This is a genomic window from Rhodococcus sp. ACS1 (genome assembly GCF_002300155.1).
In the GTDB taxonomy this organism is placed as follows: domain Bacteria; phylum Actinomycetota; class Actinomycetes; order Mycobacteriales; family Mycobacteriaceae; genus Rhodococcus_F; species Rhodococcus_F koreensis.
Genome location: NZ_NSDZ01000010.1, coordinates 1 through 57,671, shown reverse-complemented (window position 1 = coordinate 57,671; position 57,671 = coordinate 1). Strand labels below are relative to the sequence as shown.

The 57,671-nt window shown below is 68.5% G+C and carries 48 protein-coding genes, 1 tRNA gene and 2 pseudogenes (1 of these 51 running past the window's edge); 25 read left to right on the top strand and 26 right to left on the bottom strand.

Annotated features, from left to right (window positions below; genetic code table 11):
- From CJ179_RS38270 to CJ179_RS38260, 3 genes are all read right to left on the bottom strand, one after another.
- Positions 1-432 carry the 5' portion of a DUF2637 domain-containing protein gene (locus tag CJ179_RS38270; RefSeq protein ID WP_095864960.1) on the bottom strand. It extends 177 nt beyond the left edge of the window, so 432 of the gene's 609 nt are visible here — the first part of the coding sequence; it begins with the start codon at positions 430-432; its stop codon lies beyond the left edge, outside the window.
- A 96-nt stretch (positions 433-528) separates the two neighbouring features.
- Complete coding sequence (locus tag CJ179_RS38265) at positions 529-1,851, bottom strand: site-specific integrase (protein WP_095864959.1); 1,323 nt, start codon at positions 1,849-1,851, stop codon at positions 529-531.
- A 351-nt stretch (positions 1,852-2,202) separates the two neighbouring features.
- A complete protein-coding gene (locus CJ179_RS38260) occupies positions 2,203-2,424 on the bottom strand; it encodes a DUF3618 domain-containing protein (RefSeq protein WP_037236402.1) in 222 nt (73 codons plus the stop codon).
- A 176-nt stretch (positions 2,425-2,600) separates the two neighbouring features.
- On the opposite strand from CJ179_RS38260, the gene bcp reads away from it, so the two are divergent.
- The gene (bcp, locus tag CJ179_RS38255; RefSeq protein ID WP_095864958.1) at positions 2,601-3,074 is read left to right on the top strand and encodes a thioredoxin-dependent thiol peroxidase; all 474 of its coding nucleotides are present in this window, start codon (positions 2,601-2,603) and stop codon (positions 3,072-3,074) included.
- A gap of 26 nt (positions 3,075-3,100) precedes the next feature.
- Here bcp and CJ179_RS38250 read toward each other — a convergent pair whose 3' ends face one another.
- A complete protein-coding gene (locus CJ179_RS38250) occupies positions 3,101-3,856 on the bottom strand; it encodes a TetR/AcrR family transcriptional regulator (RefSeq protein WP_072947036.1) in 756 nt (251 codons plus the stop codon).
- A gap of 59 nt (positions 3,857-3,915) precedes the next feature.
- Between CJ179_RS38250 and CJ179_RS38245 the strand changes: the two genes are divergently transcribed.
- The 3 genes from CJ179_RS38245 (at position 3,916) to CJ179_RS38235 (ending at position 6,434) form a co-directional block, all read left to right on the top strand.
- On the top strand, positions 3,916-4,896 hold the full coding sequence (locus CJ179_RS38245; RefSeq protein WP_095864957.1) for an ATP-binding cassette domain-containing protein: 981 nt from the start codon (positions 3,916-3,918) through the stop codon (positions 4,894-4,896).
- Entirely contained in the window at positions 4,893-5,663 is a 771-nt protein-coding gene (locus CJ179_RS38240; protein ID WP_095864956.1) for an ABC transporter permease, read from the top strand. Before CJ179_RS38245 ends, CJ179_RS38240 begins: the two co-directional genes overlap by 4 nt.
- A gap of 81 nt (positions 5,664-5,744) precedes the next feature.
- On the top strand, positions 5,745-6,434 hold the full coding sequence (locus CJ179_RS38235) for a TetR family transcriptional regulator (RefSeq protein WP_072947030.1): 690 nt from the start codon (positions 5,745-5,747) through the stop codon (positions 6,432-6,434).
- A gap of 68 nt (positions 6,435-6,502) precedes the next feature.
- On the opposite strand, the gene CJ179_RS38230 is transcribed toward CJ179_RS38235, so the two are convergent.
- Positions 6,503-6,895, bottom strand: a complete 393-nt coding sequence (locus CJ179_RS38230) for a holo-ACP synthase (protein ID WP_009474123.1) — start codon at positions 6,893-6,895, stop codon at positions 6,503-6,505.
- Positions 6,896-6,904: 9 nt separating this feature from the next.
- Complete coding sequence (locus CJ179_RS38225; protein ID WP_095864955.1) at positions 6,905-16,228, bottom strand: type I polyketide synthase; 9,324 nt, start codon at positions 16,226-16,228, stop codon at positions 6,905-6,907.
- 455 nt (positions 16,229-16,683) lie between these two features.
- On the opposite strand from CJ179_RS38225, the gene CJ179_RS38220 reads away from it, so the two are divergent.
- The 5 genes and pseudogenes from CJ179_RS38220 (at position 16,684) to CJ179_RS38200 (ending at position 18,847) form a co-directional block, all read left to right on the top strand.
- Positions 16,684-17,343 (top strand): hypothetical protein, encoded by a 660-nt coding sequence (locus tag CJ179_RS38220; RefSeq protein ID WP_072947026.1) that lies wholly within the window; start codon positions 16,684-16,686, stop codon positions 17,341-17,343.
- Positions 17,340-17,821, top strand: a pseudogene (locus CJ179_RS53410) (HNH endonuclease). The gene CJ179_RS38220 and the pseudogene CJ179_RS53410 overlap by 4 nt, the downstream one beginning before the upstream one ends.
- A 47-nt stretch (positions 17,822-17,868) precedes the next feature.
- A tRNA-Leu gene (locus CJ179_RS38210) sits at positions 17,869-17,953 on the top strand.
- Positions 17,954-18,083: 130 nt separating this feature from the next.
- Positions 18,084-18,485, top strand: coding sequence for a transcriptional regulator (locus CJ179_RS38205; RefSeq protein WP_072947024.1), 402 nt, complete (start codon positions 18,084-18,086; stop codon positions 18,483-18,485).
- Entirely contained in the window at positions 18,482-18,847 is a 366-nt protein-coding gene (locus CJ179_RS38200; protein WP_095864954.1) for a DUF3817 domain-containing protein, read from the top strand. The genes CJ179_RS38205 and CJ179_RS38200 overlap by 4 nt, the downstream gene beginning before the upstream one ends.
- A 156-nt stretch (positions 18,848-19,003) precedes the next feature.
- On the opposite strand, the gene rdgB is transcribed toward CJ179_RS38200, so the two are convergent.
- From rdgB to clpS, 11 genes and pseudogenes are all read right to left on the bottom strand, one after another.
- Positions 19,004-19,621 carry an RdgB/HAM1 family non-canonical purine NTP pyrophosphatase gene (gene rdgB, locus CJ179_RS38195; RefSeq protein ID WP_072947020.1) on the bottom strand — a complete coding sequence of 206 codons (618 nt, stop codon included), beginning with the start codon at positions 19,619-19,621 and terminating at the stop codon, positions 19,004-19,006.
- 4 nt (positions 19,622-19,625) lie between these two features.
- Entirely contained in the window at positions 19,626-20,414 is a 789-nt protein-coding gene (rph, locus tag CJ179_RS38190; RefSeq protein ID WP_072947017.1) for a ribonuclease PH, read from the bottom strand.
- A 43-nt stretch (positions 20,415-20,457) separates the two neighbouring features.
- Positions 20,458-21,216 (bottom strand): cyclic nucleotide-degrading phosphodiesterase, encoded by a 759-nt coding sequence (locus tag CJ179_RS38185; protein WP_072947015.1) that lies wholly within the window; start codon positions 21,214-21,216, stop codon positions 20,458-20,460.
- 122 nt (positions 21,217-21,338) lie between these two features.
- Positions 21,339-21,785, bottom strand: a pseudogene (locus CJ179_RS38180) (pyridoxal-phosphate dependent enzyme); the annotation flags it as partial.
- Between the two features lie 68 nt (positions 21,786-21,853).
- Positions 21,854-22,528, bottom strand: a complete 675-nt coding sequence (locus tag CJ179_RS38175; protein WP_095865304.1) for a rhomboid family intramembrane serine protease — start codon at positions 22,526-22,528, stop codon at positions 21,854-21,856.
- 19 nt (positions 22,529-22,547) lie between these two features.
- Positions 22,548-23,510 carry a PLP-dependent cysteine synthase family protein gene (locus CJ179_RS38170; RefSeq protein WP_072947008.1) on the bottom strand — a complete coding sequence of 321 codons (963 nt, stop codon included), beginning with the start codon at positions 23,508-23,510 and terminating at the stop codon, positions 22,548-22,550.
- Positions 23,511-23,518: 8 nt separating this feature from the next.
- Complete coding sequence (locus CJ179_RS38165) at positions 23,519-23,791, bottom strand: MoaD/ThiS family protein (RefSeq protein ID WP_072947006.1); 273 nt, start codon at positions 23,789-23,791, stop codon at positions 23,519-23,521.
- 61 nt (positions 23,792-23,852) lie between these two features.
- Positions 23,853-24,329, bottom strand: a complete 477-nt coding sequence (locus CJ179_RS38160) for a Mov34/MPN/PAD-1 family protein (protein ID WP_095864953.1) — start codon at positions 24,327-24,329, stop codon at positions 23,853-23,855.
- A gap of 46 nt (positions 24,330-24,375) precedes the next feature.
- A complete protein-coding gene (locus CJ179_RS38155) occupies positions 24,376-25,446 on the bottom strand; it encodes a P1 family peptidase (RefSeq protein ID WP_095864952.1) in 1,071 nt (356 codons plus the stop codon).
- On the bottom strand, positions 25,443-26,030 hold the full coding sequence (locus CJ179_RS38150; RefSeq protein ID WP_072947003.1) for a DUF2017 domain-containing protein: 588 nt from the start codon (positions 26,028-26,030) through the stop codon (positions 25,443-25,445). The genes CJ179_RS38155 and CJ179_RS38150 overlap by 4 nt, the downstream gene beginning before the upstream one ends.
- 36 nt (positions 26,031-26,066) lie before the next feature.
- The gene (gene clpS / locus CJ179_RS38145; protein WP_072947001.1) at positions 26,067-26,405 is read right to left on the bottom strand and encodes an ATP-dependent Clp protease adapter ClpS; all 339 of its coding nucleotides are present in this window, start codon (positions 26,403-26,405) and stop codon (positions 26,067-26,069) included.
- Between clpS and CJ179_RS38140 the strand changes: the two genes are divergently transcribed.
- From CJ179_RS38140 to CJ179_RS38120, 5 genes are read left to right on the top strand one after another with little or no spacing between them, the layout of a single operon-like run.
- On the top strand, positions 26,404-27,783 hold the full coding sequence (locus CJ179_RS38140; protein ID WP_072946999.1) for a nicotinate phosphoribosyltransferase: 1,380 nt from the start codon (positions 26,404-26,406) through the stop codon (positions 27,781-27,783). The genes clpS and CJ179_RS38140 overlap by 2 nt on opposite strands.
- Positions 27,780-28,412 (top strand): nicotinamidase, encoded by a 633-nt coding sequence (locus tag CJ179_RS38135; protein WP_095864951.1) that lies wholly within the window; start codon positions 27,780-27,782, stop codon positions 28,410-28,412. The genes CJ179_RS38140 and CJ179_RS38135 overlap by 4 nt, the downstream gene beginning before the upstream one ends.
- A gap of 9 nt (positions 28,413-28,421) precedes the next feature.
- Positions 28,422-30,470 (top strand): ATP-dependent DNA helicase, encoded by a 2,049-nt coding sequence (locus CJ179_RS38130; RefSeq protein WP_072946995.1) that lies wholly within the window; start codon positions 28,422-28,424, stop codon positions 30,468-30,470.
- Positions 30,471-30,525: 55 nt separating this feature from the next.
- Positions 30,526-31,446, top strand: coding sequence for an ABC transporter ATP-binding protein (locus CJ179_RS38125; RefSeq protein WP_072946992.1), 921 nt, complete (start codon positions 30,526-30,528; stop codon positions 31,444-31,446).
- Positions 31,443-33,035: an ABC transporter permease gene (locus tag CJ179_RS38120; RefSeq protein WP_257016011.1), complete on the top strand. Its 1,593-nt coding sequence runs from the start codon at positions 31,443-31,445 to the stop codon at positions 33,033-33,035. Before CJ179_RS38125 ends, CJ179_RS38120 begins: the two co-directional genes overlap by 4 nt.
- Positions 33,036-33,075: 40 nt before the next feature.
- Here the strand turns inward: CJ179_RS38120 and glgP are convergent, their stop codons facing one another.
- A complete protein-coding gene (gene glgP, locus CJ179_RS38115) occupies positions 33,076-35,673 on the bottom strand; it encodes an alpha-glucan family phosphorylase (RefSeq protein ID WP_095864950.1) in 2,598 nt (865 codons plus the stop codon).
- Between the two features lie 160 nt (positions 35,674-35,833).
- Here glgP and CJ179_RS38110 point away from each other — a divergent pair, with 160 nt between their 5' ends.
- From CJ179_RS38110 to CJ179_RS54235, 4 genes are all read left to right on the top strand, one after another.
- Positions 35,834-37,852 (top strand): alpha-1,4-glucan--maltose-1-phosphate maltosyltransferase, encoded by a 2,019-nt coding sequence (locus CJ179_RS38110; protein WP_072946988.1) that lies wholly within the window; start codon positions 35,834-35,836, stop codon positions 37,850-37,852.
- On the top strand, positions 37,852-40,050 hold the full coding sequence (gene glgB, locus CJ179_RS38105; RefSeq protein WP_072946986.1) for a 1,4-alpha-glucan branching protein GlgB: 2,199 nt from the start codon (positions 37,852-37,854) through the stop codon (positions 40,048-40,050). Before CJ179_RS38110 ends, glgB begins: the two co-directional genes overlap by 1 nt.
- Positions 40,051-40,096: 46 nt before the next feature.
- On the top strand, positions 40,097-41,518 hold the full coding sequence (locus CJ179_RS38100; RefSeq protein WP_095864949.1) for a neutral zinc metallopeptidase: 1,422 nt from the start codon (positions 40,097-40,099) through the stop codon (positions 41,516-41,518).
- 376 nt (positions 41,519-41,894) lie between these two features.
- Positions 41,895-42,185, top strand: a complete 291-nt coding sequence (locus tag CJ179_RS54235) for a hypothetical protein (protein ID WP_373560186.1) — start codon at positions 41,895-41,897, stop codon at positions 42,183-42,185.
- Between the two features lie 68 nt (positions 42,186-42,253).
- On the opposite strand, the gene CJ179_RS38090 is transcribed toward CJ179_RS54235, so the two are convergent.
- Entirely contained in the window at positions 42,254-43,396 is a 1,143-nt protein-coding gene (locus CJ179_RS38090; RefSeq protein ID WP_095864948.1) for an RNA-guided endonuclease TnpB family protein, read from the bottom strand.
- A 36-nt stretch (positions 43,397-43,432) separates the two neighbouring features.
- Between CJ179_RS38090 and CJ179_RS38085 the strand changes: the two genes are divergently transcribed.
- Positions 43,433-43,954: an MFS transporter gene (locus CJ179_RS38085; RefSeq protein WP_255315020.1), complete on the top strand. Its 522-nt coding sequence runs from the start codon at positions 43,433-43,435 to the stop codon at positions 43,952-43,954.
- Positions 43,955-44,008: 54 nt separating this feature from the next.
- Here CJ179_RS38085 and CJ179_RS38080 read toward each other — a convergent pair whose 3' ends face one another.
- From CJ179_RS38080 to CJ179_RS38070, 3 genes are all read right to left on the bottom strand, one after another.
- Complete coding sequence (locus CJ179_RS38080; protein ID WP_095865302.1) at positions 44,009-44,935, bottom strand: tetratricopeptide repeat protein; 927 nt, start codon at positions 44,933-44,935, stop codon at positions 44,009-44,011.
- 118 nt (positions 44,936-45,053) lie between these two features.
- Positions 45,054-45,425: a DUF3817 domain-containing protein gene (locus CJ179_RS38075; RefSeq protein WP_072946980.1), complete on the bottom strand. Its 372-nt coding sequence runs from the start codon at positions 45,423-45,425 to the stop codon at positions 45,054-45,056.
- 63 nt (positions 45,426-45,488) lie between these two features.
- Entirely contained in the window at positions 45,489-46,682 is a 1,194-nt protein-coding gene (locus tag CJ179_RS38070; protein WP_095864947.1) for an acetyl-CoA C-acetyltransferase, read from the bottom strand.
- A gap of 94 nt (positions 46,683-46,776) precedes the next feature.
- Between CJ179_RS38070 and mce the strand changes: the two genes are divergently transcribed.
- On the top strand, positions 46,777-47,250 hold the full coding sequence (gene mce / locus CJ179_RS38065) for a methylmalonyl-CoA epimerase (RefSeq protein ID WP_072946976.1): 474 nt from the start codon (positions 46,777-46,779) through the stop codon (positions 47,248-47,250).
- Between the two features lie 68 nt (positions 47,251-47,318).
- A complete protein-coding gene (locus CJ179_RS38060; protein ID WP_095864946.1) occupies positions 47,319-48,419 on the top strand; it encodes a hypothetical protein in 1,101 nt (366 codons plus the stop codon).
- Here the strand turns inward: CJ179_RS38060 and CJ179_RS38055 are convergent.
- Together CJ179_RS38055 and nucS are read right to left on the bottom strand one after the other, a co-directional pair.
- Positions 48,416-48,742: an ATP/GTP-binding protein gene (locus CJ179_RS38055; RefSeq protein WP_072946972.1), complete on the bottom strand. Its 327-nt coding sequence runs from the start codon at positions 48,740-48,742 to the stop codon at positions 48,416-48,418. The genes CJ179_RS38060 and CJ179_RS38055 overlap by 4 nt on opposite strands.
- Positions 48,743-48,758: 16 nt before the next feature.
- The gene (gene nucS / locus CJ179_RS38050) at positions 48,759-49,433 is read right to left on the bottom strand and encodes an endonuclease NucS (protein ID WP_043824264.1); all 675 of its coding nucleotides are present in this window, start codon (positions 49,431-49,433) and stop codon (positions 48,759-48,761) included.
- Positions 49,434-49,469: 36 nt separating this feature from the next.
- Here nucS and CJ179_RS38045 point away from each other — a divergent pair, with 36 nt between their 5' ends.
- Positions 49,470-51,071, top strand: a complete 1,602-nt coding sequence (locus CJ179_RS38045; protein ID WP_095864945.1) for an adenylate/guanylate cyclase domain-containing protein — start codon at positions 49,470-49,472, stop codon at positions 51,069-51,071.
- Here the strand turns inward: CJ179_RS38045 and CJ179_RS38040 are convergent.
- Complete coding sequence (locus CJ179_RS38040; RefSeq protein WP_095864944.1) at positions 51,018-51,800, bottom strand: TetR/AcrR family transcriptional regulator; 783 nt, start codon at positions 51,798-51,800, stop codon at positions 51,018-51,020. The two genes, CJ179_RS38045 and CJ179_RS38040, sit on opposite strands and share 54 nt — an antisense overlap.
- Positions 51,801-51,889: 89 nt before the next feature.
- On the opposite strand from CJ179_RS38040, the gene CJ179_RS38035 reads away from it, so the two are divergent.
- Both CJ179_RS38035 and CJ179_RS38030 read left to right on the top strand, forming a co-directional pair.
- A complete protein-coding gene (locus CJ179_RS38035) occupies positions 51,890-54,691 on the top strand; it encodes a DEAD/DEAH box helicase (protein WP_095864943.1) in 2,802 nt (933 codons plus the stop codon).
- The gene (locus CJ179_RS38030; RefSeq protein WP_095864942.1) at positions 54,688-55,461 is read left to right on the top strand and encodes an SWIM zinc finger family protein; all 774 of its coding nucleotides are present in this window, start codon (positions 54,688-54,690) and stop codon (positions 55,459-55,461) included. Before CJ179_RS38035 ends, CJ179_RS38030 begins: the two co-directional genes overlap by 4 nt.
- Here CJ179_RS38030 and CJ179_RS38025 read toward each other — a convergent pair.
- Positions 55,427-55,801, bottom strand: a complete 375-nt coding sequence (locus CJ179_RS38025; protein ID WP_072946961.1) for a UBP-type zinc finger domain-containing protein — start codon at positions 55,799-55,801, stop codon at positions 55,427-55,429. The two genes, CJ179_RS38030 and CJ179_RS38025, sit on opposite strands and share 35 nt — an antisense overlap.
- A 141-nt stretch (positions 55,802-55,942) precedes the next feature.
- On the opposite strand from CJ179_RS38025, the gene CJ179_RS38020 reads away from it, so the two are divergent.
- A complete protein-coding gene (locus tag CJ179_RS38020; protein ID WP_095864941.1) occupies positions 55,943-57,562 on the top strand; it encodes a CdaR family transcriptional regulator in 1,620 nt (539 codons plus the stop codon).
- Positions 57,563-57,671: the final 109 nt, after the last annotated feature.

Genomic DNA, 57,671 nt, shown 5'->3' with positions numbered 1-57,671 from the left:
CGTCTGGTGCAGGATCAGCAGGAGCAGGATCGGCACGGAGGCACCGATCGCGATTCCGATTGGTCCATGCCCGTTGATGTCAGCGTGAACCGAGTTGGCCGCGACCGAGATGACGGTTCCCAGCAGGAGCAGGAACCACGAGAACGCGACCTTCTTGCCCTTCAGCGCGGACGTGGCGAGTGTCGAGACGATCGTGAGTCCATCCACGATCACCGGCCACATCCAGGCCTGCCAGCCGTACAGGCCCTTGTCCATAGCCAGGTCGGTCAGCGAGGTGAACGAGATCGAGAACGCCAGCGCCGACATGACGATGGACGTGCCGGTCGCGACGGTGAGAGCGTCGTAGCGGTCCCGCTGGAAGACGGTGGCCATCTTGTCCATGAAGCCGGACTTCGGTGCCGTCATGGGCGCGGGAGATGCAATAATGGTCATTGCCAGGGTCCTTTCCTGGTTACGCCCCTCGGAGTTGGTTCAGAACTCCGGGGGGTTTTCGTTTGTCCGAGAGCGATGCTACACGACGACTTACGCCTACACGAGTTCTCCTTGCGGACGCGAGAGCAAGCCGCCGAGGGTGGCCATCGACTTCTTCGCCAGAGCCTTGTCGACGTGGGCGTACCGCTTCGTGGTGAGCATCACTGAGTGGCCCAGGATCTGCATGATGATGTGCGTGTCGATGCCGGACTCGAGGAGCAGGGTCGCGGTCGTGTGCCGAGCCGAGTGCAGCGGCAACGGCGGCAGCTCAGCGCGCTTCAGAGCCTTCGCCCACGCCCGTGCGTCCGCCTCGGGGCTGATCGGGTTTCCGTTCGGCTGCGTGAACACCAGGTTGTAGGGATTGGGGTCGTACTGCGTCTGGATGTAGTGAGCCTTCATCACCTCGAGCAGTTCGGGTGGCAGCGGGATCTCACGCGCGGAGTTGACCGTCTTCGGCCGCGTCAGGCACAGCTGCTTGTAGATGGGGTGGAACTCGAACGCGGGCGGGGTATCCCACTTCGCCTGCGGGCAGTACGTGGCGTACTCCTTGCCGCACTCCCACCCCTTCTTCCGATCACCAGGGCCGCAGCCGTGCTTCTTCGGCACCCGCTGTAGTTGATACGAGAGGTCGATGCTGCCCGCGACGAGGTTGACGCGATCCCACGTGAGACCCAGCGCTTCACCCTGCCGAGCGCCGGTCATGAGGCCCAGGGCGAACCGGGTCGTGTTGCGATCCTCGTGCTCCAAGCAATCCCTCAGCAAATGCAGGCTCTGCTCGTACGTGAGGGCACCGCGGTCCTTCGTGAGGGTCTTGACCTTGTTCGCGTCCTTAGCCACGTTCTCTCCTACCTTCTTGTGCTTCTTCGCGTCGGATAGGGCCTTCGTGAGGATCACGTGCGACAGCTGCGCCTGGCGCGTGCTGCGAGTCTTGGAGCGGTCGATGGCGAAGTTCTGCATCGCGATCACGTCTTCGGCCGTCAGCTTCGACAGCTTGATGTGGCCGATGGACGGGTTGATGTTCCGCCTGATCATGTTGCGGTAGTTCTTCATGGTGTTGGGGCGAAGCTCCCGGCCGTGGATGTTCTCCAGCCAGTGGTCGAGCCAACCCTCAACGGTGGTCTTGTCGGCGACCGTGGCGTTGCCGTTTGCGAGGTCGATCTTGAACTGTCGGAGCTTCGCGAGGCAGGCCGTCTTGTCCCTGTCGGTGATCCGCTTGTACTTCGGCTTCTTGGTGATGGGGTCGATGCCCGTCTTCACCGTGGCGATCCAGCGCTTGTCGTACTCGGACCACGAGAGTCCGCCTTCGCCGTTGTCGCGCTTCTGTCTACCGAGCTTTGGGTTTGCCGACTTCCGGTCAGCTGCTGTTCCTGTATTCCCCATCTGGGACCTCCGGGCCTTGAAAAACCTTGAAAAACAATCTTGAAAAACGTGGGTATATCTCTGTGTGCTTCATGATGTCACTCCACGCCTTCTACCAGGCCAGATGTAAGATTTATGCAGCATGCGACCCCTAAATTATAGCATTCCGTATGACTCTTAATCACTGGGTCCGGGGTTCGAGTCCCTGTGGGCGCACTTGCACGAAGGCCCCCATCCTCTCACGAGGATGGGGGCCTTTTTCGTTGTCACCATCCCACCGGACGGTGCGGGCGGTCAGATGACGAACGGGCCGCCGGAACGTGAAGTCACTGCGAACTTCACCTCCGACGGCCCGTTGTCACGGGGGGTCGTTCAGCGCAACGCTTTGCGGAGCACCAGGAGCCCTGCCACCGCACCCACGGCGATCAGTCCGTACTTGACCGCCGGCTCGTTCAGCTTCGCGATCAGCGTCCGCTTCGTGTTCTCCACGAGCCGCTTCGGGTTGGTGCGGACCGTCAATTCGTCGAGAGTGCTCGCGAGCTGATTACGCGCGTTCTCGATCTCACGCTCGATGCTCTCGGTGTCCCTGGGCACGTGTCCTCCAACTTGTTCGACTGGTTCGATCAGCGAGAGCGACGCTACCGCGGCGTTCCCACACTTGCGTCAACCGTAGACGAGAACTCCCGGCCTGCGACCCCGTCTTCCCAGTCGCCGTCTCCCCCAATCGCCCTTCGGCCCACTGTCGCCCCTGCCCGGTAGCCTGACTTCTCGTGACCGACAACAGCAGACTCGCCCCTGGAGACACCGCCCCCGCCTTCACGCTGCCCGACGCCGACGGCAACGACGTGTCGCTCGCCGACTTCCGCGGCCGCAAGGTCGTCGTGTACTTCTACCCGGCGGCGAGCACGCCGGGCTGCACCAAACAGGCCTGCGACTTCCGCGACAATCTCGCCGACCTCAACGGCGCAGGACTGGACGTGATCGGCATCTCCCCCGACAAGCCGGCCAAGCTCGCCAAGTTCCGCGACAACGAGGAACTGACGTTCCCGCTCCTGTCCGACCCCGAGAAGACCACCCTCGAGGCGTGGGGCGCGTTCGGCGAGAAGAAGATGTACGGCAAGACGGTGCAGGGCGTCATCCGCTCCACGTTCCTCGTCGACGAGGACGGGAAGATCGAGGTGGCCCAGTACAACGTCCGGGCCACCGGCCACGTCGCGAAACTGCGGCGGGACCTGTCCGTCTGATCGGCGCGACGGGCGGCTGTGTCTCGTCAGCCGCCCGTGAGCCGTTCGATGCCGTCGAGCATCCGGTCGAGGCCGAACCGGAAGTCGTGTTCGAGCCAGTGCGCGTCATCTTCGTCACCGGCATCGAACGCACCCCCCTCGATCGCCGCCCGCAGTGCGGGAAACCGCTTCTCGTCGAGCAGTAGCGGGAGCAGCCGGGCGTAGTCGACCTGCTCCGCCTTCGCCGACCGTTCCAGGTCCAGCGCGAACCGCGCCCGCCCGATCACGAACAGCGAAACGTTCAGCACCACTTGCAGCTTCCGGTCCTCGCTCAGGCCGGTGTCGGCCAGCGACTGCAGACCGGCTTCCAGCCACGCGAGATTGTTGGGGCCCGTCGGAGGAGCGGAGATGGTCACCTCCGGCCACCACGCGTGCGCCCGGACCGCCCGGTACTCGCCCAGCGCCCAGGATTCGAGCCGGTCCCGCCATCCACCCGATACGACGAGCCCGCTGGGCTGACCGATGGCCCGATCGGCCATCAGCTCCACCAGATCGTCCTTGCTGTCGACGTACCGGTACAGCGACATCGTGGTGAACCCGAGCTGCTTCGCGACCCGGCTCATGGACAGGCCCGCGAGACCTTCGGCGTCCGCCACCTCGATGGCCGCATCGACGACCCGTTCGAGGCTGAGCCCTTTCCGCGGTCCGCGAGTCCCCGGTTCCTCGATCCCCCATGCCAGCCGGACCGCCTTGGGCAGAGTGGCGGTGGAGCGGTCGTCCGGAAGGTCGTTCGATGGGGGCATGCACGGGTCCACTTCGTCGGGGTCTTGCGCTCATCCTAGAACTGCGTACGCTGCACACCATGAGTATACGAGATACACAGTTTTTGGAGTCGGCCATCTCTGTCCGGGGATTGCGCCAGAACTACGGAAACGTCGCCGTCCTGAACGGCATCGACCTCGACGTGCCACGCGGCAGCGTGTTCGTTCTCCTCGGCGCCAACGGGGCGGGTAAGACGACGATGGTCCGCATCCTGTCCACGCTGACACCGCCGGATGCGGGCACGGTGACCGTCGCCGGCCACGACCTCCGTCGCGACCCGCAGGGAGTCCGGCGAAAGATCAGCCTCACCGGGCAGTACGCGGCGGTCGACGACCTCCTGACCGGCGAGGAGAATCTCCGGCTCATGGCCCGGCTGAGCCACCTCGGCCGGGCGGACGGCCGGACACGCACGCGCGAACTGCTCGAACGGTTCGACCTGGTGGACGCGGGAGCCCGCCGCGCGGGAACGTACTCGGGCGGCATGACCAGGCGCCTCGAACTGGCGATGAGCCTGATCTCCGGCCCCGACATCATCTTCCTGGACGAACCGACCACCGGACTCGACCCGCGCAGCCGTCAGAGCATGTGGGAGATGGTCCGGCGCCTCGTCGACGACGGCGTCACCGTCTTTCTCACCACCCAGTACCTCGAGGAAGCCGACCGCCTGGCAGACCGGGTCGCCGTCCTCCACGGAGGCGGGGTCGTCGCCGAGGGGACCCCCGCCGAACTGAAACGCCTCGTTCCCGGCGGCCACCTCGAGCTGACGCTCACGCAGCCGTCCGAACTGCACCACGTCGCGCGCGCCTTCGGCGACGCCGTCCTCGACACCGAGCGTCTGGCGATCCAGGTGCCCACCGACGGGAGCATCGGCCAATTGAAGTCTCTTCTCGGACGGATCGACGACCAGAGTGTCACCGTCGACACGCTCTCGCTCCACGCCCCCGATCTCGACGACGTCTTCTTCGCGCTCACCGACACGTCGAACGCGTCCCCGATCCGGAACGAGGCGACAGCCCGATGATCACCGGCATACGGTCCGCCGTGGACGACGCCGCGGCCATGACCGGTCGCAGCCTCACCCGCATGCTCCGCACTCCCGAGACGATGATCATGGGCGTCGCTCTTCCGGTGATGCTGCTGCTGTTGTTCGTGTACGTCTTCGGCGGGGCCATGCAGACCCGGACCGGGTACCTCGACTACGTGGTGCCCGGAATAATCCTGCTCTGCGCCGGTTTCGGTTCCTCGCAGACCGCGGTGAGCGTCACCGGAGACATGGTGCACGGCATCGTCGACCGTTTCCGGTCCATGCCGGTCGCGCGCTCGGCCTTCCTCTTCGGTCATGTTGTGTCGAGCGCCGCACGGAACCTCGTCACGTCGCTCGTCGTGATCGGCGTCGCCGTGATCATGGGATTCCGCCCCACGGCGGGACCGATGCAGTGGCTCGGCGCGCTCGCGCTCATCGCGCTGTTCATCCTCGCGATCTCCTGGCTCGCCGCCGCGCTCGGACTCGTCGCCGACAGCGAGGAAGCCGCCAACGGATTCACGTTCCTCCTCCTGTTCCTGCCATACGTCAGCAGCGCATTCGTTCCCACCGACACCATGCCGAGCTGGTTGCACGGTTTCGCCGAGAACCAGCCCGTCACGCCGGTGATCGAAACGGTCCGTGGCCTGCTGCTGGGCACACCCGTCGGCGACACGGCGTTACCCGCGGTGTCGTGGTGCGCCGGAATCGCCGCCGTCGGCGCTGTGTGGGCGATCACATCGTTCACCCGCAAGACGGCCCGCTGAGTCTCTCCCGCCCAGGTGAAACCCGACGCGTCACCGGGAGGGATCTTCGGAATCCGGACGAAAGACGGATAGCCTGGGGCGGTGGAGTCTTCAGTCAGCAAGCAAGCGCCGCGCCGTGTGGATCCGGCGTTGGAGCTGCAGTCGGACCCGCAGGAACTCCTGCCGCGCAGACGTCCGACCCAGGAACGTAGCCGCCGCAAGTTCGACGCACTGCTCACGGCATCGCGGGAGTTGCTGGTGGACGTGGGATTCGAATCGTTCACGTGCGAGGAGGTCGCCGCCCGCGCGGACGTCCCGATCGGCACGCTCTACCAGTTCTTCGCGAACAAATACGTGATCGTCTGCGAGCTCAACCGGCAGGACCTCGTCGGCGTGCAGCACGAGATCGCCCAGTTCAACGGCGAGGTCCCGTCGCTCGACTGGCTGCGGTTCCTCAATTCGTTCGTCGACCACATGGCCGGGCTGTGGACGTCTGATCCGTCGAGGCGCGAGGTGTGGCTGGCGATGCAGTCGACGCCCTCGACGCGCGCCACCGGCGCCATCCACGAGAAGGCGTTCGCGGAGCAGGTCTCGCGGATGCTGGCGCCTCTCACCCCGCAGACGTCGCGGGAGCGGCGCACGATGATGGCCGAGGTGCTCGTCCACGTCGTGTACTCGATGCTCAACTTCTCGGTGCAGGACAATCAGAGCCACGCGGACGCCGTCGCCGAACTGAAACGGCTGATGGTGGCGTACCTGCTGGTCGCCGAAAAGGAATCGCGCACCACGTAGGCGCTACGCACTCGTGCGCCCTTCCGGTTGCCGGGGCTACCAGAAAGGCGCACGAGCGCCGGAGGCGCCTACACGGATTCGATGACGGCGAACGCGCCGGCCATGTCTCCGTCGTGGGTGAGCGAGATGTGAATCTTCACATCGGTCAGATGCTTGGCGACGTCCCCGCGTAAGCGGATACTCGGTCGCCCCCACGCATCCGTCACCACCTCGATCAGGTGGTGGATCATCTCGGGCAGCACCGGCGGGCTGGCGAAGAGAGACGTGGACCAGGCCTTGATCACTGCCTCCTTCGCAGCCCACCGGGCGGCGAAATGTCTAGCCGGATCGGAGCTCCGGGTCACGGCGTCCCGACGCTCGCCCGGTGTGAAGTTGTCGAGCATGGCCGTCCCTGGCCGGTCCAGCTGCTCGGCGAACTCCGACACCGTCACGAGATCGAAGCCGATCCCCAGAACTCCCATCCGTCGTTCCTACTTGCAGCCGGGCAGACCCGAGCTGTACACGTCGTCCGCTCCGAGGCGCGCGGCCTCGGTGAGCAGGACGTCCGCCTCGAGCTGACGGGACGCGGCGGCCGGGACACTGTCGCCGCCGAAGCGACGATCCGCCGGACGCTCGTACAGGCTGCCGCCGCCGACCATGGCCTTCGCCAGACGACGCTGACCCTCGACGGTGCGCTTGCGTGCCTGCTCGAGGTACGCCTCACGCCGGTCGGCCGGGACGGCCTCGACGAACGCCTGCGAGTGGACGACCGCGACCATGCCCGACACGTGCCCGAAGCCGAGGCTGGTCAGCAGACCGGCCTTCAGCGGGAACTGCTCGCCGAAGCGGAGCGCCTCCCGGGCCCACACGAGGTGTTCGAACTCGGCCATCTTCTCGTCGACGCAGTCGAGGCTGCGGTTCGGCGGCACGATGCCCTGGTCCAGCACCTGGCAGAGACCGATCAGCTGGAATGCTGCGGCACCACCCTTGGCGTGTCCGGTGAGGCTCTTCTGCGAGACCACGAACAGCGGTGCACCTTCGCTGCGGCCGAGTGCCCCGGCGAGGCGCTCGTGCAGCTCCGCCTCGTTGGGATCGTTGGCCGCGGTGGACGTGTCGTGCTTGGAGATCACCGAGATGTCGTCGGCACTGACACCGAGCTTGCCGAGGGACTGGGCGAGCTGCGAATCCGCTCCCCCACGACCCGCGCCGAGCGCACCGATTCCGGGAGCCGGGATCGACGTGTGGACACCGTCCGCGAACGATCCGGCGTAGGCGACCACACCGAGGACGGGCAGGCCCATCTCGAGTGCCAGGTCACCGCGGGCCAGCAGGATGGTGCCACCACCCTGCGACTCGACGAACCCGCCGCGACGACGGTCGTTGGCCCGCGAGAATCGACGGTCGTCGATCCCCTTGGCCCGCATGTCGTCGGTCTTGGCCGTGGCGGACATGTCACCGAATCCGATGATGCCCTCCGCGCTGAGGTCGTCGAACCCGCCGGCGACCACGAGCTGTGCCTTGCCGAGCTTGATCTTGTCGACGCCCTCCTCGACGGACACCGCGGCCGTGGCGCACGCCGCAACCGGGTGGACCATGGCGCCGTAACCGCCGACGTAGGACTGGACCACGTGCGCCGCAATCACATTCGGCAGGGCTTCCTGCAGGATGTCGTTCGGCCGGTTCTCGCCGAGCAGCGTGTCGATGTACAGCGACCTCATGGAGGTCATGCCGCCCATGCCGGTGCCCTGGGTGTTGGCGACCAGCGAGGGGTGCACCCACCGCAGCAGTTCGCTGGGCGTGAACCCACCGGTGAGGAACGCGTCCACCGTGGCGACGATGTTCCACAGGCCCACCCGGTCGACGGAGTCGGCCATGTCGGCGGGGATACCCCACTTGGTGACGTCGAAGCCGGTCGGGATCTGGCCACCCACGCTGCGCGTGAGCTTCATCTTGCGGGGGACGCGGATCTCGGTGCCCGCACGGCGGGTGACCTGCCAGTCACCGCTGTCCGGAACCGGGGCGGCGACCGTGTTCTCCGGGTCGGCCTCGACGAAGGCGAGTGCCTCCGCTTCGGTGCTGACCACGAAGCTCAGGTCCTTGTCGAGGAAGACCGACGTGAGCAGCGGTGCGGTGTTCTCGATCATGGCGCCGTCGTCGACGTAGCGACGGATGCCGCAGTTTTCGACGACCGTGTCGTGGTACCGGTCTGCGATCTCGGCCTCCGGAACCAGTTCCCCGGTCTCGGCGTCGTACCAGCCTGCGGACGGTGTGGTCTCCCACACGACGAGTCCGGTGTTCCAGGCGAGTTCGAGAACGCCTGCCGCCGAAAGCTCTTCGTCGACCTCCATCTCGAAGCGGGTACGCGAGGAGCCGAACGGTCCGAGCTCACCGGCGCCGACGATGACGACGAGGTCCTCCGGAGCCGCAGTGACGCCGGACCAGGCCGGAGCCACTGACGCGGAGACCCGCGGCGGGGCGGGCAGGGCCGCGATGGTGTCGAGAGCGTCCGCAATCTCGTCGGCCTCGGCGGCGGCAGCCGCAGCGTCCTGAGCCTGCTTCGCCAGAGCGGGCAGATCCAGGTTCGCCTGGGCGAGCCCACCGGTCAGATCGGCCGCGAGCGGCTCGGTGGAGGCGAGGCGACGGGCCTCGGGCTCGCACCACTGCAGCAGTTCGGTGGCCATTTCCTGGGTGGACCAGGTACGGACTCCGGCGCCTTCGACGGCCTCGACCAGCGGGTCGTTGCCGCCCATCAGGCCGGTTCCGCGGACCCAGCCGATGAGTGCGTGCACCAGGGTGACGCGCTCGGCCCAGTTGCGCTCGGCCTTCCAGCGGCCGACCACTGCGTCCAGCGCGGCCTTGGCCTCGCCGTACGCGCCGTCGCCACCGAACAGACCGCGGTTCGGGGAACCGGGCAGCACGACGTGCAGGTGGGTGTCGACGTCACGGTCGTAACCGATCTTCGACAGTCCGCCGATGAGGCGCTCCACCGACCACAGGAGTACACGCATCTCCATTTCGGCGCGGGCGCCGGCGTCGGCGAGGTCGCCTGCCACGCGGGGCGCGGCGAACGGGAACAGCAGCGTCGGGGTGACCGCTTCCTTGACCAGCTTCTTCGATCCACCGGCCGTCTCGTACTGGGCTTCACCGATCCACTCGATGAGTGCGTCGATGTCCGTGTAGGACGCCATGTTCGCGGGAACCACCCACAGGGCGGCACCGGCGCGGGCAGTGCGGCGGTACAGGTCGCGGTAGAAGCCGAGACGCTTGTCGTCGAGACGCGAGGTGGTCACGAAGACCGTCGCGCCGCCGGCGAGGAGCTTCCCTGCGACCGAGGCCGCGATGGAGCCCTTGCTGGCGCCGGTGACGACGGCGACCTGGTCTGCCCATTCCGGGGTCTCGTCGGTGACGACGACTGCCGCCTCCGCGATGCGTCCGTACTTCTCGGCCAGAGCCGTGCGACCCTCGTCGGTTGCGCGGGCCTGCCACCATGCGGCCTGTGCCGCAACGGACTTGCCTGCACCGGCGAAGCCTTCGATCTCGAGGGACTCGGAGCCTGCCGCGTCGATCCACAGACGAGCCAGGTCCTCACGTGCGCTGGCCCAGCGGTCGTCGAGGAGCACCGCCCGCTTGGCGTCGAACGCGGGAGCGACGAGTCGCGGCCAGTCGGAACCGAGTTCCGCCGACACGAGGTCGACGAGTTCGGTGTCGGTCGGCTGCGCTGCAGCCGCCGTGTCGCCGGCGAAGCCGAGCTGCTCGAGCACGAGGCGGGCAGCCGAGGCCAGCACGCCGTCGCGGCCCGTGATGTGCTCGGTGAACTCACCCAGCGCCGCTGCGTCGACGGTGCCACCGGCTCCGCCGCCCGAGGACGGGAGGGAGACGCTGATTCCGCGGCGCGAGGCGACTGCGGCCACTGCGCTGTCGATGACGGCGTCCACTGCGGCGCCGTCGGCGAGACCGCCGCCGGCCAGGCCGCCGAGGTCACCACCACGGATGCTGGAACCGTCGCGGGTTCCGAGCGCCACCTCGGCGGTGACGTGGTACGCCCAGCCGTCGCCGAGTTCCCAGACCTTCTTCACACGGTCCGCGATGGCCGCGGGACGACGACCCGAGGGGCCGAAGACCTTGCGGAGGTGGTCGTTGATCGAGTCGGACAGCACCGGGCCGAACGGCTTGTACGTGCGGGCCAGGGAGTCGACCGTGCCGGCGAGCGAGCCCATGTCGGCGTCTGCGGCACCGTCGATCGCGCCGAGCGAGAGCTCGGAGCCGAGGTCGACGAGCAGCTGGTTACGCCGCGAGGACACGCCGTCGCACAGCGCCTCGATCGTGTCGACAGGGCCGACCTGGTCGGGGCGGAGCTTCGTCCACAGGCTGATCAGAACCTTGGTGGCGTCGGCGGCCTTGAACGCGATGTCGTCGGGACGCGGTCCACCGGACGGTGCTGCTGCCGGGGCCGGAGCCGCGGCGGGTGCAGCCGATGCGGCGGGAGCAGCAGCTGCGGGTGCTGCCGGCTCGTCGTCCTCGACCGGCGCCGGATCGACGTCGGTGGAGTACACGATCGCTGCTTCACGCTCGATGTTGAGGACCTCGACCGGGTAGCCGAAGCGGCCCGGCAGCTTGAGGGTCTGCGACGCGAGGTTCGCGACGGTCGGGACGGAGCCCAGACCGATCTCGACGAACCGCTCGACACCCAGTCCACCCTCGGACTCGTCGGCGAACAGCAGGTCCTGCGTCTCGATCCAGCGCACCGGGCTGGCGAACTGCCAGGCCAGGAGCTCGGTGAGGACCACGCGGGTGAGCTCAACCGGCTTCTTCGCCCAGGAGGCGAAGTCCTTCAGCACCTTGTCGAGGGGCTTCGACGGCACCAGGTCGGCGATCTCCTGCACGAACTCCTTCTCCAGGGAGAACGGCTTCGGGACCAGGTTCGGGATGTAGCGCCCGATCAGGATGGCCGGGTCGATGTCCTGCGGCAGCAGTTCCTCGAGACGTCCACGGAAGTCGTCGACGCCGCCACGCAGCACCGTCGAGTGGAACGGGACGTCGATGCCCGGGACCATGATGTACGCGCGCTTGCCACCGAAGGCTTCGCGGCGGATGTCGATCTGCGTCTCCAGCGCGTTGAGCCCGGCGACCGTGCCCGCGATGGCGTACTGCGAGCCACGCAGGTTCAGGTTCACGATCTGCATGAACTCACCGGTCTCCTCGGCGACACCGGCGACGAACGCCTCGACGTCGTCGTCGGCCAGACCGATCTGCGACGGGCGGATGGCGGCCATCCGGTAGTCGGAGCGGCCGGCCTCGTCGCGGGGAACGAGTGCGTGCATCGCGGAGCCACGCTGGAAGACCACCTCGAGAACGGCTTCCAGAGGCAGCACACCGGCGACGGCGGCGAGAGCGTTGTACTCACCGACCGAGTGGCCTGCGAGCAGGGCACCCTCGACGAATGCGCCGGACTCACGGAGCTCGGCGACCTGAGCCACACCGAGAGTCGCCATCGCGACCTGGGTGAACTGGGTCAGGTGCAGGACACCGTCCGGGTGCTTGTGCTCGATGCCACGCGCCTTGACGACCGTCGGGTTGTCGCGGACCACGGCGAGGATCGAGAAGCCGAGGGCCTTGCGGGTGTGCTTGTCGGCGCGGTCCCAGATCTCGCGGGCGGCCTTGGAGCGGGCGCGGGCGTCGAGGCCCATGCCCGGACGCTGGATGCCCTGTCCGGGGAACGCGTAGACGGTCTTCGGGGCGGCGGTGCGACCCGTGGCGACCATCACGAGGTCACCGTCGATGCGGCAGCCGACCTCGACGATCTCCGCACCACGGTCCGTGGCGATGCGGTCGACGCGGACGTCGATCTCGGCGCCGGGGCGGACCATGCCGAGGAAGCGCGCGGTCCACGCGGTCAGGCGACGCGGCGGCGTCTTGGTCTCGGCGGGGTCCACGGCGGTGACGACCTGCTGGGCGGCGGCGGAGAGCCACATGCCGTGCACGATCGGGCTGCCGAGGCCGGCGAGCAGTGCCGCGTTGTCGGAGGTGTGGATCGGGTTGTGGTCACCCGACACCTGGGCGAAGGAGCCCATGTTGCGGGGAGCGACGATCTTGGTGTCGCGGCGACGACGACGCGGGGTGTCGACAGCAGCGTCACTGAGCGAGCCACCGGCGCGGGCCGGGTCGGACAGTTCGCCCTTGCCGGTGCGGCCGCGGATCGCGAAGCGCTCCGACAGGGTGACGACGGCAGGCGCGTCCAGGCCCTCGCCGAGCATGGCGCCGACCTCGACCTTGACCTCGACGACGCGGCCCAGGTCGGTGTCGAGAACCGAGGCGACCTCGGCCTTGACGACGAGAATGCTGGTTTCCGACGGCAGTTCGCCGACGAAGTCGACGCCGTGGTCCAGGTGGACCAGGTCGAGCATGCCCTCGATGACGGAGAGCGAGTCTTCGGTCTTGGCGGCACCGAGGACGGCGAACACGGCCGGCCAGCAGGCGCCGACGACGACGTCCGGAACGGCCTTACCGCTCACGCTCAGCGTCGTGGGCAGACCCGAACCGGTGACACCGGCGTGGTCCGCGATCAGGTCGGGCGTCCACGCCAGGTTGAGCCGTGCGACACCGTTCTTGACGGCGGGCAGTTCCTGGCCGGCCGCGACCGCGAGGAGAGCCGTCATGGACTTCTCGGCGTCGGCCTCGGTGACCACGGGGGCGCCACCGTCGGCGACGGACGCGGGAACGGTGATGGTGATCTCGACCGACTTGCCTGCGACCAGCGGGACGGTGAGGAGCACCTGACGGTCCTCGATCACGGACAGCTCGGCACCGGTGGTCTCGTGGACCGCGCGGGTGTCGGACTCGACCGACCACTTGTCGAGGTCACCGAGCCGGCGAACCGGGTTCAGCGTCAGGCGCGAGGCCCACTGGATGTCGGGAGCCGAGAGAACGGTGTCGAGGAGGCCGCGGGCGATGTCCGCGTGACGACGTGCAAGCAGCGACTGCGGCTCGGCACCGGCGGTGACCAGCTCGTCGTAGGTGGCCTTCTCGAAGCGGTCCAGCAGCTCGCCGACGGGCTCATCGGCGCGCGTGATGCCTGCAACGGCGACGGTGCCGGGGATGACGCAGACCTGGTCCGCCGTGTAGCGGGGATCGTGCGCCTGCCACAGCGAGTCGGAACGCCACCAGCGGCGGACGTCACCGTCCACGACGGGCACGAAGTTGACCGGCTTGCCGGGGGTCTTGCACAGCGAGACGAAGAACGACACATCCGCGGGGTGCAGAACCGTGGTCGCGTAGTCGGGGTACTGAGCCTGCAGGGCGCAGATTGCCGCCTCGGGACGCTCGAGGATCGCATCGTCGGCGAACAGGGTGGGGATGGGTCCGCGGTCGACCGGGTGCAGACGCGACTCGGTGCGCTGCAGCATCTCACCGAAGCGCGCACGCCAGGTGATGTCGATCCACGGGCTCTCGGTGGCCTCGATGATGGCGTCCTGGAGGTCGGTGCCGCAGTCGAATGCCTTCGCCGCGTCGATGCCGACGGCCAGCTCGAGGTAGCGGCGCAGCCACTGCTCGTACGTCATCGTCGCGACGTCGCCGAAGAACGGCTTCGCCGTGACGTTCAGGGCCTCGATGATCTCGTCGCGACGCTCGGCGACGGCGTCGGCGTCGCCGGCGACCTCGTCGAGCAGGCGCCCGGTGCGGGACGCGGCGTTGTCGATCTCGTGGATGTCGGCGCCGAGCTGGCTACGGCCGGAGGCCATGCCGCCCTCGGCGGTGCCCGCACCGACCCAGTCCGGGGTACCGGGGGTGTCGACGAGGAGCTGCTTGACCTCGGGAGACGTGGTCGCCTCGAGGGTGGCCATGGCGGCGGTGCCGACCAGGATGCCGTCCAGCGGCATCGCCGGGAAGCCGTGCGCGACGGACCAGCGTCCGGTCAGGTAGTCCGCAGCCTGCTCGGGCGTGCCGATGCCGCCACCGACGCACAGGACCAGGTTCGGCCGGGTACGCAGCTCGGCGTAGGTGTCGAGGAGCAGGTCGTCCAGGTCCTCCCACGAGTGGTGGCCACCGGCGCGGCCGCCCTCGATGTGGGCGATGACGGGGAACGAGGGAACCTCGTTGGCGATGCGGATGACGGAGCGGATCTGCGCGACCGTGCCCGGCTTGAATGCGACGTAGCTGAATCCACCCTCGACGAGGTCGTCGATGATCGAGACGGCGTCCTCGAGCTCGGGGATGCCTGCGGTGACGACGACACCGTCGAACGGTGCACCGGCTGCGCGGGCCTTCGGGACGAGGCGCTTGCCACCGACGTGGAGCTTCCACAGGTAGGGGTCGAGGAACATCGAGTTGAACTGCACGGCGCGGCCCGGCTCGAGCAGCCCGGTGAGCTTCTCGACGTTGTCGGCGAAGATCTGCTCGGTGACCTGGCCACCGCCGGCGAGCTCGGCCCAGTGGCCTGCGTTGGCGGCAGCGGCGACGATCTTCGGGTCGACCGTGGTCGGGGTCATGCCCGCGAGCAGGATCGGCGAACGACCGGTCAGCTTCGTGAAGGCGGTCTCGACGCCGATGCGTCCGCCCGGCAGCGACACCGGCTTCGGGAGGAACTCGGTCCATGCGGCGGGAACCTCGGGGGTTGCGCCCGGGGTCAGCAGGTTGCGGTGACCGCCACGGGTCGCGGCGGCGACGATCCCGACGCCCTGGCCGCGAACACTGGCCGACGTCATGCGGGTGAGGAGGTCACCGGGTCCGAGGTCCAGGATCCATCCGGCACCGGCTTCGATGGTGCCGTCGACGGCCTCGACCCAGTCGACGGGATCGACGAGGCAGGCGCTCGTGAGGGCACGGGCCTTCTCCTCGTCGAGACCGCAGCGCACGGCCCACTGGCCGACGATGTCGATCGTCTCCGCGAGTGCGGGGTGGTGGAAGCCGATCTCGACCGCGAGGGGCTCGAAGACGGGCGCGAAGATGGAGCCGCCGCGCTTCTTGGCGTCGCGCTCACGGGCCTCGTCGGCCTCGATCTGCTCGCACCGCTGCTGGACGCGCGCCAGCTGGGCGGGCGGGCCGGACAGGACGACGCGGCGACGGGCGTTGCGGATGCCGAGAACCGCTGCACGCTCGGGCTCGAGGCCCTCGGCGAGCTCCTCGACGATCTGACGGAGCCGTTCCGGATCGACGTTGGAGACGGCCAGCATCGGGGTGGCGTCGGCGGCGGAGATGACTCCACGACGACGGCCGACGAGACCGGCGGCAGCACCGATGAGCTGAGCGAGGGCGAGGAGTTCGCCGTCCTTCTGACCGGAGGAGGCGACGGCCTCAGCGGCGAGGAGTCCCTGGGAGTGGCCGATCACCGACACGGGAGCCGTAACCGCGGGATCGAGGCCCTGAGCTGCCAGCGCACGCAGCGCTGCGATCTGGGTGAGGAAGACGCCGGGGAGGGACACCGCCGCCGAGGTGAGCGCTGCCGCGGAAGGTCCGGACGCCTGGGCGTCGTCCTCTTCGTCGGCGAGTTCCTGCTCGAGGATCCATGCGATGGGGTCGAATCCGACCGGGCGCACGACGAGCAGCTCCTGCGCCACGGGGGCGAGGAAGTCGGCCGCGTCGTTGACGAGGGTGGTGAGTGCCGGCTCGAGTCCGTTGTCGCGGCTCAGTTCCTCGAGCGAGCTCAGCCAGGGTGCGCCCTGACCGCCGAAGGCGAGCGCGTACGGCTCACCTCCGAGCAGACGATCCACCAGGGTGCCCTTGCTCGACGACCGAGTGTCGTCCCGGTCTACGCCGATGCGCCGCGAACCCTTCGAGTTGCTTCCGTTTCCTGCGGGTGTCGTGTCGTCAATCGTCACGCGTATGTCCTCTCCTGGTCCCCTCTGGGGGGAGGTGGGGATAGTGTCTGCCGCCCTCGGCATCGTGTGCCAGCTGTATCGGCTCTGATCAGCTCTTCCGGGCTGCTCAAGGTTGACACAGAATCATGAGGATTTCCTCACGTTCACGAGCCGCAGCGGTGTCACAGCCGTGCATCGGAGAAATATCGCGTGATGTCCCTCACAGACCTACCGCGAAGTGACCGGCGGGTAGATCGCGTCCCCGCTGGACGTAGGCGGTGCAAGGACGTCCAAGAACCTGAGGAAAGCCTCACATTAATCGTTATCAATTCGTTACCACCTTGACGAAGTCCCAGGTTCATGCACGTATGCGCCCTCGAAACCGGGTCCGGAGCGCGACGAAAGCGGACCTGTCGGACCCTCGCACTAATGTTCGATTCCAGGAACAGCCGACAGCCATTCTCCGGGGGGAAGAAATGAGCACAGCCCACGTCCGCGCCCTACTCGATCACGTCACCGCCGAACTGCCGCGAGAGTCGTGGCCGCACTGGACGGAGGGCTGGCCGCAGGAGATCGAAGCCGCCCTCCTCGACGCCGCCTTCTCCGCCCGCGCGACGTACGGCACGCCCACCTCCGGGGTCCGCGCCGTCATCACCCGCTGGCGCGATCACCGCGCCGCGCCCCTCGACGACCTCACCGCACTCGCTGCGCACGCCGACGAACCCGAGGGCCTCCTGGCGGTCCTGAACAACCGGCAGCGGGTGCCGGGGAACTACACCACCAAGGCCGAGGCCGTCGCATCGGCGGCACGCGCGCTCGCCGAACTGGGCTGCACCACCTCCGCGGATCTCCGCGACGACGACGCGCAGCGGAGCGCCGTCGTCGCCGTGCCCGGGTTCGGAGCGGCCACCTGGGAATGCTTCGCCATGCAACTCGGCGTGCCCACACCCGCATCTCGCGCAGTGGTGTGCGACTTTCTCGGCGAGGCACTCGACCTCGAATCACCCGCAACCGCAACACAGGCGGACGACCTCATCGCCGCCACGGCAGCGCGGCTCGAGATCACGCCCGCCACCTTCACCCATGCCGTTTGGCGATACCAGCGCCGGCAGCGACGGGCCGCAGGTGCGAAATGAAGTACACGCGTGAAGCCCTCGACAGGCGGTCGCGGAATCGACGAGCTATGCCGGCGTCGTGCGCTACCTCGGACTGAAACCCGCGGGTGGGACGCACGCTCACCTGCGGCGTCGGATCAGAGCACTCGCAATCGACACCTCGCACTTCACGGGACAAGCGCACACCAAGGGCAAGCCCGCCCGAAACCGAATGACGTGGCAGGAGGTCTTGATCCGGCGCCCGGCCGACAGCAGGCGCGTTGCACCTCACCTACTGCGCCGCGCCGTGATCGAGGCTGGGGTCGAATACACATGCGTCCTGTGCGGACTCGGTGACGACTGGTGCGGACTCCCATTGATCCTGCACGTGGACCACGTGCAGGGAGACCCGTCCGATTCCCGCTTGGAGGAAGTTCGATTTCTGTGCCCCAACTGCCACAGTCAGACCGCAACATGGGTGGGACGGAAGAGAGGGAACGATGGCGAAAGCACCGGCTGACGTGCGTGCGCCGGAGTGTCGCACCTATGGCGTAGTCTGTGCTTCGCGCGCGAGTGGCGTAATTTGGCAGCCGCGTCAGGTTTAGGTCCTGGTGTCCGAAAGGACGTGGGGGTTCGAGTCCCCCCTCGCGCACTTTTCGGCTCTTGCCGATTCGGTAGCCGTGCAACCCGAGCGCCGCAACGCGCAGGGTGACGCCTGTGACCGCCGCCATAGCGGCAACCTCTCCTAGCAGCGCATTCGGCGATTCAGGTACCGTCGTTACGTGTCCGGTAACCGTAAGCAACGCCGCCCCGCGCTGATCCTGTTGGTGGTCGTCGGGGCTGTCGGGTGCCTCGCACTCGGCTGGTGGCAGTGGACACGTTTCGAAGCGGTGGGCGGAACGGGCCAGAATCTCGGGTACGCATTCCAGTGGCCGCTGTTCGCGGCGTTCCTCGTCTACGCCTATCGGCGCTTCGTGCAGCTCGAGGACGCCGAGCCGGCAGACACCACCGAGGTCCCGGCCGCGCCCGCCGAACTGAGGGAAATCCCTGCGGACGTCCTGCCCCCGCGCCCCGCGGCGGCCGAGGACGACGACCCGGACGACCTCGAGAGCCGGCAGATTTCGCAGTACAACCAGTACCTCGCCGAGCTGTCCGCTCGCGAGACCGATAGGAGCACCACGTGAGCACGGGCCAAGACGAGACGACTGCCGGTTCGGTCGCAGATACCGCGAAGCAGAAGAAGATCGCCCCCGCGCTCCTGCGCTACCGCGTCCTCGCCTACGCCACCGGTGTGTGGCTGCTGGTCCTCACCGCAGAGATGGTGGCCAAGTACATCTTCAAGGTCGACAACCTGCCCACCTGGATCGCCGTGGTCCACGGCTGGGTGTACTTCGTCTACCTGCTGGTGACGCTCGACCTGGCGGTCAAGGTGCGCTGGCCCGCGGGCCGGACGGTCGGAACGCTCCTCGCGGGCACCATCCCGTTCCTGTCGTTCTACGTGGAGCATCAGCGGACCAAGCAGGTCCGCCGCGACTTCGATCTCTGATCGAGCCGCTGAGCTCCGTCACATGACGACCGGCTGACCGGTGATCATCGCGATCACGTAGGTCAGCCAGCCGAGCGGTGTCTGCGGCACCATCATCGGCAACATACGACCCTCCTGCCCTGCAGCGGAATGTGTGCCCCTGCAGGGTAGCGAGTGTCAGCGTCCGGTGAGCGCCGCCAGGGCGGGGACGAGTTGGACGAGCGCCCGCCCTCGGTGCGAGGAGGCGTCCTTCTCCTCGGGTGAGAGCTGGGCGGCCGATCGAGTGTCCCCTTCGGGCACGAACACCGGGTCGTAGCCGAATCCACCGTCGCCGACCGGCTCACCGGCGACGCTGCCCCGCCATTCGCCCCGGACCACCGTTTCGTCGCCGCCGGGTACGACGAGCGCGCACGCCGAGACGAACGCCGCTCCCCTGCGGTCTTCGGGCACGTCCGCGAGCTGCGCCAGGACCAGCGCGGTGTTCGCGGGATCGTTCCCGTGCGTGCCCGACCACCGGGCGGACAGGATTCCGGGCATACCGTTCAGTGCATCCACTTCGATTCCGGAATCGTCTGCGACGCAGGGCAATCCGGTGGCGGCGGCACCGTCGCGCGCTTTCGCGAGGGCGTTCTCCTCGAACGTCGCACCGGTTTCGGGGGCCTCGGGGTATTCGGGCACGGCGTCGAGCCCGACCAGTTCGATCCCGTCGACACCGGCCGCCGCGAGCACGCGATGCAGTTCCCGGAGTTTCTTCGCGTTGCGGCTGGCCACCAGCACCCGTGTGGTTTCCGGCAACGCCCTAGCTCCCGAACTTCTTCTTCGACGTCTCCGGGACCTTCGGCTCGGGAAGCTCACCGGGATAGGGCAGTTCGAGTGCCGCCTTCTGGATCTCGAACAGCTGCTCGCAGCCTGCGAGTGCGGAGTCCAGCAGTTTGTCGAGCGTGCTCCGCGGGAAGGTCGCGCCTTCGCCGGTGCCCTGGATTTCGACGAGGGTGCCGGTGTCGGTGGCGACCACGTTCATGTCGACCTCGGCGCGCGAATCCTCCTCGTATGGCAGGTCGAGGCGCACACGGCCGTCGACGACGCCCACGCTGACCGCGGCGATGCCGCAGGAGATGGGCTGAGGGTCGGCGAGGCGGCCTGCGGCACGGAGATAGGTCACCGCGTCGACGAGAGCCACGTAGGCGCCGGTGATGGCGGCGGTGCGGGTTCCGCCGTCGGCCTGCAGGACGTCGCAGTCGAGGGCGATGGTGTTCTCACCGATGGCCGCGAGATCGATGCAGGCGCGGAGGGAGCGTCCGACGAGACGGCTGATCTCCTGGGTGCGTCCCCCGACCTTGCCCTTGACGGACTCTCGGCCGCTGCGGGTGTGGGTGGCGGCGGGCAGCATGGCGTATTCGGCGGTCAGCCAGCCGAGCCCGGAGCCCTGACGCCAGCGGGGAACGCCATCCTCGACGCTGGCGGTGCACATCACCCGGGTGTTTCCGAATTCCACCAGCACCGATCCCGCGGGATGAGTGGTGAAGCCTCGGGTGATCTTGACCTCGCGGAGTTCGTCGTCCGCCCTGCCGTCTTCTCGTGTGGTCACAGCGGAGAGCCTAGTCGTCCCCGGGTGGGGCGCGGACACGGCGTCAGACGGTGTAGACGCCGCCCGCGGACACTGCGTGCACGGGACCGGAGAATTCGGCCTTGGCCTCGGCGATGACGTCTTCGCGGGACGTCCACGGCGGGATGTGGGTGAGCAGCAGTTCGGCGACACCCGCGCGGTGCGCGACCTGGCCGGCCTCGGTGCCCGAGAGGTGGATTCCTTCGGGCCGATCCGGGCCGTGTGTCCACGACGCCTCGGCGAGCAGCACGTCGGCGTCGCGGGCAAGTTCGATCACTTCTTCGCACATGCCGGTGTCGCCGGTGTAGACGAGGGTCCGTCCGGCGCCGTTGGTCAGGCGGAACCCGTAGGCCTCGGGCGGGTGGTTGACCCGCCGGGCCGTGATGGTGAGATCGCCGACCGTGACCGGTTCGCCGTCGGCCCAGTGGTGCAGATCGATCGTGTCGGAGATGTCGTCGATGTCGCCGCCGCACTCGGCGGACGCGACGCCGATCCGGCGGGCGGTGTCGGACGGGCCGTAGACGAGGGCGCGTCCCTTCGGCGGGTTCGGATGATAGCGACGCCAGACGAGGAGTCCGGGGAGGTCCAGGCAGTGGTCCGCGTGCAGATGACTGAGGAGGACGGACACCTCGCCGGGATCGGCGAACCGCTGGAGCGCACCGAGGACACCGGGTCCGAAGTCGAGTACGAGCGGCGGTGTGTCCGGCGCGGTCAACAGATAACCCGATGCAGGTGAGTCTGGTCCGGAGACGCTCCCTGAACATCCCAGGACGGTAATGCGCATACCCGCCATGCTGCCACGACGACCCGTTTCGGAAAAAGCTTCCGACGGAATTGGCGCGTCGACCTCACAACCGATGGGGAAATGTGACCTGACCATGCTGATCTACCGTGGATCCGGCCCCGTTACCGTTCCCACGCCTCTTCGAGGACCGGGACCTGTGGGTCGTAGGTTCCGGTCGAGAGGTATTTCCATCCGCCGTCGGCGACCACGAAGGCGATGTCGGCGCGCTGCCCCGACTCGACGGCGGACCACGCCACGTCGAGTGCGGCATGGAGATTGGCGCCGGTGGACGTGCCTGCGAAGATTCCCTCGACGTCGATCAGCTCGCGGGTGCGCTGGATCGCCTCGGCGTGACGCACCCGGAATCGGCGGGTGAGCACCGACTCGTCGTACAACTCCGGGACGAATCCCTCTTCGATGTTGCGGAGACCGCAGACCATCTCCCCGAAGCGCGGTTCCGCGGCCACGATCTCGACACCGTCGACGTGTTCGCGGAGGAACCGGCCCGTCCCCATCAGGGTTCCGGTGGTGCCGAGCCCCGCCACGAAATGGGTGATCTCGGGCAGGTCCGGGGCATACGCTCAGCCGCCGGAAGCGGCGTACACGCCGGTAGACCACCTGTTCGCCGCGGCGGGCCTCATCCGAACGATTGCGGCCCTACCGCTTTCCGGGCCCGCTGCTTCCTGGCGTCGGCGGAGAGCAGCCACGCGGCGAGGACACCGCCGACGGCGCCGAACAGATGCCCCTGCCAGGACACACCGGGCGCGCTCGGCAGCACACCCCACAGCAGACTGCCGTACACGACGAACACCACCACGCCGACGAGGATCTGGCCGAGGTTGCGGGCGAAGACTCCCCGGACCAGCAGGTAGGCCAGCCAGCCGAAGATCAGGACGGAGGCGCCGATGTGGTTGGAATAGGATCCGCCGGTCAACCAGGTGCCCAGACCTCCGACCACCCAGACGATCCCGGTGGCGGCGAGGCCGCGGGCGATGCCCGACAGCAGCACGAGGAACCCGAGGACCAGCAGTGGGACGGTGTTCGCGAACAGATGCGCCCAGTCGTCGTGGAGGACCGGGGCGAACAGAATTCCCCACAGTCCGTCGATCGTGCGCGGCTGTACGCCGTTGTCTTCGAGTCGCTCGTCGGACGCCACGTCGGCGATCTCGATGACGTACAGCAACATCGTGAACGCGCCGACGACGATCGCGGACTGCAACCACAGCGGCTTCGACTTGCGCGCGGGCGCCGGCGACGCGCCACCCCTCGGCGCCGGCGAGCCGAATCGCGAGGAGTCGAACGGCGAAGTCATGATCCGCACACCCTTGTCGTCATGCCCACAACTGCCCTTCCAGTGCTTCTTCCGCTTCTTCGACCGTACCGCCGTATGCGCCGGTCGACAGATATTTCCATCCGCCGTCGGCGACGATGAACGCGATGTCGGCGGCGCGCTCGGCCTTGACCGCTTTGCGCGCGACCCCCAGCGCGGCGTGGAGGATCGCGCCGGTGGAGATGCCGGCGAAGATGCCTTCGTTGTCGATCAGTTGCCGGGTGCGGCGGACTGCGTCGGCGGGACCGACGGAGAACCGCGAGGTGAGGACGGATTCGTCGTACAGTTCGGGAACGAAGCCCTCGTCGATGTTGCGGAGGCCGTACACGAGTTCCCCGTAGCGGGGTTCCGCCGCGACGATCTCGATGCCGTCGACGTGTTCGCGGAGATAGCGACCGACGCCCATCAGGGTTCCGGTGGTGCCGAGGCCGGCCACGAAGTGGGTGATCTCGGGCAGGTCCCGTAGGATCTCCGGCCCCGTCGTCTCGTAGTGCGCGAGCGCGTTCGCGGGATTGCCGTACTGGTACAGCATCACCCAGTCGGGATGTTCCGCGGACAGTTCCTTGGCCACGGCCACAGCCTGATTCGAGCCGCCGCGCGCCGGTGAGTCGATGATCTCGGCGCCGAACATCGTGAGCAGTTGCCTGCGTTCGACGGACGTGTTCTCGGGCATCACGCAGATGAGGTGGTAGCCCTTGAGTTTCGCGGCCATAGCCAGGGAGATTCCAGTGTTTCCGCTGGTCGGTTCGAGGATCGTGGCGCCGGGTGTCAGGGTGCCGTCGTTCTCGGCCTGTTCGATCATGCGGAGGGCCGGCCGGTCCTTCACCGAACCGGTCGGATTGCGGTCCTCGAGTTTCGCCCACAGGCGGACCGGTGAGGTGCCGTTCCAGCTCGGTGACAGGCGCGGCAGCCCGACGAGGGGCGTGTTGCCGAGGGTGTCGATGAGCGAATCGAACCGCGCCACGGCCGCGCTCAGCCTCCGGCGACGGCGGGCAGGATGGTCACGGAATCCCCGTCGGCCACCTCGGTGTCGAGTCCGCCCGAGAATCGGACGTCCTCGTCGTTGACGTACACGTTGACGAACCGGTGCAGTCGGCCGCCGTCGATCAGGCGGTCCTTGATGCCACCGTAGTTGCCGTCGAGGTCGTCGATGACGGCGGAAAGTGTGGGACCTGTTGCCTCCACCCGCTTTTCGCCGCCGGTGTGGGAACGCAGGATGGTGGGGATCGAAACTGTGACAGCCATGGTCGGCTCCTCGGGATGTGGGTGTCTTTCTGCCGCGGGACCGTCGCGAGGGACGGAGTCGTCACTTGTCGGGGACGTCCGCGACCGATGTGTGGGCGAACTTGTAGCTCTGCACCACGTCGACGGGTTCCTCGGTGACGACGCCGTCGACGATGCGGTAGCTGCGCAGTTCGTGGGCGTCGGGGTCGCGGGTGGAGATCAGCACGTAGTGGGCGTCCGGTTCGGATGCGAAGGAGATGTCGGTCCGGCTGGGGTACGCCTCGGTGGCGGTGTGCGAGTGGTAGATCACGACGGGCACCTCGTCGGCGTCGTCCATCGCCCGCCACACCTTCAGTTGCTCACCGGAGTCGAATCGGTAGAACGTCGGCGACCGTTCGGCGTTGATCATCGGGATGTGCCGTTCGGGGCGGTCGGAGCCCTCCGGCCCGGCGATGACCCCGCACGCTTCGTCCGGGTGGTCGGCGCGCGCGTGCGCGACCATCGCCTCGACGAAGTCCGATCGAATCACCAGCACGTCAACCACCTCCGTGAGCGCCATCCTAGGTGCGGACCGGCGACTCGGCCACCGATCGGCCGGGACCGCGTCAGGAACGCAGTGCCGAGGGGAACAGTTCGCGGTACGTGGGAATTCCCGCGACGGGGGTGGCGCTGAGGACGGCATCGACGACGGCCTTCTCGACCACTTCGGCGGCAGCCGTGCAGACGGCGTCGACGACGGGCAGATCGGGCGGGAACGCGTCGGGCACCCCGGCCGGGTGGTGCACCGGGTGGATGCCGGTGGCGAGCGCGAAGATCGTGTCGCCGTCGAGCGGCGAATGCGCGGGCCGGATCGCGCGGGCGAGCCCGTCGTGTCCGGCCACGGCGACGCGGCGCAGCGCCGCCTTACCCAGGGCGGCGTCGGTCGCGACGACCCCGATGGTCGTGTTGAGAACGGTGGCCTTGGCCATCAGTTCGCGTGCCGCCGACACCTCGGCCGCGACCGGCGCCCGGAGCCCGAACGCGGCTGCGCCCACGGTGGCGACACCCCACGGCAGCCCCGTCGCCGGATCGAACACGGTACCGACGGGATTGGCCACCATCAGCGCGGACACGGTGATGCCCTTCGCCGGACCGTCCGTGATGACGACGCTCGCCGTTCCGACCCCGCCCTTGATCGCGCCCGCACGCGCCCCGACCCCGGCACCCACCGAACCGGAGAGCACGGTGTGCGACGCAGAATCCGCTGCCCGGTACCCGAATTCGGCGGTGGGACGGGTGCGCCAGTCGCCGACCGGCAGATCGAAGATGACGGCGGCGGGGACGATCGGGACCACCTGATCGGGCTCCCCCATGGCGATTCCGTGCCCGCGCTCCTCCAGCCAACGCATGACGCCGTCCGCGGCGGCGAGTCCGTACGCGCTGCCGCCGGTGAGGACGATCGCGTGCACGTTCCGGACGCTGTGGCTGGGGTCGAGAAGGTCGGTTTCCCGGGTGCCCGGCCCGCCGCCGCGGACGTCGACCGCTCCGGTCGCGCCGTGCGGGGCGAGGACGACCGTGCACCCGGTGGCGGCACCGCTGCCGAGTGCGGCGTCCGGATCGAGTTGGTGGTGGTGCCCGACGCTCAGGCCGACCACATCGACGAGCGAATCGGTGCGGCCCGGCGTCGTGCCCGTCACGGCGCCAGTGCCTGAACGAGCGAGTCCTGCATCCAGGTCAGCCAGTGGTAGATGTCGAGGTGCGGTGCACGGGGATCACCCGGATCGAGTTCGTCGGGCGTGTCGGCGTCGATGCCGAGGTTGGTCCCCAGCGCCAGCCGGACGTCGTTGAGACCGCTGAGCCAGGCGTCGGCCTGCTCCGGCGTGAGCAGAACCTTGCCGCCGTTCTCCGGGACGGTGTGCAGGATGACCGAGCCCGCGGCCAGCTTGGCGTCGATGATCTCCGGTTCGTGGAGTCCGCGCAGCGCACCGTTGACGTCCGCCTTCGATTCGGCGCGGATCTCGTCGTCGTCCGGCGCGTCCACGTCGGGGCGGTGGAAGTCGGGCAGCAGCCGGGCGAGGACCTCCTCGTCGGGTGCCGTCGTGTTGCCCGTCCGCATCCCGGTGAGCGCGGCGAGTTCGTCGGCCGGGGCCGACGCCGCCCGCTCCTCGAGGAGGCCGAGGACGGAGGCGACCAGCGATCGCAGCACCGTCGCCTCGTGCGCGTCCATCTCCGAGCGCAGCTTCATGCCCCCGAGCGAGTTCTTCCTGCTCCACATCCGCACGTCGTGTACCGAGTTCCTTACTGTCCGAACGGAAAGTTAGCTGCTGTCCCGCTGCATCGTGGCCCACAGGCCCGCCGCGTGCAGCTTGCGTACATCGTTTTCGACCTTGTCGCGGGAGCCGCTCGACACCACGGCCTTCCCCTCGGAATGCACCTGCATCATCAGTTCCGTCGCCTTCGCTTTGCTGTACCCGAAGAGCTTCTGGAAAATGTAGGTGACGTAATGCATCAAATTCACCGGATCGTCCCACACCACGGTGACCCAGGGACGATCATTGGCTTCATCGACCTCGACGACCTCCGACTCTGCAGGGGTGACCTGCGGCGATGCCGGCATGGCATCCACGAATGGAGCTGTCGTCGAGCAATGAGCCATGACACAAGGGTACGACGCTCCACCGCCCGGCGACACCGCGGCTTACAGTGGCCGGGTGTCCAGAGACAGCACCGCCTTGTTCACCGACCAGTACGAGTTGACGATGCTGTCGGCGGCCCTCGCCGACGGTTCCGCCCACCGTCACTGCAGCTTCGAGGTGTTCGCCCGCCGCCTTCCGGACGGTCGCCGCTACGGAATCGTCGCCGGCACCGCCCGCCTGGTCGCGGCGCTGTCGAACTTCCGCTTCGGCGATCCGGAACTCGAGATCGTCTCCCGCTTCCTCGACGACGCAACCGTCGAATGGCTGCGTGACTATCGGTTCGGCGGCGACATCGACGGCTACCGCGAGGGCGACTTCTACTTTCCCGGTTCCCCGATCCTGTCCGTCCGCGGAACGTTCGCCGAATGCGTGCTGCTCGAGACGCTGATCCTGTCGATCCTCAACCACGACAGCGCGATCGCGTCCGCCGCCGCACGGATGGTCAGCGCCGCCGACGGACGCCCGATGATCGAGATGGGTTCGCGGCGCACCCACGAGGAATCGGCGGTCGCGGCCTCGCGCGCCGCGTACCTGGCGGGTTTCACGGCCACGTCGAACCTGGAGGCGGTCCGCAGGCACGGCGTTCCCGGTGCGGGCACCAGTGCGCACGCGTTCACCCTGTTGCACACCACCCCGGACGGGCCGGACGAGGCGGCGGCGTTCCGCGCGCAGGTCGCGGCACTCGGAGTCGGAACCACGCTCCTCGTCGACACGTACGACATCACCGCGGGCGTCGAGACGGCCGTCGAGGTCGCGGGCCCCGGTCTCGGGGGTGTCCGGATCGACTCCGGCGATCTGGGTGTTCTCGCCCGGCAGGTGCGCGGGCAACTCGACGGCCTCGGGGCGACCGGCACGAAGATCGTGGTGTCCGGCGACCTCGACGAGTACGCCGTAGCCGCGTTGCGGGCCGAACCGGTCGACGTCTACGGGGTCGGCACGTCCGTCGTCGTCGGGTCGGGTGCGCCGACCGCGGGAATGGTCTACAAACTCGTCGAGGTGGACGGCATCCCCGTCGAGAAGCGGAGCAGCAACAAGGCGTCGCGGGGCGGCGTCAAGAAGGCGGTGCGGTTCGCCCGCGACACCGGAACCCTGGTGGAGGAGGTGGTGTACCCGGCCCACTCCGACGCGCCCGGCGCGGCAGGCCTCGAGGTGACAGAACTGCTGGTCCCGCTGGTGCGGGGCGGTGAGACCGCCTGCGAGGCGACTACTCTGGAGGACAGCAGATCCCTCCTGGCGGCGGGCCTCGTCAGTCTCCCGTGGGAGGGTTTGAAGCTCTCCCACGGCGAGCCCGCGATCCCCGTGCGCTTCGCCGAACCCGAATCCAGGAGGGCACCATGAGCGACATCGAGAGCACCGACGCCCGGCGGGCGCTGCTCGTGGTCGACGTCCAGAACGACTTCTGCGAGGGCGGCTCCCTCGCCGTCGAGGGCGGTTCCGCGGTCGCGGCGGCGATCAGCCGCTTCCTGGCCGGAGCCGTCTACGACGCGATCGCGGCCACCATCGACCACCACATCGACCCGGGCCACCACTTCTCCGAAGAACCGGACTACGTCGACACCTGGCCGGTGCACTGCAAATCGGGAACCCACGGCGCGGAGTTCCACCCGGACCTCGATCGGAGCGACATCGAGTCGGTGTTCTCCAAGGGTGAGTTCTCGGCGGCGTACTCGGGCTTCGAGGGCACGAACTCCGACGGCCAGACCCTGGAGAAATGGCTGCGTGCGGCCGGGGTCACCGAGGTCGACATCGTGGGGATCGCCACCGATCACTGCGTGGTCGCGACGGCACTCGACGCCGTGGCCGCCGGCTTCCCGACGCGCGTGCTGCTCCCCCTCACCGCGGGCGTGGCGCCCGCGACCGTCGAGGCCGCGATCACCGCGATGCGGGCCGCCGGGGTGCGCCTCGTGGGGCGCGACGCGGACGTCCCCTCGGACCGCGTGACGATTTCTGACGTAGGTCCCGAGTAACCTGCTCGGGTGCCTGAAAACCTCCCCAACGTCCCCGAGCTGTTGCGCACGGCGGTGCGGTCGCTGGGCGGTGCCGAGCGGTCCAACCAGCTGACCATGGCTTCCGCCGTCGCGCATTCGATCGACACCGGGGAGCATCTGGCCGTCCAGGCCGGTACGGGTACCGGCAAGTCGCTCGCCTACCTCGTGCCGAGCGTCCGGCACGCCGTGCAGAGCGGCAAGACGGTCATCGTCTCTACGGCCACCATCGCGCTGCAGCGTCAGCTGATCGACCGCGACATGCCGCGGCTCGCGGACGCGCTGCAGGGTTCACTCGGCCGCAGGCCGCATTTCGCGATCCTCAAGGGCCGCAACAACTATCTGTGCATGAACAAGATCCACACCGGGACTGCGGAGGAGCCGCCGGCCGACGAGCTGTTCGACCCGTTCGCGGTGTCCCGGCTCGGCCGTGAGGTCCAGCGCCTCACCGAGTGGTCCTCGGACACCGAGACCGGCGACCGCGACGACCTGGCCCCCGGAGTCAGCGACAAGGCGTGGCGCCAGGTCAGCGTCACGGCCCGGGAGTGCCTCGGCAAGTCCCGCTGCCCGGTCGGCGAGGACTGCTTCGCGGAGCGGGCCCGCGCGGAGGCGTCGCAGGTCGACGTCGTGGTCACCAACCACGCTCTGCTCGCCATCGACGCCATCACCGGAATCGCGATCCTCCCCGAACACGACGTCGTGGTCATCGACGAGGCACACGAACTGGTCGACCGCGTCACCAACGTCGCCACCGCGGAGTTGGCTGCGTCGACGATCAGCGCCGCGGCGCGGCGCTGCGCGAAGCTCGTCGAGGAGCAGGACGCCGATCGTCTCGAGGCGGCGGGCGAGGGCTGGGCGGCGCTGCTCGAGGAGTTGCGGCCCGAGCGGTGGGAGGCATTGCCGCCCGGTGCGGCACCCGCGCTCGCCGCTGTCCGCGACGCCGCCTGGGCGCTGCGCACGGCCATCGGCCCGTCCCGTCCGGGCATGGCGTTGAGCGACCCGGAGGCGGCCGCCGCCCGCAACACCGCGCTCGCGTCGGTCGAGGAGGTTCACGACAGCGCCGTCCGGGTTCTCAGCGCGTTCGACGAGCCAGATCCGGCGAAGCGCCACGACGTGGTGTGGCTGGCCGCCGACGACAACCGCGGTTCGATCCGCCGGGTGGTGCGGATGGCGCCGCTGTCGGTCGGCGGGCTGCTACGTTCCCGGCTGTTCGCGGAATCGACCGTGGTCCTCACGTCCGCCACGCTGACCGTCGGCGGGTCCTTCGACGGCCTCGCGGTCAACTGGGGACTTCCCGCGGAGTCGTCCGTCGTGATCGATCCGGCGATGGCCACCGGGTCCGAGGCGCCGTCCGACACGGGCACGCTCAAGTGGAACGCCCTCGACGTCGGGTCGCCGTTCGACCACGCCCGCGCCGGCATCATCTACATCGCGAAGCAACTGCCGCCGCCGGGGCGGGACGGCCTGTCCCCCACGTATCTCGACGAGATCGCCGAACTCGTCGAGGCGGCGGGCGGGCGGACGCTGGGATTGTTCTCGTCGATGCGGGCCGCGAAGGCTGCGTCGGAGGCGATGCGCGACCGGCTCGACACCCCGATCCTCTGCCAGGGCGACGACTCGACGGGTGCCCTCGTCCGGGCGTTCGCCGGCGACGAGCCGACGTCGCTGTTCGGCACGTTGTCGCTGTGGCAGGGTGTCGACGTGCCGGGTCCGTCCCTGAGCCTGGTGATCCTCGACCGCATCCCGTTCCCCCGCCCCGACGACCCGTTGCTGGTCGCCCGGCAGAAGGCGGTCGAGTCGCGCGGCGGCAACGGGTTCCTTTCCGTCGCAGCCAATCACGCGGCGCTGCTGCTCGCGCAGGGTGTGGGACGTCTGCTGCGCAGCGTCGACGACAAGGGTGTGGTGGCGGTCCTCGATCCGCGGCTCGCCACCGCCCGGTACGCCGGGTATCTGCGGGCATCGCTGCCACCGTTCTGGGAGACGTCGGATCCGGAGGTCGTGCGCAAGGCGCTGGGACGGATCCGCGACTCACGCCCCTGAAACGCTGCTCCGCACTGAGTCGGACAGCGGATCGGTGCGCACCTATGCTCGACCGATGGACCTTGCGATCTCAGTCCGCGGACTCACCAAGAAGTTCGGTGAAGTGCTCGCCCTCGACGGCCTCGACCTGGAGGTGAAGCCGGGCGAGGTGCACGGATTCCTCGGACCCAACGGCGCGGGCAAGTCCACGACCATCCGGGTGCTCCTCGGTCTGCTGCGCGCCGACGGGGGTTCGGCGTCCGTTCTCGGTTCCGATCCGTGGCGTGATTCCGTACCCGTGCATCGGCGGCTCGCCTATGTGCCGGGCGAAGTGAACCTGTGGCCCAACCTGTCCGGCGGCGAGGCGATCGACCTTCTCGGGCGACTGCGCGGCGGACTCGATCCGGCGCGGCGCGCGTCGCTGATCGAGCGGTTCGAACTCGACCCCACCCGGAAGGGCCGCACCTATTCGAAGGGCAACCGGCAGAAGGTCGCCCTCGTGGCCGCGCTCGCCGCCGACACCGAACTCCTCATCCTCGACGAGCCGACGTCGGGCCTGGACCCGTTGATGGAGGCGGTGTTTCAGGAGTGCATCACCGAATTCGCGCGCGGCGGACGCACGGTGCTGCTGTCCAGCCACATCCTCGCCGAGGTGGATGCGCTGTGCCACGCCGTGACCATCATCCGGGCGGGGAGGACGGTGCAGGCGGGAACATTGTCCGAGCTGCGGCATCTCACCCGGACGACGGTGACGGCGACCACCCGGATCAAGCCCAATCCGATCGGGAACGTCCCCGGTGTGCACAACCTGCAGAAGGGTGAGGACGCGAACACGGTGACGTTCGACGTCGATTCCGATCAGATCGACCCGGTCATGACCACGTTGACGGGGCTGGGCATCGTCTCGATCACCGCCAACCCGCCGACGTTGGAGGACCTGTTCCTCCGCGAGTACCGCGACGAGGTCGAGGCGCTCGGGATCGGACGGTCGCAGTGAGTCAGCTGAGCGGGACGGGTGTGCTCGCCGAACTGGCGGTGCGCACCGACCGGGTCCGGATTCCGGTGTGGACGGTCGCGGTGGCCGGTCTCACCGTCCTGCTCGCGTCGAGTTACTCCACCATCTACCCGACCGCCGAATCCCGGCAGGCCCGTGCCGAACTCATCTCGTCCCCGGCCGCCACCGCCCTTGCCGGGCCGGGCTACGGCCTGGACGACTACACGCTGGGTGCGATGGTCGCCAACGAGATCGCCGGCATGACGATGGTGGCCGTGGCGATCATGTCGGTGCTGCTGGTGACGCGGCATCTGCGGACGGAGGAGGAGACCGGGCGCGCGGAACTGGTGCGCGCCGGCGTCGTCGGGCGGTACGCGGGAATCACGGCGGGACTGATCTCGGCGGCCCTCGCCAATGTGTTCGTCACGCTGCTGCTGGTCGTCGGGTTGCTCGCCGTGGGTCTGCCTCCGGTGGGTTCGCTGAACATGTCGGCGGGTGTGCTGGTCGTGGGTCTGGTGTTCACTGCGCTGTCGGCGCTGGCGTCGCAGCTCACCGAACACGCCCGCGCGGCAAGCGGTGCCGGAATCTGCGCGGTCGTCGTCGCGTACCTGCTTCGGGCGGTGGGCGACGTGCAGCAGGGACACAGCGGGAGCCTGCTGACGTGGGTGTCGCCGATCGGCTGGTCGCAGGCCACCCGCGCGTACGTCGACGAACGATGGTGGCCGTTGCTGATCGGCGTCGTCGCGGCGGCGCTGACCGTCATCTGCGCGTATGGCGCCATCGGTCGCCGGGACGTCGGGGCGGGACTCCTCCCGCCGCGGGGCGGGCGCGCCGAGGCGTCCCCCCGCCTCACCGGAGTCACTGCGCTCGCGGCGCGCCAGCAGCGCGGCCAGATCCTCGCCTGGGGTGTCGGCGTGTTCGCTCTGTCGCTGCCCATCGGTTCCCTCGGCAGGCAGATCAGCGATTTCATCGGACAGGATCCCGATCTCGCACAGCTGCTGCCGGGTGGCGCCGCGGCGGCCGCCGACGGCGCGTTCGCCCTGTATCTGGTGTTCCTGGTGGTGATGGCCGCGATGTACGCCGTCGGTGCCGTCGTGTCGATCCGCTCGGAGGAATCGTCCGGTCGCGCCGAGGAGGCACTGGCCACCCCCGTGTCGCGGGCGCGGTGGCTCGGTGGCCAGCTGGTCGTCATCGCGGCCGCGGCCGTCGCGATCGCAGTGATGGCCGGGGTCGGCATGGGGATCACCGCGGCGTTCACGCTGTCCGATGCGGGCGCGCTCGGCCGGTTGACCGGCGCGGCCCTGAACACGGTGCCGGCAGTGCTCGTGATCGTCGGATCGTGCGCGGCCGTCTACGGGCTGATCCCTCGCGCGCTGCCGGCTCTTTGGGCGTTCGTGGGCTACGTTCTCGTCGCCGGAATGTTCGGGGAGGTCCTCCCGGACTGGTTCGGGATTCTCTCCCCCTTCCACTACACGCCGGCGCTGCCTGCCGAAAGCTTCGCGGCCGCCCCCCTCGCCGTTCTGCTGATTCTGGCGGCGGCCCTGTTCCTCGCCGGCGTCGCCGGCTTCCGGCGCCGGGACGTCGGCCCGTAAACCGTGCCGGGACGAACCCAGGCCGGCGCAGTGGAGCCGGTCAGGGGTTCGGCACCGTCACCAGGCCCAGTTCCGACGGATCGACGAGCAGATCGTGGTGCGGAAGCACCCGCACCGTGTACCCGACCGAGCCGGACAGCGGCAGCGCCAGGTCGGCGACGAACAACTCCCCCGACTCGTCCGACGCCGAGTGCGTCATCGGGACCGTGACGATGTCGGTGAGCTCCTCGTCCGGTCCGGCCTTGCCGATCACGGCCTGCACGGTGACGTCGTCGACGGACAGTTCACCGAGGCGGATACGGGCGCGGAGCACCAGATTCGCTCCGATCTCGGGGGTGTCGGGCAGCCCCGCGCCGTCGACCTGCAGGACCGTCACCGCAGGCCATGCCGCCTCGACGCGTCGACGGAACGCGGCGAGTTCGCGGGCGCCGGCAAAGTTCTCCGCCGCCACCGTCCGAGCCGATGCGGCCGCGGGCGCGTAGTACTGGACGGCGTAGTCGCGCACCATCCGCGACGCGAGCACCTTGGGGCCCAGATTCTGCAGCGTGTGACGCACCATCTCCACCCAGCGCACCGGCAGTCCGTCCGCGCGGTCGTAGAACCTCGGCAGGACGGCGCGCTCGAGCAGTTCGTACAGCGCGCTGGCCTCGAGGTCGTCGCGCCGGGTCTCGTCGACGACGCCGTCCGCGGTCGGGATGGCCCAGCCGTTCTCGCCGTCGAACATCTCGTCCCACCAGCCGTCGCGGATCGACAGGTTCAGTCCGCCGTTGAGCGCCGACTTCATCCCCGACGTGCCGCACGCTTCGAGCGGGCGCAGCGGGTTGTTGAGCCACACGTCGCAACCCCAGTAGAGGTACCGCGCCATCGACATGTCGTAGTCGGGGAGGAAGGTGATGCGGTGCCGGACGTCGGCGGCGTCGGCGAACCGCACGACCTGCTGGATGAGGGCTTTGCCGCCGTCGTCGGCGGGGTGACTCTTCCCGGCGACCACGAGCTGTACCGGACGCTCCTCGTCGAGGAGCAGTGCCCGCAGCCGTTCGGGGTCGCGCAGCATCAGCGTCAGACGCTTGTAGGTGGGCACGCGCCGGGCGAAGCCGACGGTGAGCACGTTCGGGTCGAACACCTCGTTCGTCCAGCCGAGTTCGGCGGACGTCGCGCCGCGTTCGATCCAGGACGCCCGGACCCGCCGGCGCACCTCCTCGACGAGTTTTCCGCGCAGCGCGTTGCGGGTCGCCCACAGTTCCTCGGCGGACAGATCCTGCAGCCGCTCCCAGCCGCGGGCCTCCTCGACCAGTTCGGGGCCGAGGATGCGGGTGGCGAGATCGATCCATTCGGGTGCGGCCCAGGTGGGCGCGTGGACACCGTTGGTGACCGAGCCGATCGGCACCTCTCCGGCGTCGAAGCCCTGCCACAGCGGCTGGAACATCTCCCGGCTGACGATGCCGTGCAGCTTGGACACACCGTTCGCTCGCTGCCCGAGACGCAGGCCCATGTGGGCCATGTTGAACACGGACGGATCCGATTCGCGGCCGAGTCCGAGGATCCGGTCGATCGTCAGCCCCGGCAGCAGGGACGATTCGTTCGCCCCGTTGTCGCCGCCGAAGTAGTGCCGCACGAGGTCGGCCGGGAACCGGTCGATTCCCGCGGGAACGGGGGTGTGGGTCGTGAAGACGGTGCCGGCGCGGACCGTGGCCAGCGCCTCGTCGAAGTCGAGCCCGCCGGTGGTGACCAGTTCGCGGATCCGCTCGATGCCGAGGAAACCGGCATGACCTTCGTTCATGTGGAAGACGGCGGGATCGGGCAGGCCGTAGGCGTGGGTGTAGGCGCGCACCGCGCGGACGCCGCCGATGCCGGCGAGGATCTCCTGTTTGATGCGGTGGTCCTGGTCGCCGCCGTACAGGCGGTCGGTGACGCCCCGCATCTCGGCGTCGTTCTCCGCGATGTCGGAGTCGAGCAGCAGCAGCGGGACGCGCCCCACCTGGGCGATCCACACGCGGGCGCGCAGCACCCGCCCGCCGGGTACCGCGACGTGCACGAGGACGGGCGCCCCGTCGGACGACTGCGGCCCGGACTCGGTGAGCAGGCGCAGCGGCAGGCCCTGCGGGTCGTGCGGCGGGTAGTGCTCGGCCTGCCAGCCGTCCGCGGTCAGCGACTGCCGGAAGTATCCCGAGCGGTACAACAACCCGACACCGATCAGCGGCAGTCCCAGATCGGATGCCGCCTTCAGGTGGTCGCCTGCGAGAATTCCGAGGCCGCCGGAGTAGTTGGGCAGCACTTCGCTGACCCCGAACTCCATTGAGAAATATGCGATCCCGCCGTCCAGCGACACTCCCTTGGCCTGCTGGTTCTGGTACCAGCGGGGCCGGGACAGGTAGTCGTCGAGGTCGGCGGCCGCGGCGTCGAGCCGGGCCAGGAACGCGACGTCCTCGGCCAGTTCGTCCAGGCGGGCGGGATCGACCTCACCGAGCATCCGGACCGGGTCGAACTGCACCTGCCGCCACAGGTCCTCGTCCAGCAATCCGAACAGTTCCTGCGTGGCCGGATGCCACGACCAGCGAAGATTGGTGGACAGCGGACCGAGGGCAGCGAGCCGCTCCGGAAGGTGGGCTCGGACAGTGAACCGACGCAAGGCTTTCACCTCGCGAACGATAACGCACTGCGGGCGTCGTCGCGCCGTGTCGGGCCGGGTGCGCGTCAGATCTCCAATACGGACAGGAACCGGTCGACTCCACTACGGTTGAACGGGCGGCCCAGCCCACGAGCCGCCGGCAACTTCCGGCTATGGAACGGAGCCCAGTGTGACAGGTCGACTCGGAATCGACGACGTGGAACCGAACGTCGGGTGCGGCCGCTTTCCCGCCAAGGCCGTTGTGGGTGAGGTGTTTCCCGTCCGGGCAACCGTGTGGCGCGAAGGTCACGATGCCGTGGCCGCCACACTGGCGGTGCGGGGGCCGCGCAGTGCTTCGTCGGGCGGCTCGGCGACGTTCCGGATTCCCATGACCAGCGGTCCGGTGCCCGACACGGTCGACGGTTCCTTCACCCCGACCGGCGAGGGTCTCTGGACGTTCCGGATCGAGGCCTGGAGCGATCCGGTCACCACGTGGAAGCACGCGGTCGAGGCGAAGCTCGCGGTGGGACAGGGTTCGGCCGAACTGGCCAACGACCTCGAGATCGGTGCACGGTTGTTCGAGCGTGCCGCGAAGGGCGTCCCCCGCGGGGACCGTTCACGACTGACCGGGGTCGCGGCGTCGCTGCGTTCCGACCGTCACCTCTCCGAGCGGGTGGCTCCGGCGTTCGGATCGGACGTGACCGAACTGCTGCGCGCGCATCCGCTGCGCGAACTGGTCACGAAGAGCGAGGCGCACACCGTGCTCGTCGATCGCACGCGGGCGCTGTTCGGGTCGTGGTACGAGTTCTTCCCGCGATCCACCGGCGGCCGGGACGAGAACGGCAGGCCCCGGCACGGCACGTTCGCGACGTCCGCGGCGGCGCTTCCCCGGATCGCGTCGATGGGTTTCGACGTGGTGTACCTGCCACCCATCCACCCGGTGGGAAAGATCAACCGGAAGGGCCCCAACAACACGCTGACCCCGGGCCCCGAGGACGTCGGTTCGCCGTGGGCGATCGGCTCGGACGAGGGCGGCCACGACGCGATCCATCCCGAGCTCGGGACGCTGCGCGATTTCAAGGCGTTCATCGCCGCCGCCCGGAAGCTGAACCTGGAGGTGGCGATCGACCTGGCCCTGCAGGCCGCACCGGACCATCCCTGGGCGAAGAAGCACCCGGAATGGTTCACCGTCCTTCCCGACGGCACCATCGCCTACGCCGAGAACCCACCGAAGAAGTATCAGGACATCTACCCGGTCAACTTCGACGACGACCGCGACGGCATCTACGCGGAGGTCCTGCGGGTCGTGCGGCACTGGGTTGCGGCGGGCGTCAAGATCTTCCGGGTCGACAACCCGCACACCAAACCGGCGGACTTCTGGGAGTGGCTGATCGCCGAGGTCAAGAAGTCGGATCCGGACGTCCTGTTCCTGTCCGAGGCGTTCACCCGTCCGGCACGACTGTACGGTCTCGCCCGCCGCGGGTTCACGCAGTCCTACACGTATTTCACGTGGCGGACGGCCAAATGGGAGTTGACGGAGTTCGGCAAGGAGATCGCCGCCAAGGCCGACGAGGCGCGCCCCAACCTCTTCGTCAACACCCCGGACATCCTGCACGAGAGCCTGCAGACCGGCGGTCCGGGAATGTTCGCGCTGCGCGCCGCGCTGGCGGCGACCCTGTCGCCCACGTGGGGCGTGTACTCGGGTTACGAACTGTACGAACATGTTCCGGTGCGTCCGGGCAGTGAGGAGTACCTCGACTCGGAGAAGTACCAGCTGCGTCCCCGTGACTTCGAGGGAGCGGCCGCCCGCGGCGAGTCCCTGGAACCGTGGATCACCGCGCTCAACCGGATCCGCAGGCAGCATCCGGCGCTGCAGCAGTTGCGCAACATCCATTTCCACCACGTCGACAACGACGCCCTGATCGCGTACTCCAAGTTCGACGCCACCACCGGCGACGCCGTGCTGACGGTGATAAATCTCAACCCGTACGGCGCCGAGCAGGGCAACGTGTGGCTGGACATGCCGGCGCTCGGCCGCGACTGGCACGACCACCTGACCGTGCTCGACGAGGTCACCGGGGAGCAGTATCACTGGGGGCAGACCAACTTCGTGCGCCTCGAACCGTGGCGGGCCGTGGCCCATATCCTGGCATTACCGTCGATTCCCTATCCGGCCAGAACGAAGCTGGCCTACCGCGGAGGTACATAGTGACCGTCGAACCGCCTGTCGCCATCGCACCCGACGCCGCCGACCTCGACCTGCTGGCCCGGGGCGAGCACCACAACCCGCACTCGATCCTGGGCGCGCACCCACATCCCGAGGGCACGGTGATCCGCGCGCTGCGCCCCTACGCCGAGGCCGTCGACGCCGTCATCGGTGGGACGAGTTTCTCGCTGGAACACCTCGCGCACGGTGTGTGGGGCGCGCTGGTGCCGTACCGGGACCTGATGGACTACCGGCTGTCCACGACGTGGCCGGGTGGTCACAACGACGTCTCCGCCGACGGCTACCGGTTCCTGCCGACGCTCGGCGAACTCGACCTGCACCTGTTCGGTGAGGGCAGGCACGAGCGGCTGTGGGAGATCCTCGGCGCGCACCGCCGCCGCTACGACACCCCCGACGGCACCGTCACCGGCACGTCGTTCGCCGTGTGGGCGCCCAATGCCCGCGGGGTGAGCGTGATCGGCGATTTCGACGGGTGGAGCGGCCGGAACTTCCCGATGCGGGTGCTCGGGTCGACGGGGGTGTGGGAGTTGTTCGTCCCCGGTATCGAGGTCGGCGACCTGTACAAGTTCCGGGTCCACGGCCCCGACGGCAGTGTGCGCGACAAGGCCGACCCCATGGCCTTCGCGACGGAGGTCCCTCCCGCGACCGCGTCCCGGGTGTCGGTGAGCACGTACGAATGGAACGACGCCGAGTGGCTGGCGCAGCGGGCGGCCACCGAGCCCGCGCAGTCCCCGATGAGCGTGTACGAGGTGCACCTCGGTTCGTGGCGTCCCGGGCTGAACTACCGCGAGATGGCCGAGCAACTCGCCGCCCACGTCACGGAGACGGGGTTCACGCACGTCGAACTGCTGCCGGTCGCCGAGCACCCGTTCGGCGGGTCCTGGGGATACCAGGTGACGTCGTACTACGCGCCCACCTCACGGTTCGGCTCGCCCGACGACTTCCGGTGGTTCGTCGACCACCTGCACGCCGCCGGCATCGGCGTCATCGTCGACTGGGTGCCTGCCCACTTCCCCAAGGACGAGTGGGCGCTGGCCCGGTTCGACGGCACACCGCTCTACGAGCACAGCGATCCCCAGCGCGGCGAGCAACTCGACTGGGGAACGTACGTGTTCGATTTCGGGCGTCGCGAGGTCCGCAACTTCCTCGTCGCCAATGCGCTGTACTGGCTCGACGAGTTCCATGTGGACGGTCTGCGCGTCGACGCGGTCGCGTCGATGCTGTACCTCGACTATTCGCGGCCGGAGGGCGGCTGGACACCGAACATCCACGGCGGCCGGGAGAACCTGGAGGCGGTCGCGTTTCTGCAGGAGACCAACGCTACGGTCCACAAGCAGCACCGCGGGGTCGTCACCATCGCCGAGGAATCGACGGCGTGGCCGGGTGTCACCCGCGCGACCAACGTCGGCGGACTCGGGTTCAACATGAAATGGAACATGGGGTGGATGCACGACACCCTCGGGTTCCTGGCGCACGATCCCGTCCACCGCAGCTATCACCATCACGAGATCACGTTCTCCCTGATGTACGCGTGGAGCGAGAACTATCTGCTCCCCATCAGCCACGACGAGGTGGTGCACGGGAAGGGCACGCTGTGGACGCGGATGCCCGGCGACGACTGGTCGAAGGCCGCCGGCGTGCGGGCCCTGCTGGCGTACATGTGGTCGCACCCCGGCAAGCAACTGCTGTTCATGGGTCAGGAGTTCGGGCAGACCGCGGAGTGGTCCGAGGAACGCGGACTCGACTGGTATCAGCTCGACGACCCGTATACGGGCGGCTTCCACCGCGGTCTGCTCCGGCTCGTCCACGACCTCAACGCCACGTACCGCGAGCACCCGGCGTTGTGGACGCTCGACACGTCACCGGGTGGGTTCTCCTGGATCGACGCCAACGACACGGCGAACAACGTCCTGAGCTTCCTGCGTTACGGCACCGACGGGTCGATTCTGGCGTGCCTGTTCAATTTCTCGGGTTCCGCGCACGCGAATTATCGTGTGGGCTTGCCAGAACGGGGCGAATGGCGTGAAATTCTCAACACCGACGCCGAGGTCTACGCAGGATCGGGTTGGGGAAATCTCGGTGCGGTGACGGCAACTTCGCAGCCGTGGCACGGCCGTCCCGCCTCCGCGGAGGTGGCACTGCCCGCGAACGGAGCGATCTGGATGAGTCTGGAGCGTTGATGAAGGCACGGCCTTGCTGACCCGACGTCGGCTGTGGGCTGCGAGCGTGAGCGTTCTGGCCGCGACTGCGGTCGTGCTGTCGGGGTGCACGCGTTCGGTGGACGGTGAGGCCGCGTCCATCTACGACGATCCGTTCAAGGTGGCGGGCCTCGACGCCACGTCGGGTCCGAGCGGTGCCCGCAAGGGCGCGCCCGCCGCCGACCTCCCCGTCACCGGCACCGACGGCGGTGAGATCGACACGATGGCGGCCAACGCGGTGAGCGACATCGAGAGTTACTGGCGCACCGAGTTCCCGGCACTGTTCCAGCGCACGTTCGAGCCGGTGGAGGAGCTGATCTCCTGGGATCCGCGGGATTCCGACGGCCCCCGGTTCTGCGGAGACAGCACCAAGGAACTCCTCAACGCCGGCTACTGCAGCACCGACCACACCATCGGCTGGGACCGGGGGCTGCTGCTGCCGGAGGTCGTGGAGAAGTTCGGCATCGTCGCCGCCGTCTTCGTGCTGGCCCACGAGTACGGGCACGCCGTCCAGACGAAGGCGGGAATCGCCGACGAGAACGTGGGCGGCGGCATCGTGCGGGAACAGCAGGCCGACTGTTTCGCGGGGGCATTCATGCGGCACATCGCGGAAGACAAGGCGCCCCATTTCACGCTGAACACGTCGGACGGCCTCAACAAGGTACTGGCGTCGGCGGTGGCGATCGGCGATACCGACCCGAACGATCCGGACAACGTGCACGGCTCGGCGTTCGAACGAGTCACCGCCACCCAGATCGGGTTCACGGACGGCCCGGCAGCGTGCACGCGCATCGACGAGAAGGAGATCGACTCGCGGCGCGCGGATCTGCCGCAGCGCTTCGCCGACGACACCGACGACGGCGAACTCCCCGTCACCGACGAGTCCGTCGAGGCGTTCTTCACGTCGTTCCAGCAGATCTTCGATCTCAGCGATCCGCCCACGCTGCAACTCGACGGCGCCGACCTCGACTGCGCGGACGCCGACGTGACGGAACCGGTGTCGTATTGCCCGGCAACCAACACGATCGGGGTCAGTGTCGACGCCCTCGCCGAACGCGGCACACCGGGGCGCCCGGGGCGTCGTGAACTGTTCCAGACCAAGCTCACCGGCGACTACAACGCGTACGTCCTGCTCGCCTCGCGGTACACCCTGGCGTTGCAGCGGGACCGGGGCGACGATCTGCACTCACCGCAGACCGCGCTGCGGGCCGCCTGCCTGTCCGGTGTCATCACCAGCGCGCTGAGCCCGGCCAGTCCGGCCACCCTGGCGGAGGGCAGCGTGTGGTTGTCCCCCGGCGACCTCGACGAGGCGGTCTCGGGGCTGCTCACCGACGGACTCGCCGCCAGTGACGTGAACGGCGAGACCGTGCCGAGCGGGTTCTCCCGGGTCGACGCCTTCCGCACCGGAGTGCTCGGAGGCGAGCAGGCCTGCGAGGGCCGGTACCGCTGACCGGTCGCCGGCTCAGATCTCTCGATAGCCGAGCGCCGCGGAGATCCGTCCGGCGGCCCGGCACACGACCCGGCACGAGGCCGCGCATCCGCTCGTCGGGCATGTACGGACTGGGGACTTCTGCTGTCGGCCTTCGGCTGGACGTATGCAGCGCTGCAGATTCCCGGTGGATGGCTCGTCGACCGGATTCCCCCGAGACTGCTCTGCCCCGCCTGCCCTCATCCTCTGCTCGATCGCGACCGCGTGCATGGGGTCATCGGCGGCCTCGTGGCGCTCATCGCGTTGCGACTGCTGGTCGGCGTGTTCGGGGGCGCCCGCGTATCCCGATCAACAGCCGGGTCGCGACGGCCTGGTACCCGAGCATGAACGTACGATCGTGATCGGTTTCTACACCTCCGGACAGTTCATCGAACTGGCCCTGCTCCCTTCCTTCTCTCATGGTTGCAGTCCGTGCTTGTCCTGGCACGTCGACCTCGTGGAGGAGGAACGCGAGCGTCCGGAGGTGATCCGGAACGATGTCGCCACCGTCCTCGGCCGGCACAAGCTGTGGGGAATATACCTGGGGCAGTTCTGGCTCACGTCGACGCGGTGGTTCTTCGTCACCTGGTTCCCACCTACCTCGTTGATTTACCGGGGCATGGATTACTTGACTTCCTCTCGGCCGTGAACGACCGAGATTCCCCCGAGACTCGCGTCCCGAGGTTCCTGTTTCACAGACAGTCGCCACCCCACACGTTATGTGCGAGGTGGTCTCACACCATCTCCGCAGGCTGCCACCGCCAGTCCGACGGCCAAAATATTCCTCGCCGCATTCACATCCCGATCATGGACGACGCCGCACCGGCACGCCCACTCCCGCACGTTCAGCGGCATCGTCGACGCGACCTCCCCGCACACCGAGCAGGTCTTCGACGACGGATGAAACCGGTCGATCGCCACCACCCGCCGCCCGTACCAGTCGGCCTTGTACTCGAGCATCGACCGGAACTCGGACCACCCCGCATCCGAGATCGCCCGAGACAGGGACCGATTCTTCACCATGTTCCGCACACTCAGATCCTCGACGGCGATCACTTGATTTTCGCGCACCAGCCGAGTGGACAGTTTGTGCAGATAATCGCGGCGCCGATCAGCGATCCGGCCATGAATCTTCGCGACCTTCAGTCGGGCCTTGGCCCGGTTCCGGGACCCTTTCTGCTTCTTGGCCAGCATCCGTTGCGCCTTCGCCAACCGCTCACGGTCCGTGCGCTCGTGGCGCGGGTTGGTGATCTTCTCCCCCGTCGAGAGTGTGTAGAGGCTCGTGATCCCGGCGTCGAGCCCGACCACCCGATCGGCCGGCTCGAGTTCGGTGATCGTGTCCTCGACGAGGATCGAGATGTGGTACTGACCACGAGCATTACGCGACACCGTCACCTGCGACGGTACTGTCCCCTCCGGCAGCGGCCTCGACCACCGAACGTCCAGGGGTTCGGTCTGCTTGGCCAACCGGACCTGCCCGCCGCGGTAGGTGAAGCAGTTCGAGTAGTAGGTCGCCGAATCCTTCGACTGCCCCTTCTTCTTGAATTGCGGGTATCGGGTCTGCTTGCGCCAGAACCTCTCGAACGCACCCTGCAACTGCCGCAGCGCCTCCTGCAACGGCCCCTTCGACGGCTCCGCCAACCACTCCGTCTCGACATCCCGTTTCCATCCGGTGAGCATCTTCGAGGTGTCCGCGTAGGTGACCCGTCGCTGCTCCTGCGACCAGGCACGCGACCGCTCGGCCAACGCCCGGTTGTAGACATACCGGGTGCACCCGAACGTCCGAGCAAGCTGTTCCGCCTGCACCGCAGTCGGATAGAAACGGTACTTGAACGCCCGCTTCACCACCCTCCCCGCCATGACCGAAGACACTAGCCCCACGGTCCGACAAACCAGATCGGCCATCCCGGACCTGAAGGACCCGGGTTTGCGCCGAGAGACTCGCGGAACAAGTCCGGATTCCTCGCCTCGCTGCCGTTCGTCGCGGCGCTCGTCGGTGTGCTGTTCTCCGGGGTGTTCTCGGACTTCCTGCTGCGCAAGGGGGTCTCTCTCGGAGTCGCCCGGAAGGGTCCGATCATCGTCGGACTGCTCTTGACCGTCGCGATGATCGGCGCGAACTTCACCGACTCGACCGCGATGGTGATCGTGTTCCTGTCCATCGCCTTCTTCGGCAACGGACTCGCGTCGATCACGTGGTCGCTGGTGTCGGCACTCGCACCGGAACGGCTGCTCGGGCTCACGGGCGGAATGTTCAACTTCATCGGCAACCTGTCGTCGATCGCCACGCCCATCGTCATCGGGTTGCTCGTCACCGAGGACAGTTTCGCTCCGGGATTCGTCTACATGACCGTGGTGACCGCGATCGGAATCGCGTCCTACGTCCTTCTGGTCGGACGGGTGGAGCGCGTTCGCAGCTGATCGCCGTCGGGGGTGACCGGGGTGAGCGCCGAAAGCACTCACCCCGGTTCCTCGTCAGTACAGTGCCGCGGCGAGTTTCCGGCGCGCGGTCATGACGACCGGCTCGGCCGGGTCGAACAGTTCGAACAACTCCAGCAGACGGGTCCGAACCCGGGTCTTGTCGTCGCCGGCGCTGCGGGCGACGACACCGATGAGGCGGGCGAACGCCGCGTCGGGCGCCTGGGAGTAGAGCTCCACGTCCGCCGCCTGCAATTGGGCGTCGATGTCGGCGGGGGCGGCGTCCGCCGCGGCGACGGCACCGGGATCGACGGACTGCACGCGGGCGAGGAAACGTACCTGGCGGATCGCGCCCTGCGCCTCCGCGTTGTCCGGTTCCGCGTCGAGGATCTTCTGGAACTCGGCTTCGGCTGCGGCCAGGTCGCCCTCGTCGAGCGCCGCCTCGGCCGCGACGAAACGCGGGTCCTCCGGCTCGGGCTCGTCCGCGTCGCCGTTGCCGGCAGGCGGCCCGGACAGTTTTCCGGCGGTCGCCTGCTGGACGGCGGCGAGCCACTGACGCAGTTGCGGTTCGGGCTGCGCGCCCTGGAAGTCGGCGAGCGGTTGACCGCCGGCGATGGCGACGACGGTCGGGACGGACTGGACGCCGAAAGCCTGCGCGATGCGCGGGTTGGCATCGACGTCGACCTTGGCGAGCACCCAGGTGCCACCGGCCTCGTGTGCCAGCTTCTCGAGCAGGGGTGAGAGTTGTTTACACGGCTCGCACCAGGTGGCCCACAGGTCCACGACGACCGGGACCTGCTGGGACCGGACGAGGACCTCCGCCTCGAACGTCGCCTCGGTGACGTCGATGACGGGTGCGAGGCCGGTGCCGCCGGGGGCGGCCGGGGCGGCCGGGGCGGCGCCGTCCCCGGAGGGTGCGGGCGCAGGCGGGGGCGGAGCGGCCGCACGCTCCTTGAGGGCGGAGAGATCGACTGCTCCGCTCATGGCTGCGGCCACTGCTGAGGAACGCGCTGACGGACGAGAACCTGGTCGAGTCACGTCCACCAGTTTGTCACGATTCGAGCGTGCGCCGGAATGCGGGCCGTGCCTACCGCGGACTCGGTCAGACGAGCGACGGTTCGCTCTTCGCCTCGCTGGTCCGGGACAGTTCGGCCATGCGGCCGGTGCGGGCCGCCCAGACCTCGAACACGACGGTGCCGAACGGCGGGACGCTGGCGACGAGCGCCCAGAAGACGGTGACCAGGTTCCAGCTCAGCTTGCGCGCGGTCCACAGCGAGACGAGCAGGTACAGCACGAAGACGCCGCCGTGGATCGGGCCGAAGATCTTCACGCCGATCTCGTTGCCGTCGGCGGGCAGGTACTTGAAGGCCATGCCGATGAGGAGGCCGAGCCAGGTGAATGCCTCCAGAATTGCGACAAATCGGAAGCGCTTGGCCGTGGTGCTGAGATCGAAGACGTTCGCCATGCCGACCATTGTGCCCGACCATCTACGACAGTCCGTAGTGGTGTGAGGCACACCACCACGGACCATCGTCTGTCAAGACTTGGGGACGCGGACGATCAGGGCGTCACCCTGACCGCCTCCACCGCACAGTGCCGCCGCGCCAACGCCGCCGCCGCGACGGCGCAACTCGAGTGCCAGATGCAGTGCGATCCGCGCACCCGACATCCCCAGCGGATGCCCCATCGCGATCGCGCCGCCGTTGACGTTCACGATTTCCGGATCCAGGCCCAGCTCCCGCGCTGACGCGATCCCGACCGCAGCGAAGGCCTCGTTGATCTCCACCAGGTCCAGGTCCTTCGGGTCGATCCCTTCCTTGGCGCACGCCTTCGCGATGGCCCGCGCCGGCTGGGACTGCAACGTCGAATCCGGGCCCGCCACCACCCCGTGCGCGCCGATCTCCGCAATCCAGGACAGCCCCAGTTCCTGAGCCTTCGCCTTGCTCATCACGACGACGGCGGCCGCGCCGTCCGAGATCTGCGACGCCGACCCGGCGGTGACGGTGCCGTCCTTGCTGAACGCCGGCCGCAACCTGGCCAGCGACTCGGCGGTCGTATCGCCCCGCACGCCCTCGTCGGAGCCGACGAGCACGGGATCGCCCTTGCGCTGCGGCACCGGAACCGGCACGACCTCGTCGTCGAAGACACCGTCCTTCCAGGCGCGCGCCGCCTTCTGGTGCGACGCTGCCGCGAACGCATCCTGCTCCTCACGGCTGATCCGCTGCCCGTCCTCCGCGTTCTTCGCCTCCGTCAGGCTGCCCATCGCCTGATCGGTGAAGATGTCGTACAACCCGTCGAACGCCATGTGGTCGCGCATCGTGACGTCGCCGTACTTGAACCCCTCCCGCGACTTCTCCAGCAGGTGCGGGGCACGCGACATCGACTCCTGGCCGCCGGCGACGACGACGTCGAACTCGCCGGCCCGGATCAGCTGATCCGCCAACGCGATCGCGTCGATCCCCGACAGGCACACCTTGTTGATCGTCAGCGCAGGCACGTCCATCCCGATCCCGGCGGCCACGGCGGCCTGCCGCGCCGGGATCTGACCGGCCCCCGCCGTGAGCACCTGGCCCATGATCACGTACTCGACCTGTTCGGGGGCGACGCCCGCCTTCTCCAGTGCACCGCGAATCGCCACCCCACCCAGATCGGAACCCGACACATCCTTCAACGAACCCAGCAACCGGCCCATCGGGGTCCGGGCTCCGGCGACGATCACAGAACTGGTCACGATTTCCTCCGCGTGAGACGAATGGGCGGGTGCCGGGCGACGGAAGTCACATCCCGACGAGAACTACCGAAACGGTAGCGCTAACGTCGGGACCATGACACAGTCCTCCCCCACCCAGTCCACGTCGCCGCTGTCCTCGGATCTGGTGACCGCCATCGACCACGTCGGCATCGCCGTTCCCGACCTCGACGCCGCCATCGCGTGGTACTCCGAGCACCTCGGCATGGTGTCGACACACGAAGAGGTGAACGAGGAGCAGGGCGTGCGCGAAGCGATGCTGAGCGTCGTCGGCGCTCCCGCGGGCAGCACCGCGCTGCAGCTTCTCGCGCCGCTGAACGAGAACTCGACCATCGCCAAGTTCATCGATCGCAGCGGTCCCGGTCTCCAGCAGCTGGCGTACCGCGTCACCGACATCGACGCCATCTCCGCCCAGTTGCGCGAGCGCGGCGTCCGGCTGCTGTACGACGCACCCCGCCGCGGAACCGCCGACTCGCGCATCAACTTCGTCCACCCGAAGGACGCGGGCGGAGTTCTCGTCGAGCTGGTCGAGCCGTCGGCGACCCACTAGAGCTGTGACCGGCCGCCGGGTGCCAGGCGCAGAGACAAGTTCTACTTTGCCCAGGTAGATTGGCGGCCATGGTAAACGAGCAGGACCGTGGTTCGATCCCCCTTCCCTTCTCCACCGTGCGTAAGGGATTCGACCGGGACGAGGTACGCAACTACTTCGAGCGATTCGACGCCGAGCTGCGCGTCACTGCCGCCGACCGCGACGCCGCGGCGGCGCAGGCGCGGGATCTCGCCAAGCAACTCGACGACGCGCGGGACGAGATCGACGATCTCCGCAAGGACGTCGACCGCCTGTCGGTTCCGCCGACCACCGCGGAGGGAATGAGCGACCGCATCTCGCGCATGCTCCGGCTCGCGTCGGACGAGGCGTCCGAGGTGCGCGCGAAGGCCGAGGCCGACGCCGCCGAGACGATCTCCGTCGCCGAGCAGGAGGGCGCGCAGCTCCGCGGCCAGTACGAGTCGCTGGTCGCGGAACTCGAAGACCGCCGCAGCGCGCTCGAGATTCAGCACGAGCAGACCATGGCGAAGGCCCGCACGGAGGCGGCGAAGATCGTCGAGGCCGCGCAGTCCGAGCGCGACCGCCTCGCCGCCGAGGCCGAACTGCGTCGCTCGCAGGTTCAGGAGGACTTCGACCTCTCGATGTCCGAGCGCCGCCAGAAGACGATCACGGCGGTGAACGAGCTCGAGTCCACCAGCAAGGCCGAGGCGCAGCGTCGTCTCGCGGACGCCACGCACGAGGCGGAGCGCAGGCTGCAGGCTGCCACCGACCAGTCGGAGCGCAAGATCGCCCACGCCAAGGAACTCGCGGAAGAGCTTCGCGTGCTCCGCGGCCGGATCCTGGCGCAGCTCTTGGGCATTCGAGGGCAGCTCGATTCGGTTCCCGCCATGTTGGCGTCGGTCAACCGGGAGAGTGAACTCCTGGACGCGCAGCCCGACACCGCGGCGTCGAAGTCCGAGAAGCGTCCGAACGAGAACCCGAACAGCCAGTCGGCACCGAACGGCGCAGCGGACCGCAAGACCGAGTCGGGCGAGTCCGGGTCGAACGCGTCAGGGAAGAAGTCCGGGGACGAGACGGACAACTCGGACGAGGACACCGCGGTGCTCTCCACCGTCGAGAAGACCCAGGCGAACCGGCCTGCGGGTCAGCGAACGGTGAAGACCGGAAGCTAGGACCACCTGCGGGTGAGGCCCCGGGTGCTGCGTCCCGACCAGCACCCGGTGTGCCAGTGCCGCCGGTCCTCGGCTCCGCCGTATTCGGCGGGCCAGGTGACGAGGTGGGCGACACCCGGCCGGATGTCGTGATCGCAGCCCGGGCACCGGTACGACTTGGTCGCCCGGGCCCCGGGGATGGTGCGGACGATGTAGCTCTCGTCCGCGTCGCCCGCGGGACCGGATTCCTGACGCATCAGCGCACTACCGAACAGCGAGCCCTCGGAATTGTCCGGGGGCGCACTGCGGCGCGTGTTCTTCCGCTGCGGTTTACGACGGGGCACGGGTTCAGCCTAGGCCTCAGAAGAGCCGGAACTCGGTGCTCTCGGTGCCGCGCAGCGCTTCGTAGTCGAGCACCAGGCACCGGATTCCGCGGTCGGTGGCAAGGGTTTTGGCCTGCGGCTTGATCTGCTGGGCGGCGAAGACGCCGCTCACCGGTGCCAGCAGCGGATCGCGGTTGAGCAGTTCGAGGTACCGCGTGAGTTGCTCGACACCGTCGATGTCGCCGCGGCGCTTGATCTCCACAGCGACGGACGCGCCGTCGGCGTTCCGGCACAGCAGGTCGACGGGACCGATCGCCGTCATGTATTCACGCCGGACCAATGTGTAGCCGTTGCCGAGCGTTTCCACGTGTTCGGCGAGCAACTCCTGCAGGTGCGCTTCGACACCGTCCTTGACGAGCCCGGGATCGACTCCGAGTTCGTGACGGGAGTCGTGCTCGATCTCCTCGATGGTGATCCGCAGTTCCTCACCGGCCTTGTTGGTCACGACCCACAGGGCTTCGGCGTCCTCGACGGAGTCCTCGACGAGCCAGCAGGGCGGGCTCATCCAGTTCAGGGGCTTGTAGGCGCGGTCGTCGGCGTGGATGCTCACGGAACCGTCGGCCTTGATCAACAACAGGCGACGAGCGGTGGGCAGATGTGCCGTCAAACGGCCTACGTAGTCGACTCGGCATCTGGCAATCACTAGGCGCACCCGCCCACCCTAAGGGATCATGCCGACTAGTCTCGAATGACTATGCTCAGCCCTCGCCGATCCGTCGCCCCGCTGGGGTCGTGGTTGCTGGGATCGCCGGACGAGAGTCCCCGCCGGCGCCGCATCCGTGTCCAGTTGCTGCTGACCGCGCCGCTGGTGTTCACGAATCTCGTCGGTGCGGTGATCACCTGCCTGCTCATCAGCGTCGTCGTCCCCGGGCCGAGTGTGTGGGCGAGCGAGTTCGCGATCGCCAACTTCGTCGCAGTGCCGGTGTTCGTGCTGTGCGCGGTGCTGATCGGCGTGACCTGGGGCACCAAGCGACTGGTGTCGGATCTGCGATGGGCAACGGAGGACGACATGCCCACCGACCACGACCGGTCGGCGGCGTTCCGCGCCCCGTGGCGCCTGACCCGGGTCCAGGCGGCGCTGTGGGGCATCGGGTTGGTCTTCTTCACGACGCTGTACGGCCTCATCGATCCCCAGACCATCCCGAAGGTCGCGTTCACGATCGCGATGGCCGGCATCACGGTGTGTGCGTTCTGCTACCTGCTGACGGAGTTCGCGCTCCGTCCCATCGCCGCCCGCGCACTCGGATCGGACGGACCGCAACCCCGCCGCACGCTCGGCATCACCGGCCGCACGGCGCTGGCGTGGATCCTCGGGACGGGCGTTCCCGTGCTTGGCCTGATGCTCATCGCGATCTTCAGCTTCATCCGTCCGGCGAGCCCGACCAGCCTCGCGGTGTCGATCCTCGCGCTCGGTGGTGTGATTCTGCTGTTCGGTCTGCTGCTGGTGGTGATCAGTGTGCGCGCCACCGAGGCGCCCATCCGCTCGGTGGCGCAGGGCATGGCGAAGGTGGCCGACGGCGATCTCGATGCCGAGGTCGTCGTGTACGACGGCACCGAACTCGGCGCGCTGCAGACCGGGTTCAACCGGATGGTCGAGGGACTGCGCGAACGTGAGCGGATCCGCGACCTCTTCGGGCGGCACGTCGGGCAGGACGTGGCGTCGCAGGCGCTTCGTCACAACCCCGAACTCGGCGGGGAGGAACGCGACGTGGCGGTGCTGTTCGTCGACATCATCGGGTCCACCACGATCGCGGCCACCCGGTCTCCGGCGGAGGTCGTGGATCTGCTCAACCGGTTCTTCAACGTGGTCGTCGACGAGGTCGACCGGCGGGGCGGGTTCGTCAACAAGTTCGAAGGCGACGCCGCGCTGGCCATCTTCGGGGCACCGATGGCGCTCGACGACCACACCGGTGCGGCCCTGTCCGCTGCTCGGGTCCTGCGCGAACGGCTCACCGCCGAGGTACCGGAATGCGATGCGGGAATCGGGGTGGCGGCCGGTCGCGCGGTGGCCGGAAACATCGGCGCCCACGAACGTTTCGAGTACACGGTGATCGGCGATCCGGTCAACGAGGCGGCGCGGTTGTCCGAGCTCGCCAAGAATGTTCCCGGGCACGTCGTCGCGTCCGAGCGGGCGATCGCCGCGGCGTCCGAGGACGAAGGCACGCGGTGGCAATGTACCGACACCGTCACCCTGCGCGGGCGTCTCGAACCGACCACGCTGGCCGTTCCCGCCGAACTAATCCCCGCCGGTTCCGCCGCCGACGATGAGGGCGCCGACTCCGTCGAGTAGCCGGGCGAGCCCGAATTCGAAGGCGTGGGCGGGCGAGAACGCGGCGTTGTGGTGCTCCCCCGCCGTGGCCCCGACCCGGGTGGCGAGCGGAAACCGCTCGGGGTCGAAGACCTTCTCGAAGTGCGGCGCGACGCTCTGCCACCACTCGCTGTCCGCCTCGCCCTGGTCGGCGAGCGCGGCCGCGTCCACCGCCGCCCGCGCCGCGCCGGCGACGAAACTGTCGAGGAGTGTGACGACGGAGTCCATGTCGAGGTCCGGCAGTCCCAGTCCCTCGACCGCGCGCAGTTCCCGCTCGTACTTGGCCATCCCGCCGGGCCCGAGGACCGGCCGGCTCAGCGCGACGACTCCGAGCATCCACGGGTGTGCGCACAGCAGTTGGAAATAGTCGTGCGCGGCGGCCGTGAGACGCTCCCGCCACCCCGCGTCGGTGTCGTCACCCGGTTCGAGCGTGGACAGCGCCCGGTCGAGCATCACCTCGACCAGTTCCGTCTTTCCGGGAACGTGCGTGTACAGCGACATCGCCCCGACGCCGAGTTCGGCCGCGAGCCGGCGCATCGAGACGGCGTCCAGCCCCTCCGCATCCGCGACGGAGACGGCGGCCTCGACGATCCGGTCGAGTGTCAAGCCGGGTTTGCCGTTGCGGGGACGCGAGATCGGCGTGCTGCCGCCACCCCACAGCAACTCCATGGTGCGGGCGGGGTCGCCCTCCGGTGCCGCGCTTCTTCCCATGCCGAGATCTTCCCACGGCGCCCGGGAACAATTCCGCACGCCGCCTCGTTGACGTACGGCGTACCATAAACCCGGCGAAAGGCGCAGTAGTGACAGCAGAGCCCACCCTCGCCGGCTGCGCGGCCACCTTCGTCCCCGCCGATCCTCCGCGCGACTCGCGCCTGGTGTTCTGGAGCGATTCACCGGACGGGCAGCAGCCACCGAGTGCCGATTCCCGCACCCGGATCTTCACCGGCAGAGAGGTGAACAGCGTTCCGACGCAGAATGTTTCCCTCGCTGACGCGCTGCCGATGCTGCTGTCGCCGGCACCCGGCGACACGGCGCATCGATCGGTCGCGTTCTGGGCCGCCTCCGCCCGCACCGCCGTCGGATACCTCGAGGCGGGCAAGGTCCTGCCCTCGGTCACACCGCACGGCCGCGACGTCTGGCGGCTCGGCACCCTCGACGACGAGGACGCATCGCACCTGCGTCTGCTGGCCGCCGCGCTCCCGCCCGAAGCTCGCGCCATCCCGCTCGGGGATCCGCGCGCCGACGGAGTTCGCCTCCCCGCCGCCGCGGACGTCCTGCGCGACTTCCTCACCGCGGTCGTCGACACCGTCCCGCGACTCGGTTCGCCCGCCGACGCCGGCCCCTACCTGGCCTGGGATGCCGAACCCTCCCCGGAACTGCAGGCGTGGGCGGACGCCCTCACACCCGAGGCGATCGCGCTGTCGTTGCGGATCGACCCCGTCGATCCCGGCGCGGTGGATCTCTCGGACAGCGAATTCGACGCCACGGTCCAGGTGCACGGCGTCGCGCGGCCCGGAGTGGTGTGCGACGCCGTGGACCTGTGGCGGCATCCGACGCTCGCCGAATCCGCGTTCGCTTCCGACCCGCGGATCGAGGTTCTCGGTGCCCTCCGCCGCGCGGCCCAGGACTGGGCTCCGCTCGAAGATCTGTTGCGGGCGGAGGCGCCGCACCGCATCCGGCTCGAGGACGACGACCTGGGCTCCCTCGCCGGGGACGCCGGCCGTCGGCTGCGCGAGCGGGGCGTCCAGATCCATTGGCCGCGCGCACTGGTCGCCCAGACGTCGACCCGCATCATCCTCGGCGACCCCGGATCCCGGGAGGGCGCAGCCGCTTTCGGCGGCGACCGCGCCTTCGACTTCGACTGGCGCGTCGCGGTGGGCGAAGACGCACTCACGCGGGAGGAGATGGAAGAGCTGGTGTCGGCGAAGCGGGCAGTCGTGAAACTCCGCAACCGGTACGTCGTCGCGGACGCGGAGACGATACGAAAGACCCTCCTGCGGCGGACCGGAACCATGACGGCCGTCGAGGCCCTTCGGGCCGCGCTGACCGGCCGGGCCAGGCGCGGCGAGGACGACGTCCGCGTCGACTCCTACGGGGCGGCCGCGGCGGTGGCGCGGGAGCTGTCGGACGGGGATCCGGAGCCCGTGCCGGTCCCCGCAGCCCTGCGCGCGCAACTGCGGGACTACCAGCTGACCGGCTTCCGCTGGCTCGCCGGGCTCACGTCACGGGGCCTGGGCGCCTGCCTCGCCGACGACATGGGCCTGGGAAAGACGTTGACCCTCATCGCGCTTCACCTGCACCGGCAGCAGGACCCGGACACGGCGGGACCCACACTCGTGGTCTGTCCCGCGTCCCTGCTGGGGAACTGGCGGCGGGAGATCGAGCGTTTCGCACCGGGCACCGGTGTCCTCGTCCACCACGGTCCGAGCCGCCGGCCTCCCGGTGAGACGGTCGCGGACGGCAGCGACACCGTCGTCCTCACCACGTACGCGACGATGCGGCTCGATTGCGAAGTTCTCGCCGGGACGACGTGGGGTCTGGTCGTCGCGGACGAGGCCCAGCATCTGAAGAACCGGTCCGCAGCCGTGACGCGGGCGCTGCGGACCATTCAGGGACAGGCGCGCGTCGCCCTCACCGGCACGCCGGTGGAGAACCGGCTCAGCGACCTCTGGTCGATCCTCGACGGCGTCACCCCCGGTCTCCTCGGCCCCTACGCGCAGTTCCGGCGCCGCTACGACGGCTCGTCCGAGATGGACGGGCCCGACGGCGCGGCGGAGTTGGCGGCATTGATCTCACCGTTCGTGCTCCGGCGCAGGAAGTCGGATCCGGGGATCGCCCCCGAGCTTCCACCGAAGACGGAGGTCGACCTCGACGTCACGCTCACCCCGGAGCAGGCCGGCATGTACGAGGCGCTCGTCCGCGACGCCATGGAGCGGATCGAGACGAGCGAGGGCATCGGGCGGCGCGGCAGCATCGTGTCGCTGCTCACCGGTCTGAAGCAGATCTGCAATCACCCCGCCCAGTACCTCGGCCAGGAGCACGCCACGCTCACCGGCCGTTCCCACAAGATCGGTCTGCTCGACGAGCTGATCGACACGAACCTGTCGGAGGGCGGCCGTTCCCTCGTGTTCACCCACTTCACCACGATGGGACGACTGCTGCGACGGCACCTGACGACGCGCGGGGTGACGTGCGAGTTCCTGCACGGAGGCACGTCCGTCGGGGCCCGGGAGGACCTCGTCGAACGCTTCCAGAACGGCGACGTCCCCGTCCTGATCCTGTCCCTCAAGGCCGCAGGCACCGGGCTGAACCTCACCCGGGCCGATCACGTCGTCCACTTCGACCGCTGGTGGAACCCGGCGGTCGAGGACCAGGCCACCGATCGTGCGTACCGCATCGGTCAGACCCACCCGGTTGTCGTGCACCGGCTCGTCACCGCGGGAACCATCGAGGAACGCATAGCCGCCATGCTCGCGTCCAAGCGGCAACTCGCCGACTCGGTTCTGTCGCACGGCGCCGCCGCCTTCACCGAGCTGACCGACGGCGAACTCGCCCGGCTGGTGGCCCTGAGCCCCGACTACGACTTCGGAGGTGACCTGTGACCGACGCCGTCACGCATCCCCGCTTCCCTGCGCAGAAGGGCCGCCGCACGCGCGGCAGGACCTGGTGGGCGCAGCGCTGGGTTGACGACGTCGAGCGGGCCGCGCTCGACTCGAACACACTGAAGCGCGGACGCGCCTATGCCCGTGGCGGACTGGTCGGTCCGCTCACGTTCGCGCCCGGGCTCGTCTCCGCGGACGTGCACACCGACGACGAGAGCCTGCACGTGCGGATCCGGGTGGACCCGCTGGACGAGCGACAGTGGGGCGAGGTGCTCGCGACTCTCGCGTCGCGGAGCGGTCACGTCGCCCAGTTGTCGAGTGGGACGCTCCCCCGCGAACTCGACGAGGATCTCGCAGCCGTCGACGTGTCACTGATTCCGTCGATGTTCGACGCCGATGCGACCTGCACCTGCGAGGAGTGGGACGTGCCGTGCCGCCACGCCGCTGCGGTGCTGTATCAGGCCGCGTGGGTCCTCGACGACGACCCGCTGCTGTTCTTCCTGCTGCGCGGACGCGAGGGACAGGAGATTCTGCAACGCAGGCACGGCACGCACCCGGAGACGTCCCGGTCGTCCTTCGACGATGCATGCGTCCCGGTGCCCGCAACGGATGCCTACGCCGCAGTGCCCGGACCGCTTCCGGCGCCGCCGCGCCCCGGCGGAAGCCCGGTGCGGCCATGCTGGCTGGACGGCGCTCCCCCCGAAGTTCGGGCCGACGCCGTCTGGTCTGCGATCGTCACTGCGATTTCGCGATACGGAGACCATGTCTGAGGTCGTCCGCCGGCCCGGGCACCAGGCTGGGTGCGACCACCCGGGCCCCGGTCGCCGGATACGGCGTGCAGATCTGGACGTCGTGCACGAAGCACCAGCGCCAGTTGTCCCCCGCATGGAGCGACTGGACGATCGGATGACCACTGCGTTCCGCGTGATGTCGCGCGTGCCGCATCGGTGATCCGTCACTGCATCCGACATAGCCGCACGTCAGGCACAACATCAGGTGCTCCCAGCGGGTACCGAGTGCGAGACAGCCCTCGCACCCGTCCGACGTGTGCGCGACGACATCGCGAATCATGTTCAGATCGGGATCGTGCCAATTATTGGATTGGGTCATAAGTGCCACCCCTCAGTTACCAAGGTTGGCGGCTGATCCGTCTCGCCACATGGTCACCGCGGAACGAAAGAATCCCCCGAAATCCGGCCCCACTGGACAGCGTCCCGGTTTCGACGGCGCAAAACGGGGTAGTTCCATGCCATGGATCTGGATGCAGCCCCAGACCCGAGGGTGGATCACACCCCGCGGGCCACGAACCTGTCGGCGGTGCTGGCCGTAACCGCACACATGCACGATTGCGGGAATCGGGACGAGATCCTGTCCCTGCTCGCCGAAGCCCTCCCCGAACTCGGCCCCTTCTCGGTCGAACCCGTGGCCGTGCTGACGGGCGAAGTCCCCGACGACGACGTCTGGCGGCACCGCGTGTTGCTCGACGATTCGTGGTCCCGGCCGGTGTCGTTGACACTGCGGGCCGACTACCCGCCGACGCCGGTGCAGGCGACGCTCCTCGAGTTGTTGATTCAGCACACCGGGTCGGCCCTGCGCGTCGCGACGCTCCGCTCCCGGGCCGCCACCCAGGAACGCCAACTGCGCGAGGCCACGGACGAGATCACCGCGATCGGCACGAGGGCCGCGCGGCTCGAGGAGGAAGCGAAGATCCACCGCACGTTCGGGCGACTCGCCGCGACCGGCGCCGAGGAGACCGCCATCGCCGAGACCCTCCACGAGGTGACCGGACTCGCCGTCGGTATCGAGGACGCGTTCGGCAATCTTCGTGTGTGGTCCGGCCCGGACGCGTCCGGGCCGACACCCCGGTACCGCAAGGTCGGTGGCGGGAACCGGGTCGACGTCCTGCGCCGGGCCGCGATGGAGGGGCGGCCGCTGCGGGACGACAACCGGATCGTGCAGGTGGTCCGGCCCGGCCGGACACTTCTCGGTGTCCTGTATCTGTCCGACCCGGATCACCGCGCCACCGATCTCGACACCTTCGCACTCGAGCATGCCGGGACGATGCTCGCCGTCGAGATGGCACACCGCAGATCGCTCGCCGAGACGGAGGCACGGCTGAGCCGCGACCTGGGTGCCGACCTACTGGCCGGCACCGACGACGACAGCGCCTACTCGCGGGCCGACGCACTCGGCTACGACCTGCACACACCGCAACGCGTCCTGGTCGTCCACTGGGGTCCGGACACATCCGTCGAGTCCGTCACCGAGGCGTTCCGTCGTCACCTGACGGCCACCGACTCGTCCGCCCTCCTCGTTCACGGCAACGAGCAGCGAACCGGCGTCCTCGCCGCAGTCATGGACGCCAAGACGGACGTGAACACTGTCTTCTCAGCGTTGGAGAAGTCGCTCGGTCCCGCCGTCGGTGTGATCGGGGTCGGATCCGAATGCACCTCTCCCAGCACACTCCCCGACTCGTACACCCACGCTTTGCGCGCCCTCGAAATACGAAAGCAGTCGAACTCGCCTCGCGGTGTGGCTCAGTTCGACGAACTCGGCGTCTACCGCATTCTCGACTCGCACAGCAGCACCGGAGATGTCGAGGCGTTCGTGCAGGAATGGCTGGGCCCGCTGCTCGACTACGACCGACAGCACCGCAGCACGATGACGGCCACCCTCGCCCAATACCTCGAATGCGGCGGCAAGTACGACGAGACCGCGCAGGCCCTCAGGATCCACCGCAGCACACTCCGGTACCGGATGTCCCGCATCCACGAACTGACCGGGCGTGATCTCCGCAGTGTCGACACACGCCTGAATCTCCATCTGGCGTCGAGGGCGCTGCAGGTCCTGGCCGGCGGTGCGCCGGGGTGAAAAGGTGTGCGCGGCAACGGCTGCCGTCGGAAAAAGTGTTGTGAAATGCCGAAAGCCCCCCAACATGGTTGGGGGGCTTTCGGTAACGGATGTTCGGCGGTGTCCTACT

Coding starts and splice junctions, on each gene's coding strand:
- CJ179_RS38245 (WP_095864957.1), top strand. CDS start 3,916: ATGAGTATACGAGATACACAGTTTTTGGAGTCGGCCATCTCTGTCCGG.
- CJ179_RS38060 (WP_095864946.1), top strand. CDS start 47,319: ATGGTAAACGAGCAGGACCGTGGTTCGATCCCCCTTCCCTTCTCCACC.
- CJ179_RS38250 (WP_072947036.1), bottom strand. CDS start 3,856: ATGCCCCCATCGAACGACCTTCCGGACGACCGCTCCACCGCCACTCTG.
- CJ179_RS38125 (WP_072946992.1), top strand. CDS start 30,526: ATGGACCTTGCGATCTCAGTCCGCGGACTCACCAAGAAGTTCGGTGAA.
- CJ179_RS38140 (WP_072946999.1), top strand. CDS start 26,404: ATGACACAAGGGTACGACGCTCCACCGCCCGGCGACACCGCGGCTTAC.
- CJ179_RS38080 (WP_095865302.1), bottom strand. CDS start 44,935: ATGAGCGGAGCAGTCGATCTCTCCGCCCTCAAGGAGCGTGCGGCCGCT.
- CJ179_RS38160 (WP_095864953.1), bottom strand. CDS start 24,329: ATGGCGCTCACGGAGGTGGTTGACGTGCTGGTGATTCGATCGGACTTC.
- CJ179_RS38090 (WP_095864948.1), bottom strand. CDS start 43,396: ATGGCGGGGAGGGTGGTGAAGCGGGCGTTCAAGTACCGTTTCTATCCG.
- CJ179_RS38265 (WP_095864959.1), bottom strand. CDS start 1,851: ATGGGGAATACAGGAACAGCAGCTGACCGGAAGTCGGCAAACCCAAAG.
- CJ179_RS38220 (WP_072947026.1), top strand. CDS start 16,684: ATGAGCACAGCCCACGTCCGCGCCCTACTCGATCACGTCACCGCCGAA.
- CJ179_RS38185 (WP_072947015.1), bottom strand. CDS start 21,216: ATGCGCATTACCGTCCTGGGATGTTCAGGGAGCGTCTCCGGACCAGAC.
- CJ179_RS38135 (WP_095864951.1), top strand. CDS start 27,780: ATGAGCGACATCGAGAGCACCGACGCCCGGCGGGCGCTGCTCGTGGTC.
- CJ179_RS38240 (WP_095864956.1), top strand. CDS start 4,893: ATGATCACCGGCATACGGTCCGCCGTGGACGACGCCGCGGCCATGACC.
- CJ179_RS38165 (WP_072947006.1), bottom strand. CDS start 23,791: ATGGCTGTCACAGTTTCGATCCCCACCATCCTGCGTTCCCACACCGGC.
- mce (WP_072946976.1), top strand. CDS start 46,777: ATGACACAGTCCTCCCCCACCCAGTCCACGTCGCCGCTGTCCTCGGAT.
- CJ179_RS38045 (WP_095864945.1), top strand. CDS start 49,470: ATGACTATGCTCAGCCCTCGCCGATCCGTCGCCCCGCTGGGGTCGTGG.
- CJ179_RS38175 (WP_095865304.1), bottom strand. CDS start 22,528: ATGACTTCGCCGTTCGACTCCTCGCGATTCGGCTCGCCGGCGCCGAGG.
- CJ179_RS38020 (WP_095864941.1), top strand. CDS start 55,943: ATGGATCTGGATGCAGCCCCAGACCCGAGGGTGGATCACACCCCGCGG.
- CJ179_RS38025 (WP_072946961.1), bottom strand. CDS start 55,801: ATGACCCAATCCAATAATTGGCACGATCCCGATCTGAACATGATTCGC.
- CJ179_RS38075 (WP_072946980.1), bottom strand. CDS start 45,425: ATGGTCGGCATGGCGAACGTCTTCGATCTCAGCACCACGGCCAAGCGC.
- CJ179_RS38040 (WP_095864944.1), bottom strand. CDS start 51,800: ATGGGAAGAAGCGCGGCACCGGAGGGCGACCCCGCCCGCACCATGGAG.
- CJ179_RS38230 (WP_009474123.1), bottom strand. CDS start 6,895: ATGGGAGTTCTGGGGATCGGCTTCGATCTCGTGACGGTGTCGGAGTTC.
- clpS (WP_072947001.1), bottom strand. CDS start 26,405: ATGGCTCATTGCTCGACGACAGCTCCATTCGTGGATGCCATGCCGGCA.